This window comes from Neglectibacter sp. X4 (assembly GCF_009917365.1).
Taxonomy (GTDB): Bacteria; Bacillota; Clostridia; order Oscillospirales; family Acutalibacteraceae; genus Acutalibacter.
The window spans coordinates 1-52045 of record NZ_QWLE01000018.1; the positions used below are offsets into that span (position 1 = coordinate 1).

Below are 52045 nucleotides of genomic sequence, written 5' to 3' on the forward strand. Positions count from 1 at the left end.
GTTATCGCTTATGTCATGTCTGTGATAGGATGCTTCCATCTTTTTCTCTCCTGCCTTTTATATGATGCTTCCATTCTGTCACGATCCTCTCACCTTGTGTAGACACTATTTAAATTGCGTCCAGCGTATCAATTATTTTTTCAAACTGTTTCCGCTTGATCTGGATACGGTTGCCGTTCATAATCACCCAGCCAGCCGCAGGATTTTTTTCTGCCGGCTTCCGCAGCTTGTTTTCTCCGATGCGGAAATACTTTGCAGCTTCTTCATATGGTAAGGGTGTATTTTTCCCAGATAGGCACGTCGGCATAATTCATCATATTAAAATCCCCCCTTTCATAGTTGGGAAACATAGTTAAAAGGTTTAAGGGGGGAAGGTCGGCCTCGGCTTCCATGATCTCCTTGGCGGCGGCCTTTAAGTCCGGCTCCACCATAGCTAGGTAAACCCCGTATTTGTCGCTGCGCCCCCTGTCTGTGCTATCGTCAATCTCGTTACATTCCGCAATCTCGTTATAGGTCAGGCTGCGGATGGTGATATCCTGCTCCAGGCCGGGGACGTGCAGCACCTGCTTCTTATGCGCCTTTTTGTCCTGCAGCCGCTGCATGGCCTTGCGGGAAAATTCAGCCAAAAGGCTCTTTTTGTTTTCTGCCATTGTAAGTACCTCCTAAACTATGCGATCTTGTCCAGGTTCACAAGGTCGGACGGGGTAAAGCCGCCGCTAACCTCCTGCTCGATAATACCGCCCATTTCCATGGTGACAAGGGGCAGCTCGTTAAACCAGATATTATCGCAGCTGTAGCGCTCGATCTGCCCGCCCACGGCGTCTGGGTCTGCCAGCTTGGTAATGATCTGGCTGCGCTGGTCGATGCCCTTTTTCCAATTCTCAAACACGGCGTTATACCGGGAGTATACCTTTTTGGTGGTAATACTCAGCTCACCCTTGAGGCCGGTCATCTTGCTGTCTACGTCCACGCCTATCTGCACGTCTTCCCGGTTGGCGGTTATCTTAAGCTCCACCTTAGAAAGCTCAAAAATCTTCTCGCCGTCCACCCATACCTCGCCCCAGGTGCCGGAAAGGGTTCTTTTTCCTCTGATTTTGCCCATGCGTTTTCCTCCTTTCGCTTACGTGCGATGTTTTCCGCTCCCGCGCAGCGGGATGCCCGCTTTGCAAGCAGGCAAGGAAAACTCGCCAAACTTGCGCTTGCGCAATGTTTTCTACATATTGCAAACCAGGCTCAGGTCTTCCATGGCGTCCACAAACTTGACGTTGCTGGAAATAAACACCTTAGAGCCAGTGTTGTACTTGGCAATGTCAATGTCGCTCATGTCGGTGGTATCAATGCCCTTGCCCTCGATATACAGCCGCTGCTGGTCGATATCCACGGCGGCGGTATTGTCAGAGCTGCGGTCAAGCACATTGCCCTCCAGGGATTTCTGATAGGCGATAATAGCCGCCACAAACGCCTGCTTGTTGTCGTAGTCATTGATGACCTTGTTTGCCTGTATTCAATACGCGAAAGTGCATTTTTAGGGAGTCCAGCAGCCTGGGATAGCTGACATCTGGGCAGGCCCGCCTCTTCACGGCGGCGCTGGATTTCTTCTATCTTAGCAACTAACAAGGTGCCACCTCATTTCATTTATTACCCTTAACGGTAACTTTCGTATAAAGTATAGCATACCTAAAAAGATAAGTCAAGAGGTTTTTTTACATTTGTGTTGTCTGATTAGGTAATCCGTGATATACTAGCTCTAGTCCCACAAATATATCCCCAATCGCTGTGGATAGTCTAAAAATCTAATTGGGAGCAAGAGAGGAAAGTATGACCACAGGACAAGTTATCCGTGAATTGCGCGTAACGCGCAACTTAACACAGAAAGCGTTATCAGAGGCTACAGGAATACCAGTCAGAACACTTATAAATTATGAGAATACTGAAAGAGAACCTAATGCCAAAAATATGGCTATTTTGGAACGGTTTTTCAATGTAAGCGCAGCATATCTGCGTGGTGAAGCAGAAGTCCAGGAAGTGGAGCCAATGGTCAAGGACGCTATGTCTTTAGAAATTGTGCGAGAGAAACTACCTAAAAAGCTACAGGAGTTATCTGCTTTATTAGGAAATGGCAAGGACGCCGAGGTGGAAGTGGCTTATCATGTTGTAGCCGAGCTAACCCATGTCCTCAAGATGGAAAATCAAGTCCAGCGTAACGCAGCCCTGTCTATTCTTCAAGATATGGTTGCGACTACAGTATTCTTTTTGGACACCTGCGAAAACTGCCAGCGAGATACCGACCCCGCTGGCCGGGTAAATCATGCAAAGAGTGTTGTAAAGACGCACATGGCGCAGGCCCTTTCCAAAGGCGATATTTTTTTTGGCTAAATAGATACATCTGTAACTTGATTGCCGATACTATACCACAGACTTTTTCCCTTGTGAGCGTTTTGGGAAGAAATCCCATTTTTCGGGATTTTTCCCGCATTTTGGGATGCCTTTTAGAGCCTCTCCAGAATCGTTTAAGGAACCTAACTTTTCAAGTGATAATAAAAATCAGCGCGGACATTTTGAAAAAATCACGCCCCGGCAAAACAGCCCGAAAACCTAGTGTTTTCAAGGCGCGGACACACTTTCCTAGCGCGGACACAAAATGTCCGCGCTGTTTCCGCTTGAAAGCAAAAAACAAGCCCTTTAAGCGGCGTTTGGGCGTGTTCGCTTAAAGGGCTGTTGTTATTTTCTTAAAAGCTGCTTAAACCGCGCCAATACTAGGTTTGTGCGGTTTCTTAAAAGGTTTCTTGTGTGTCTTTAAACGCTCCTAAAAGGCAAATCTGAGCGGTTGGCAGCCTTGCGCCGCACAGGCCACTTTGGGGCCGAAAACGGGCAAAAAAATTTTGCAATCCCATTTTGCGAGATTGCAAAATTTCCACCAAAATGCAAGTGGTTTTCCGCGAAGAAACCTAGTATTTAAGCCGGTTCCCGGAGTTTTCCACATTTTTTCATGTTGAAAAGTAGACCCGTCCTGGGTTTCTCACTCTTCACGAAAACTTACAATAGACTTAACATTTACCAGAAAGAAATCTTGGTTGCGCCCCTACAGTCCCAATTATAAATTTCATTTTGCTACAATCAAGTTAAAAATGCGGCTAATTGGTCTCAAGAAAAGAGGGTACTATGCAATGGTTTTTAAGAACACATATGGTGGTGGCTTAGATATACAGAATCCTGGGTATAGCTACCTTAACAGAATTCCTACGATGGAAGAATTATACTCGAATTTTGATTCGTATCTATCTAAAGATGCAAAATACCATAAAAATAAAACTATAATAAAAACAACCGCATATGCTAAACCGGGCTATAGAGAATATAAAATAGTAGGTGTAATGTGTAAAGGCTGGGATTTCCATTTTTACAGACAAGATTCAGATGGATACTGGTCTCATAAACGCGGAACTAATAGTGGCATATCACAATATGATGCGGCAGGCATTAAAATTTTGAACCCTGCGAATTGCAATAGAAATTACGGGCAAAAATATAATAACTATTCTTCTTTTATGGGATATTACATGGTTACATACAAACGTTAGCAATGCCATTCGCATGGACAGATGATTCAAAAAAGAAGAACACCCCCTGCTTTTCAGGCAGAAGGTGTTCTTCTTTTTTGCTTTTATCGGGACACAGCGGTTTCCAGGTTTTTAATCTCTGTACGGTACAACCGGGCATACAGCACTAGGGAAATTGCCAGGGAAACGCACTCAGCAATAGGGAAGGCCCACCACACTGCGTTTACCTGCCCGGTAAAGCGCGCCAGCATCCAGGCGGCAGGCACCAGGATAACCAATTGGCGCAGCAGGGACTGCATCAGGCTGTAAGTCCCCCGGCCCACAGACTGGAACAGGGTAGAGCCTACAATGCCCAGGGCCGCGAACAGGAAGCAGGTGCAGATAATCCGCAGGGCAGGTATGCCGATTTCCAGCAGTTCTTCCGAGGCACTGAAGATGCCCAGAAGCCACTGAGGGGCCAGCAGGAAAAGCAGGGTACCTGCCAGCATAATCACCAGGGCAATGGCACAACCATTATAAAAGGCGGAAAGCAGGCGCTTTTTGTTCTTTGCCCCGTAATTATACCCCATAATGGGCAGAAGGCCCTGGGTCAGGCCAAACACAGGCATGAATACAAAGGACTGCAGCTTGAAATAGAGGCCGAACACCGTATAGGCGGCAGTGGAAAATCCGGAGAGTATGCCGTTTAAAGCCATGGTCATCACCGTACCGATAGACTGCATGACAATGGCAGGCAGCCCGACGGCGTAGATGTCCCGGATAATAGTGAAATCCAGCTTAAAGCCCTTGAAGGTGATATGTACCCTGTGCTCCTTGACAGCCACAACCACCGCTGCCACCAGCATGGAGAGGATCTGCCCGCCCACCGTGGCGATGGCGGCCCCGGTAACGCCCATAGCAGGCAGGCCGAACATGCCGAAAATCAGGATGGGATCCAGGATGATGTTGGTGAGCGCGCCAATAAGCTGGAAAATCATGGGCCATATCATATTGCCTGTGGCCTGTAAAATCTTTTCCAGGGCCACCACAATAAAGCTGCCAAAGGAGAAAATGCAGCAGATAGAAATGTACTGATCCCCCATATGGACAATCTCCGGGTCAGACTCAAACATCTGGAAGAAGGGGGTGGTGAAAAATGCCCCGTAAACGGCGAAGGCCAGGGAGGTGACAACTCCCAGCAGAATGCCGTGGGAGGCGGCAGCGTCTGCCTCCTGCTGTCGGCCCTGCCCCAGGCGCCGGGAAATCAGGGAGGTAATGCCCACGGAGGTGCCCACCGCAAAGGAGATCAGCAGGTTTTGGATAGGGAAGGCCAGGGACACCGCCGCCAGCCCCTTTTCACTGACCTGGGACACGAAACAGCTGTCCACAATATTGTACAGCGCCTGCACCAGCATAGAGAACATGGCGGGCAGGGCCATGGAAAAAATCAGCGGCAGCATGGGGGCCGTTCCCATCCGGTTTTCTTTTGACATGGATTTTTCCAAGATAATTCCATCCTTTCTCTGTTTTTGCATAACTATGTTATTATACCAAAATGGTTGATTATCTCAAAAAAGCCTTGATTTACGGGCATACAAGCAGGATTTCAAGGGCTATTCTTCCTCACCCTCAACTTCTGCGATCTCCCGCGCCGTGGCGGTGACTATCCGTATTCCCGTATCGCTCATATCGTCCAGCAGAGCGTCAAGCTGCCGCCGCTGGGTATTCTTCCCGGCGGGCTGCTCTAAAAGGAATTGGTCTACCGAGATATTATAGCGCAACATAAGCTCAAAGAATATCTGTAAGCTGGGGTGCTGCCCCTTGTTCTCAATATTCGCAAGGTAGCGAGGGGATATATACATTTCGTCGCATACTTTTTTCCGGCTCTCCTTGCGCCCTTTCCGGGCTGCCTTGATTGCTTCCCCAAAATCCTTAAAGTCATATCGTGGTACTGGTCTTTTTGCCATATTCATTCACTCTATTACATTTTACTGTTCACCTTTCTTCTTGGATATGTCTACACTATTCTACCAGTTAGCTAAAATAATTCCCAAACTTAACAAAAAGTATCTTGAAGTTATTCGGCTAGACGCATATAATTATACTGATAGAGATTAGAGAAAGGGTGAATGAAGATGTTAGAGTATATTTCTGCCCCGGAAGCGGCGAAGAAATGGGGCATTTCAGAAAGACGGGTGCAAAAGCTATGTGAGGAAAACCGTATACCGGGCGTGGCAAAATTCAGCCGCTTGTGGCTGATACCAAAGGACGCTGAAAAGCCAGTAGATAAAAGAAAAAAGGAAAGCAGGGGGTAGACACATGACACAGTATAAAGTGTTAATCATAGAGGACGATCTGAACGCAGCACAATCCATTAGCGATTTTTTAAGTGCTTGGGGGTTTCAATGCGAATACTTGAAAGAGTTTCAACAGATAACAGAGCAGTTTATCAGATTTAAGCCGGAAATTGTTTTGTTAGATATAAAGCTCCCACATTACAACGGCTATCATTGGTGTGAGGAAATAAGGAAAATTTCAAAAGTACCGATTATCTTTATTTCATCAATTAACGATAATCTGAACATGATTTTAGCTATGAATATGGGCGGTGACGATTTTGTTGTAAAACCCTTTGACCTAAATTTCTTGCTTGCAAAAATCAATTCCCTGTTACGGCGCACTTATGATTTTCAAGGGGCAATGAATGTAGTTGCTTGCGGTGATGTCATATTAGATTTGGATAATGCAAAGCTGCAATACAAGGGAAATGTATTGGAATTATCGCGCAATGATTATATTATCCTAAAAGAGCTTATGACCCACAGCGGAAAAAGCGTGTCCCGTGATAAACTTATGCAAGCATTGTGGAATGACAATACTTTTGTTGATGATAATACACTTACGGTCAATGTGACGAGAGTAAGAAATAAATTGAGTAAGATCGGGCTTGATGATTTTATTGTTACCCGGAAAGGAATGGGCTATCAAGTTGGATAAAAAGTATTTTCTTATTTGCTATCTGAAAGATAAATATAAAGTAATGGTTGTATTTTGTGGATTGATTGTATGTAATGTCTTTATGTATTTCCTTTATGATGTTCGTATGGAGCCAATCCTATACACGACTTTTCTGCTTATTCTGCTTGTGCTGCCTTTTGCATTTCGGGATTTGCGCAACACTTATCAAAAGTGTGAACGATTGAACAATATCAAACAAGCAAAATTACCTGCTATGCCTAATTTGGGGGCGGCTGATACCCTTGTGGAAGAAAGCTATCAGCAGATAGTCAAAGAGATTTTGCAAACATGGCAGAATGAACGGGCAAACCAGCGAAAAATAAACGCAGAAAGAGATGATTATTATACGCTCTGGACGCACCAAATAAAGACCCCTGTTTATTCTATGGATTTGATGTTGCAAACAGGCGACACCACACCGTCCAAATGGAAAACGGAGTTGCTGCAAATATCGTGTTATATAGATATGGCATTAAAGTATTTGCAGTTAGAAAACCAATATTCCGGCTTGTTTTTGGAACGGGTGGAGTTATTGCCGTTGGCACAGGAAGCAATCAAAAAGCACTCTGTTGTCTTGATTTCAAAGAGGCTGAAAATAGACTTACATGATCTGAATGGTACAGTCCTCACTGACAGGAAGTGGCTATTGTTTATATTAGAGCAGTTGGTTTCAAGCGCTGCGAAATATACAGAACAAGGTTGTATTTCAATTTATCAGCCTACACCCTTGTAAATATGTGTTAGTGATACAGGTATGCAGGGCATGTCTTATTTATCCGTGACGGACAGCTTTTTAATCAACTGTATCGTGGAAATATGGATAATGAAGCCTTTGGGGAAAAGATTTCTGACAATCTGAAAATCCTTTTACAAAAGGAGGAATTATATGCGTAACTTTTATATCCGGCTTGCAGTTTCTAATATTAAAAAAAACAAGCCCGTGTATTACCCGTTTTTTTTGACAAATATTCTGTCTGTAATGATTTTCTATGTTATGGCTTCAATCCAAAACCAGACGATCATTGCTACACTACCCGGAAGCTATATATTTGTTCAGTTTCTTAAAGTGGGTGTTGTTATGACAGGAATGTTTGCGGGAGTATTCCTCTTATACACAAACGGACTGCTCATACGGCAGCGAAAAAAAGAACTGGGGTTATATACAATTTTCGGTTTAGAAAAAAAGCATATCGCAAAAGTGCTTATGCTTGAAAGCCTGTTGCTTACAACCACCGGACTTGTGGCGGGTATCGTTTTGGGTATCGTTTTGGGGAAACTCTTTTTCCTTGTTTTGCTGAAATTGCTGCACTTAGATAGCGGGCTTACATTCCAGTTTTTAACGGAAGCACTTATGCAGACAGGTATTTGTTTTATAGTGATCGGTGTTTTCATCTTGTTTTACAACTTGTTTTCTGTTATGAAAGCGAAGCCTGTTGAACTGTTGTATGCTGCTCATAAAGGGGACAATTACCATTCTTTTGTATGGGTAAAAGCCTTTTTAGGAATTATATGTATTGGGGGTGCATATACACTGATTTTCACTACCTCCTCACCTATTGACATAATTGGGCGGGTGTTTCCTATTGCATTGTTAATTTTGTTTGGAACATTGCTTTTCTTCTCGTCCTGCTCTGTCGTTCTTTTGCAAGCTCTAAAAAAGAATGACCGCTACTATTATAAACCACAGAACTTTATTTCTGTTTCCGGTCTTATTTACCGATTGAAACAGAACGCAAAGGGACTATCAAATATCTGTATTTTAAGTACGGTTGTTATGGTTATTGCCACAACAACACTGGCGTTATATGTCGGACAAAAGGAAATGCTCTCTTTCCGTTTCCCAATGGAAACAAAAATCTCTGTTTCCGACATAGCTGACGGACAGCCAACTTTGCCGCAGCTTGTTCATCAAACAGCAGAGCAATATGATGTGACGATAAGCCGGGAAGCTGATTACAAAGTTACCTATATCAGTGGTGTTTACAAAGACAATACCGTTTCTGTTTATCAGCCGGATATATACCCGCCGGATATTACTTGTGGTGTTTATCTGATAACATGGGAAGATTATAGCCGCATAGCAGAAAGTGCAGAACCGCTTGAAACTGATGAGGTTTTAGTATTTTCTTCTTCAAGAGATTTAGGTGTTTCAGAAGTGAATTTTGATAGTTTGAAATACCGGGTAAAAAAAGAGTTATCGGAATTTGCTATACAAAATAAAAGTATTTTGTCCTCTGAAACGAGATATTTCTTTATTTGCCCGACACAGAAAGACATAGATAATATTCTTGCCGAGCTGTCGCCCGCTGAAAATAAATTCAAGCAAACATATAGCATGATGTTTGACGTGGCAGATACAAAGGAAACTGATTTTAATGCTGTTTTACAAAATCAAGTAGTTTCAAATTATGCCGGGGCAAAATATGAAAATGCAGAAAGCGAAAGGCAGAGTGATAATTATACCTATGGGAGATTTCTGTTTATTGGACTACTACTTAGCTTGCTATTTATGGTTTTTCTGACCTTGGTTATTTATTACAAGCAGATTACGGAGGGATATAGTGACCGATACAATTTTGAAGTCATGCAGAAAGTAGGGCTTGACCGAAACGAAATATCGGCAATAGTCCGCAAAGAAATTCGGACTATGTTTTTCTTCCCGCTGTTTATGGCGGTTATCCATTTGGCTGTTTCACTTTATGCAGTTGCTATGCTGCTTTCCACGCTGGGGCTGACAAACATTTTGGTACTTTTGCTCTGCGCTATTTCAATATCTTTGTTGTTTGTTTTTATCTATATAGCAATGTATTTCAGCACCGCAAGAACCTATTACAGAATAGTGACAAACTGATTGAAAGGAGTAAATATGAGTTTTAATTTTGGAATTATTTTTGCTGTTATCTGCATTATTGGTGGTTTGCTTATGTTTATCTTATATAAGCCGTTTTGGTGGCTGATGAAGAAAAAGGAAATGCCCGATCATTACAAATGGTATTTGCGTATACCGGGAATTTTGCTTATCTTGTTTGGCATTGGCATTGTCGCCATAAGTATTATTAACGATTTCATGTTTTGATTAAGGGGTGCAATCCCTCAACAATAAATGGTACGGGAAATGAGAAAAAGGCTCACTAAAAAAACAAAGATAATATTCTGTATGCTAAGTGCTATAATTTTTGCCCTACTCATTTGGACGATATGGGGAAATACGGCGTTGACAGTGAATAACATAAAAATTTCAAGCAGCCGTATTCCCGCCGTATTTTCCGGGTTTCGGATAGCACAGGTATCAGATTTACACAACGCAGAATTTGGGAAAGGCAATAAAAAGCTGCTGGAATTGCTATCAGAAAGCAAGCCGGACATTATTGTAATAACCGGGGATTTCGTGGACGCAGGACATACAGATATTGACGTGGCTTTTGATTTCGCAAAAGTGGCGGTTAATATTGCGCCTGTCTACTATGTGACAGGGAACCACGAAGCAAGAACAGCTTATAGAAAACTGAATGATAAAGTGATCTGCCGCACGACGGCAAAAGAAAAAAGCCGTCGTATGATAGCTGCTCATAAAACAGTATCAATCAACAAACTGAAATAGGGTAGCTGTCATACAGGGTGCAGGAAAAGACGAGTGAGAAGCGATTGCTTTTTACCCGTCTTTTTTCTGCCTGTTACGCAGTAGAAACGCGATTTCGACGATAAAGGTATAAAACCCTTAACTTGCCTTAAATGCGCTCTGAAAGCCGCATAAAATCAAGGGATTTTTATCTCTAAATGCGAACATACAACAATGAATTGAGAGCGCAAGCGGTCTATCCGATTGCGCTCTTGATTACCCCATAGCAAGGACAGGGAAAACCGTCAAGGACGCGAAGCGCGAAGTTTATCCTTGACGGCTTTCTCTGGCTTTGCTACTCGTTACCTGTCAAAACGGAATTGCAGGATAGCTTTGATAAGCTGTGTTTTCAAACGTTCTTGAATATCGTCGTTGATATGTCCCCGGTATTTTGACAGATACTTAATGCGTGGACTGTAATGCTGTAAAACAAGTTCAATCGCTTCTGGCTCTCCGGCAATCGCTTTTTCAATGACATCAAAGGGTACCAATTTTTTGTTCCTCATCTTTTGACTTTAACCATTCCTTTCTTAACTGATTCAATGCTGCGTGCTTCCAGTAATTCGCTGTACTTCTGGAACGTCCATATTCATTCCCGATTTTTGTATCGGTATAGCCCAGAAAGAAATACATCAGCAAGACAGTACGCCGCTGTTCTGGAAGTTTGGAAAGAACATTTGCTAACCATTCACTTGCAACAATAATCTCCTGTCCTTTCACGACAAAGACAGTTGGCTTGTCATACTGCTCAAAGTAATTATCTGTTGTAAACGGTTCAAAGGACGTTTCGGACATCAGATAGTCAAGTGATACTTCGTGCTTCTGTTTCCGTCCAAAATCGCGGTATGCACTGATTGCCGCATTACGGAGAACAATCTTACAAAAAGCAGCAAAAGAATATTCGACACACTCCATGAATTGTTCAGAATACTTCATTGTTTCATCACCCCCTTTCTTCCCAGTAGGGGGCTACTACAACAAACGCCCATGCAGCACAGAGCTACATAGGCGTTTGAATAATGTGATTTATAAAAGTATGTATGATGTACTGATAGTTCATATTCATGGGCAGAAATTTCCGTTGTGTTGGTTAGGCTTTTTTTAACGAGTTTGATAATGCTTGTATAATGGCAAGTAACATAATAAAACCTCCGTCTAAAAAGAAAAAGCCGATAGCCGCTATATTTCAAGCGTGCTATCGGCTCTGCGTCTGTGCGTCTGGCTCTTTAATAACTGATATATTTAGGTGTTTTACATTGATTAGTGTTTCATGCTTGCATTTCGGGCAAAATAGTGGAAATCGTTCAAGTACCGTATCTTCTCGTACTTTTAACCGTGTTTTATTACCACAGATGGGGCATAGTATCCAATTATCTAAATTCAATAACACCACCTCAATCCTCAACTGTAAATATTTCTTCGATTGCAACTCCAAAGACTTTCGCTATATTCCATGCGAGTACCAATGAGGGATTGTATTTTCCTTTTTCGAGATTGCCTATTGTTTCGCGACGAACTCCGACTTTAGAAGCAAGTTCTTCTTGTTTCATGTCAAAACGCACACGATATTCTTTTATCCTATTTTTAATCATTATCTGCCCCTTTTCGTTCTTTCCATTCCAAAATAATAAGTGCAAGAGTAACTGCAAAACTCAATCCAAAGGACATAGGGACAGCTTTAGTTCCGTCGTAAACATAGGAACATACAAACATAAAAGGAACAAGAGAAATCATTTCTGACATAAATGCAAACGTAGCTGCTTTCTGGACATTAAGTCGAAAAAACTCATCGGGGATTACCCAAAAATATCGAATGTAATATGCAAATCCCAAAAATCCATATAACCCAGTATTCTCGGTACACCAACCTAAAATAGCTATTAGTGCCAAGAGAGATAAAAATCCTAAATAGTTGATTTTTTTCATAGTAGTTTTCCTCCTTTTTTGTGGTGTATTTCGCACTTTATGTTATAAATATACCACATAAGAAGTTTCGTGTCAAGCGTTAATAAAGGTACTGGAAATAGAGGAAACATGAACAGGGGGGCGAATAGCTTATCCGTAACTAAACAACAAGTTAGAAAGCGTTATAATCTTTGCAGTTTGCAATTTTTTTCTTTCGCTTTTGTTTGGCATTTTAGAAACTTTTCCGTAGTAGGAGATAAGAAAAAATTTTTGAAAAAATTCTCTCAAAACTTCGGCAAAATTGCTCTGTGTGGTGTTGTAGGTATTGAGAGGAAAAGCAGTGGGTTTGGGAAACTTCCCAACAAGCAAAAATCGCCCGCTGTCGGCAGACAGAAAACGGACGATTTTACGGAAAGGGTACCTCTTTCCTATGCTTGCTCCGAAACTTATCACTTTAATAAACATAGAAAGGACGGGAAAGGAATGGAAAGGAAACGGAAAATCAAGGACGGGCATATCGTGGTGAAAAATCCGCTATATCAAGAAATGCCAAAACAGGAAGTAGCGATAAAATCCGGCAGGACGCTCTACCGCTTTACGGGAAGCTATGACGGAGAAAGGAGCCTGCCCCACAAGGTTCTGCGCCTTATGGGACAGGAAAAAGCAGAAAAAGATGTTGAAGAATGAACGGGAAGCCGCTATAATAGCTTCAAGCAATCCTGTATTGGCAGACTGCCCGCCGACGAAAGGAGCAGAAATTATGTTAAGGCAGTCTGACAAAATTACCGCCCTCTATTGCCGCTTATCACGCGATGATGATATGACAAATAGACGTAAAGCCAAGTGATTTTTTTCGGCATCCATAGGGGATGCCGTTTTTCTATTATTGGATAGCCCCGACAAATTTGTAGTAGATGGTAATGCGCTTTTCCTTACCCTTGCGGCAGCGCCCCATACCTGGCGTTTCGTAAATCGTAATCCGGTCAATCAGTTCATGAAGCATGAAGCGGTCGAGTTTTTCAAAGCTGGTGTATTTTCGGATAAGGTCAGCGAAGCGGTCAATATCGGCCTTAGTATCCCGAACCTTTTCCAGTGCCTTTTCCATCTCTGCAATGTTCGCTTTCAGCGTTCATAGGTTTTCAGAAACAGCGCCATGCCGGAGAGCATAGACGCACGGAGGGAGATGGACGCGCCGTGCCATGTGCTGTCCAGTAATACCAGCAGGCGGGAAAAAGCCGCTCCGCCCAGCAGACGGTAGGCGTTGATGATTGCGCGGGTAGAGAGGATTTCATAAGCGTCACCGCTTTTCTTATCCAGCACCCACACAAAGCCCGCCGCCTCCACAAGCCGCTTGATTTCCAGCACCTCCGCATCCGTGCCGGACTCCAGCAGGGCTTTTGTTGCGTGGGAGAGCCGCAGCCGGCCTTTGGACTGATCCAGCTTGAAATACAGTTCGGCTTCCTGCTCGTAACTCAAACCGGTATAAATCAGGCAGGGGACGGTTACATTGCCGCCGTCTGCCATCTTCCGCATGGCGGCGATCCGGTGCTGCCCGTCCACCACGTTAAATTTGCCGTCCCGGAAGCTGACTACCAGAGGGGTCAGCAGGCGGTCAACGTCCTCCGGCTCCACGGGCCGCTGGTAGGGCAGGCCGGAAGTAAGCTGGTTGCTGGATAAGTCGCGCTGTACGCCGGGGTTCGCATACTGTGTTTCTGTTAAAAGGTTCTGCTGTTCCGTGCGCTCCGTACCGGGCGGACGGCGTTTTTTTCGATAACTGCTCATACATTTATTGTCCTTTCCATTTGATTTAATAAGTCCGCCATTGCGGAAGAAATGCTTTCAAAACGCTGCCGGACAAACTCAAACTGCACTTTGGAGATGTGGGGGAACACGATAGTACAAAAGGGGTCGTGATACCACGCGAAGCCTTTATGAAAGGTCTGCACAAAGCCGTCAATGTCTGCCAGGAGCGTATCCGGCGTGTAGCTGCAATCCTTGTCGGGATTTTTCAGGTCGGCTATGGATTCCTCCAAGGTGTCATAGTGCTTGTCGCCCAGCGAATAGGGGACAGTGGGCGGCGCTTCCATGACCGGCTCAGAGGGGTGTTCCGGCTCCTGCGCCGGTTTGGTCTGCCTGGGAGGTGCCAATGGCTGAATTTTATCTTCTGGTTTGATTTCCTCAGCCGCCTGCTGTATAATTCCGTGTCCCCGCTGTTCAGCCTCCTGCATCGGTTCAGGTTGTCTGTAAAGTTCTGCCGGCTGAAATTCATCAACAGACTTAATTTTTCCGGCGGCCAATTCATCTGCTGCCTGTCCTTGATATTCCGGTTTTAGACGGGATAATTTCAAGGCGTTCTGCTTTGTGATTTTGCTTCCCGACTTCTGGATAATATCTTTTGCTTCTTCTGTCAGGTTTTTTGCGGTTTGAATTTGCCGCCTGACGGTACTTGGGGCAACTCCTAACTTTTCTGCTGTGTCATCCACAAAAGATTTGGAAAAATCAGATGTGCATTTTGCACATCTGATTTTTTCGCTTTTCCGGTCGCCGCCGTTTTTTGCATATGGATTGAGCATTTCATAGATTTCCTTGCGCCGCAGAAGCAGCTTTCCAAACTCCAGAGTTTCCAAATCGGCCCGCACAAAGTTCTCGTCTATCTCGGCAAGTTCCGCCTGTAAACCCTCCAGGCTGCTGACATTGCACTCGATTTCCGCCCAGCCAAGCAGCTTTGCCGCTTCTAGCCGGTGCAGTCCGGCAATCAGGATATAGTCCCGGTCAACCGTGATGGGGTTTAACAGCCCTAGGGCAGATTGGATACGTCCCTTTTGCGCCGAGCTATACGGCGGGTGCGCCATGACGCTAAATGAGTTTGAAAAGTTCATTCTAAACCGCGGGTATCTGTACGACACCAAAGAGGAATTGAAAGCCGAATATGATCGGTCTTGGAAAGCCAGCCACGGAATCATGGTAACGGCGGAAGAGTTCGCGGCGGAGGTCAAAAGCCGCGTGAAGTGGGACAAGACGCTGGACACGTCGAAATTGTAGACCCGAAGCGGCACGCGTATCCGGAAGAGACCAGAGAACTGGCGATCAAAATGTACTACGGCGGGATCAGCGGCTGCGGCGTGGGAAAAATACTGGGAATGAACAAATCCGATGTGGCAAATTGGATAAAAAAGAGCGCGAAGAATGATGTGGAAAAGTGCAAAACTCTTTGCGCGCCTGAGACGTTAGAGCTGGATGAGCTGTACTGGTTCCTGGAACGCAAGCCCCGCACGGAAACGCGGGAAAACATCTATATCATGACGATGGTGTGCAGGGAGCCACGACAAATTGTAGGTCATGTGGTGAGTGTGGACAAGTCTTCCCGGACAATCCAGCAGATGGTGGATGCAGCCCCAGAGGCTCGGAAGTACTGCACGGATGGGTATAGCGGCTATCTGGACATGATCTTCCCTGGAAAGCACATCTTCAATGCCCATAACAAAAGTGATACCTTCACAGTGGAAGGCGTCAACGCTGACCTGCGGCATTATATCCCGACTTTGGCACGGCGCAGCAGGTGCTTTCCCAGAAAGCTGGAGAACCTTCAGTCCATTCTTACTGTTTTCGTTCGCGCTTATAACCGCTTTGGCGCACAGAAAAGCCGTTATCTCTCCCGCCATCCTGGGGCTGCCGTCCCTTTTTCGCTCTTTGACTTCCTTTAACTCCGCCTTTGGACACTCCCAGTGCCCCCTCTGCCTTGACAAATCCGGGCTGTTGGGATACAATAACAACCAACAAAAAGGAAAGAGGGGTCTGGTATGGGAACGTGTGCGGAAAACAGGAAAAGCGTGCCGGCGCTGTTTGGCAGCGCTGTGTTTAACGATGACGTAATGCAGGAACGGCTACCCCGGGATGTGTACAAATCCCTGCGCAAAACCATAGATGAGGGCAAGGATCTGGATCTCACCGTGGCAAACGCCGTGGCCTCTGCCATGAAGGACTGGGCGGTGGAGCAGGGGGCCACCCACTATACCCACTGGTTCCAGCCATTAAACGGCATTACCGCCGAAAAGCACGACAGCTTTATCTCCCCCACCAGCGACGGCCGGGTAATTATGCAGTTTTCCGGCAAGGAGCTGATAAAGGGGGAGCCGGATGCCTCTTCCTTCCCTTCGGGAGGCCTGCGGGCTACCTTTGAGGCCCGGGGCTACACGGCCTGGGATCCCACCTCCTATGCCTTTGTAAAGGGGGATTCCCTGTACATCCCCACAGCCTTCTGCTCCTACAGCGGGCAGGTGCTGGATAAAAAAACGCCCCTTTTACGCTCCATGGAGGACTTAAGCCGCCAGGCTGTGCGCATCCTGCGGCTGTTCGGAGATGACAAGACAAAGCAGGTGATCACTACTGTGGGGCCGGAGCAGGAATATTTCCTCATTGACCGGGCGCTTTACGAAAAACGGGCGGATCTGCGCTTCTGCGGGCGCACCCTTTTCGGCGCCCAGGCGCCCAAGGGGCAGGAACTGGAGGATCACTATTACGGTTCCATCAAGCCCCGGGTGCAGGCCTTTATGAAGGAACTGGACGAGGAACTGTGGAAGCTGGGCATTTTAGCCAAAACAAAGCATAACGAGGTGGCCCCGGCCCAGCATGAGCTGGCCCCCATTTTTACCACCACCAATATCGCCTGCGACCATAACCAGCTTACCATGGAAGTGATGAAAAATGTGGCTACCCGGCATGGGCTTACCTGCCTGCTGCACGAGAAGCCCTTTGCCGGGGTCAATGGCAGCGGCAAGCACAATAACTGGTCTATTTCCACAGACTCCGGGAAAAACCTGCTGGAGCCGGGGAAAAAGCCGGAAGAAAACCTTTTGTTTTTGCTGATTCTGGCGGCGGTTATCAAGGGCGTGGACGAATATCAGGATTTGCTGCGGATTTCCGTAGCTTCTGCCGGAAACGACCACCGGCTGGGGGCAAACGAGGCGCCTCCCGCCATTATTTCCATGTTCCTGGGAGACGAGCTGACCGCCATTCTGGCGTCCATTGAAGAGGGCAGGCCCTATGAGGGCGCTCCTTCTAAAAAGCTGGAAACCGGGGTGCATGTGCTGCCGGACTTAAACATGGACACCACTGACCGCAACCGCACCTCCCCCTTTGCCTTTACAGGCAACAAATTCGAGTTCCGCTCCTTAGGCTCTGCCATCTCCATCGCCTGCCCCAACATTATGCTCAACACCATTGTGGCGGAGGAGCTGCGGCAGTTTGCGGAATTCCTGGAAGGCCCCGGGGAGCTTGCCCCCCGGGTGACGGAACTGGTGCGCAAGGTGGTGACAGCCCACAAGCGCATTATCTTCAATGGCGACGGCTACTCCCCAGAGTGGGTGGAGGAGGCAAAGCGCCGGGGGCTTCTCAACCTGCCCACCACGGTGGACGCTTTGCCCCGGTATCTGGATCAGAAAAACATCGAGCTGTTCGCCCGACATAAAATCTATACCGAGGCGGAAATGGAGGCCCGGTATGAGACGATTATGGAGGAGTATGTAAAAACCCTGCACATCGAGGCCCTCACCATGATTGGCATGGTGCGCCAGGAGGTGCTGCCTGCTGTGAGCCGGTATGTGCAGGGCCTGGCGGAGGCGGTAAACGCCAAGCGGCAAGCCGTAAGCTCCCTGCCCTGCAGGGCGGAGGCTGCCCTGATTGAAAAGCTTTCCGGGCAGATGGACAAGGCCTTTGAGCTGGTGGAGTATCTGGACGAAAAGCTGGGGAACCCCCGTTCCCGCAGCGTGAACATACTCTCTGCCGCCACCTATTACCGGGACGTGCTGGTGCCTGCCATGGAGGATCTGCGGGGCGCGGTGGACGCTATGGAGATGCATGTGTCGGCAGAGTGCTGGCCCTATCCCACCTATGCGGACTTGATGTTCCGGGTGTAGCGGTTAAATGTACTCTCCCGCCCTACGGGCGGGGGAGTACACGGACGACACTGTTCCGGGTGCAGCGGTTAAATGTAAGGCTTATCACAACATAATGGGAAGCGGCCCGGGGCGCGTCCTCCGGGCCGCTTTGTGCGCGAAAGGGAGAGGAACATGGCAGACAGCAGGCTTTTTAAAATGCTATACTACCTTTTGGACAAGGGCCGCGCCACCGCTTCCGAGCTGGCGGAAAAATTTGAGGTTTCCCAGAGGACGGTTTACCGGGATGTGGAGGCTTTAAGCGGGGCGGGCATCCCGGTTTACGCCGAGCCGGGGCGGAAGGGCGGCATCTGCCTTTTGCGGGGATTCACCCTGGACAGGGCCGCCTTTTCCCGGGAAGAAAGGCAGGAGGTGCTGGCGGCAGTGCAGGGCATTGCTGCCACAGGGTATTCGGGAAAAGAAACTCTGGCAAAGCTGTCGGCGGTTTTTCAGGCTGATATGGAAAACTGGCTGGAGGTGGACTTTTCCCGCTGGGGAAACAGCGGCAGCGACAAGGAGAAGTTTGAAGGGCTGAAAACAGCCGTGATACAGCACAGGGAGACGGAGATTGTCTATGAGAGCAGCTATGGCCAAAGGAGCCGGCGCACCATCCAGCCCCTGAAGCTGTGCTATAAGGACGCGGCCTGGTATGTAAAGGCTTTCTGCCTGGAGCGGCAGGACTTCCGCGTTTTTAGGCTGAACCGCATCGTAAGCCAGAAAGTGACGGGAAGGGTTTTTGTGCCGCAGCCGTATCCGGAGCCGGACAGCGCTTCCCAGCCTGCATACCAGCGGATTTCCCTTTTGTTTGCCAAGGAGGCGGCATATCGGGTGTATGACGGGTTTGACGAGACGCAGATGGAGCGCCGGGAAAACGGGGATATCCTTGCCCGGGCGGAATTGCCTGTGGACGCCTGGTTGATTGGATACCTGCTGTCTTTCGGAACCCTGGTGGAGGTAGTGGAGCCGAAGTATCTCAAGAAAATCCTGGCCGGGGAGGCGAAAAAAATTTACGAAAAAAATAAACCATGACAGAGGGTGTCAGGGTATATATGGTATCCTATAGCCATAGCAGACAGCTAAAAAATCTTAGAACGGAGGAGAGAGACATGCAGGAAATGAACCCAAAATTCTGCCAGTGCTGCGGGATGCCTTTGGGAGAGGGAACGGACATGCAGGGCACAAACGCTGACGGCAGCAAAAACGGGGACTATTGCAAATACTGCCTGGACAAGGGAGCCTTTACCTTTAACGGCACCATGGAGGAGATGGCCGCCTTCTGCGCGCCCAAAATGGCTGCCGCCAATCCGGGCATGACAGAGGAACAGGCGGAAAAGGCTATGCTGGAGTGGTTCCCTACCTTGAAGCGCTGGAAAAAATGAACAGGCAGGAAAGAAGCAGGGCTTGGGTTTTCCAAAGCCCTGCTTTCTTCGTGCTGTTTAGAGCAGCCTCTAGGGCAGCCGGGGGGTGCGGGTGAAGATTTCCGGCTTGCCCACATATTCCATGCTGGGATAAATAATATCCAGGAACTCATCGGGAAAATAGTAATCAAAAAACTGCTGGATGCCTGTGGAGGCGGGGACGCCGTTTATCCGCTCCGACTGGCGGAACACAGCGCCGGCAGAGAGAAGAATGTCTATTGCCATAAAGATGGAAACGCCGATGGTTAAGGCGCGGCCCAGCTTTTTGGGAATGCGCTCAATGGCCCGGGAGAGAACCGGATACAGGTCTTTCAGCCAGATAAGCCCCAGCACGCCCCAGAAGAAGGAATACATCAGGTTGGTGCGGCCGCTGACATTTAAGACAGAATCGCTGTACTCCCAGGAGACTGTGCCAAAAAGGGACTGCTGCAAAAAGCTGCACAGGTATTCAAAGGCTCCGCCAATAAACATGCTGGCTATGAAAATCAGCACGTCCCGCTGGTTATACATCTTATAGAGGAACAGGGTGATGGCTACAGCCCCAAAGCCGTATACCAGGATGAAAGGCCCCAGCACCACGCTGACCCGGAGCTGGAACTGGTGGGGCGGCACCACCAGGGCATAAACTGTCTCCAGGCAGAAGCCAGCCACGTTCCCGATCATGAAAATCCAGAAAAGCTTCTGGAAGCAAAGCCCATAGGCAAAGGGGCGCTCTGCCCCCTGGGGCAGTTTTCCCTCGTATACTGCCACGGCGTTTTCGCTGCGGCGGCGGATAGCCTCAGAGGATTTGCGGCGGAACACGTTTACATTCTGCCGCAGGGCCTCCAGCTCCTCATTGTGGCGCAGGGAGTGGAGATCCGGGAAAGCCTTTAAGAGGCGCTTGTGCAGATAATTTGCCTGCAGGCCCTTTTCGTACTTTTCTTTCAGGCGGGCTGCTTCTTTCTGCCAGTCCTTCTCCAGATCCTGCACAGCGGCGGCCCCGGTGTACAGCCCCTGCCCCAGGCGGTCGGAGCCGGCCCGGAGCTTCATGGAAACGTATTCCAGGTTTTTCAGCTTCCGGTTCAGGCCCGCAATAGACACCACCGTAACCACGAAGTCGGCAAAGAGCAGGGAGAGCATAACCGTGAGCAGCACCCAGCCAATGGAGCGGGGGATCTTGTTTGCCAGCATCCCGGCAAAGGGCATAACAAACCGCACCACTGCCGCCCCTGCCAGACCCCAGACAATGGCAAAGCTTAAACACACATAGCCCCCGATGTTGTGGGGCTTATCGGAGTAATCCCACCATTTCTGGTGGAAAACCTTTTCCAGCAGAAAGCCTGCCAGCCACTCCAGCCCTGTGCCCAGAAACATGGAGCCTACAATGAGCACAGCCAGGTTGTCCCCAAAGGGCTTCATAAGGAAGTCAATAGTGAGAACTCCCAAGCCATATATGGGGCACAGGGGGCCATTGAGAAAGCCCCGGTTTACAAACCGTTTTTCTTCAACGGCGGCATAGACCACCTCGCTGCACCACCCTAAAAAGGCAAATGTAAAAAAACACCACAAATAGATATACATAGATTTTTCAGGCTCCCTTTTTATCATACAGCATATTGAATGGCAAAGGCGCTTGAAAATTGGCTTCTGTCAACTTTCAAGCAGGCGGCTTATTTTAAGGCAACACCGCACAATTCCTTGCTTCCGCCTTATGCGGTATTGTCTTAACTATAGCACAAAACAGGAGGGCTTTCCAGCAGAATTTTGCGCCTGTAAAAATGGCGGCTTTGTAATCTCTTTGTTGCTTGACAAAGGAAGATTCTGGCTATACAATAAGTAGTGTAAGGATGACCCCCTCTCAACAGATACAGGGGTTCCGCCTTACCCAACCCTCTAACTATATTTCCCAGGTCCGGCAATATCCCAGCCCGGGCACCTCCGGGGGCTTTACCACTCCCGGAGGCTTTCGGGCCGGGCGGAAAATGCAGGCGGCGCATGGCTTTCATGCGCCGCCTGCATTTTCCTTGTGATTATGTATCTATGGAGATGATTTCCGGGAAATCCTGGGTAAGCTCTACCAGCTTTTCCGCGTCAAAGTCCAGAGGGAAGAGCACATCCATTTTGGCCTCCACCGCTTTGTCTTTCCCCACGCTGAGATGGGTGGAGATGACCCGCACCTGCATTTCTGTGAGGGCGGCGGCAATCTGCTCTGGGGCCGCGCCCCCCTCCCTTACCCGCAAGTGCATCCGGCCCATCTTTTTTTCCTTCACCAGATGCATGGTGTGATGGAACACGTATTGCAGCACCAGCAGAATAATCGTGCTGCCTATCCCTAACACCCACATGCCTGCGCCGATGGTCATGCCAATGCCCAGGGTGGCCCAGACGCCTGCCGAGGTGGTGATGCCGGTGATGTTGGTTTTGCGGTTGAGGATAATGCCTGCGCCCAGAAATCCCACGCCGGTGACAACGCCTGCCGCCACCCGGGAGGCGTCCACCTGGACGCTGTCATAATGCACCACGTCAAAAAAGCCGTATTTGGACACGCACACCATCAGGGCCGCCGCCATGGAGACAATGGTGTGGGTGCGGATGCCTGCCTTTTTCAGCCGGGCCTCCCGCTCCGAGCCGATTGCCAGCCCGCACAGCGCCGCCACGATTACCCGCAGGAGATAATCGCCTTCTGTCAGAATAAAGCTGCCCCAATCCATGACCATTCCTCCTTAACCATAAACATACTTTATAGGAATCCATATTATACTTGCTTTCAGAAAAAATGTCAAGTTTTGCGAAAACATTCTGGCAAAACTCCACAGTTTTTTGTGATAAAGAAAGCAGCAGAGAGCCAAGCTGTGGCACCCTGCCGCTTTGAAGGGATGAAATTTCTGCGAATTTACTGTGCAGCCCTCCGGCATTTTTGTACGTCTGAAAATTTGGGAGAAGGCCAGCGCAAAGAACCGGGCCTGCTAAGCCGTGGGTTTCCGGCACCCCGGTGCGTCTTAAAAGTTTTTGGGGATCCATAAGGGGATTTTTACAAAAATCCCCTTATGTCCCGGAAGCCGCAGGACCTCACTCGGCAAGGTGCTCCTCTGTCCACTGGAAGGCAGCTTCGCACACAGCCTTTACGCAGCCTTCGTCCAGGGGGCTGCGCAGGCCTGTGGCGTGGGCCAGATCCACAAAAGTCTTGGTGCCGCCCAGGCGCACAAAGGACATATACTTCTCCCAGGCAGCCTTGGCATTTTCCAGGGACAGGGCAAAAACCTGTAGGGACATGACCTGAGCCATGCAGTAGTCAATATAGTAGAAGGGATAGAGGTAAATGTGGAGCTGCCGCTGCCAGCCCGCGCCCCGGCCATAGAAGGGAAGGCCGTCAAAGTCGATATAGGGCCGGTAGAGCTTCTCCAAGCGCAGCCAGGCTTCGTTGCGCTGCTGGGGGGTATACTCGGGGTGCAGGTACATCTCCTCCTGGAAATGATCCACCAGGCAGCCGTAGGGGATGAACAGCAAAGCGTCCTCCGCATGGGAAAGCTCGTATTTATCTGTCAGAGACCCAAAGAACAGGTGGTGCCAGGGGGCGGTTAAAAACTCCATGCTCATGGAATGGGTTTCCGCGCCCTCCATGGTGGGGCAGCGCAGGGCATGGATATCTACAGTTTGGCCCGCGATATAGTCGGCAAAGGCGTGGCCCGCCTCGTGGGTGAGCACGTCCACGTCCCCGGAGGTGCCGTTAAAGTTGGAGAAGATAAAGGGATAGCCGTAATCCTCTAAACCTGTGCAGTAGCCGCCAGGGGCCTTGCCCTCCTTTGCCAGCACGTCAAACAGATCGTTTTCAAACATCATGTCAATGAAAGAGGCCGTTTCCGGGGAAAGCTCCTGATACATTTTCTTTCCCGCCGCCATAATTTCCTCCGGCGTGCCCTGGGGGGTGGCAGAGCCATCCTTGAATTTCAGGGCGTTGTCGTGGAACTTGAAGTCGGAAATGCCCAGGCGCTTTGCCTGGCGCTCTTTCAGCTTCAGGGTCAGGGGCACTAAGTCCTGCACCACCTGCTGCCGGAAGGCCGCTGCTTGGGCCGGGGTGTAGCAGTTGCGCTGGCGGCGCAGGGCGCCTAATTCCACAAAAGTTTCAAAACCCAGGGCCTTGGCCTGCTGGGTGCGGTTTTGCACCAGCTTGTCGTATAGCTCATCGAACCGGGCGCGGTTTTCATCGAAGAAGCCGCCTTCCGCTTCCAGGGCGGCCCGGCGGGTGGCCCTGTCTGTGCTTTCCTTATAGGGGCCAAGCTGGGCAATGGTCATCTCCTTGCCCATAAAGGGCACCCGGGCGCTGGCATACAGCTTCTGGTATTCTGTGGTGAGCCTGTTCTCCTCTTGCATGAGGGGGATGATTTCCGGGGAAAAAGATTTCAGTTCCATCTCCAGGTTTAAAAACAGCAGGGAACCCAGCTCTTTTTCCAGTTCCGGGCGCAGGGGGGATTCCACCAGCGCCTTATGGAAGGCCTGAAGCTTTTCCTCCAGCAGAGGGGCCTGCTCGTCGTGGTAGGCCTGCTCTGCCTCATAGAAGGCGTCGCGGGTGTCCACTGTGTTGCGGATGGAGCAGATGGTGGCCTGTGTGCTTACATGGGACAGAAGCTGCTCCTGCTCCTTGTAGACTGCCACCTGCTCCGGGGCAGTCTGTGCGGCTTTCAGCCGGGCGGTGAGGGCTTCCAGATCCCGGTAAACCTGGGGATAGTCCGGCCGTTTGTAGGGCATATCGGGGAATTTCATAGCGCGCATCCTTTCTTTTCTGTTTGCTTTGAGTATACTGCCCTGAGGGGCGCAAAGTCAAGAAAACTTGCGGGAATTTTTGGTGAATCTTTGTGTTTACAAAATGTTTAGCAAATTGACATGCACTGTTCAGAGAAATGTCACATTTATGGGGTATCATAAGGTCGTGGTCAAAGGAAGCGCGGCACAAGCTTTACGCAAAGCCGTCTTAGGAAGCCACAAACTCTTTTTCATCATATCCTCATTTTAACTCCTTACTTCCTCTTAGAAGAAGCCGGCAGGACACCCACCTGTCGGCTTCTTTCCTTTGCACCCGGCGGCATTTGTTTAAACCTCGCAATTTTCAGTTGATTTGTATAGGAAAATAGTATATAATGTTAGAGTATGTTTGCACAAGGCAGCCGCACATGTCCTTAGAAGCTGTACCGATAGGATTGGTGCGAAGATTTTTGAGGAAATTTTGTGGGGTTCAAGGCGGAAACCGCAAGAAATACTTGCGTATTTCGAGGATTTCCAACACTGAAGCCCGCTAAATTTCCCGAAAAGGTTTGTGCAGGAGCCTATTGGTACAGCTTCTTAATTTAAGGGGCTGTATGGTTCCGCCGGTGCAAACACCCGTTGAAAATCGCGCCCTGGAAGGAAGGATACACGTTATGGATATAAACAAAAAAGAGCAAATCGCAGAGTTGAACCTGCCCCGCACCATCCATCTGGTGCCTTTAGACATCATAAACGGCTTTTCCGTGCGCCCCGGGTTTTACGAAATAAACGGGGCCACCGCCATTCCCGGCGGCGTGAACTTTACGGTGCATTCCTTCAGCGCCACGGGGATTGAGCTGGTGCTGTTCCACAGGGGGGAGAAAGAGCCTTACGCAGTGCTGCCCTTTCCCCAGCACTACCGTATCGGCAACGTGTATTCCATGATCGTGTTTAAGCTGAACATGGAGGAATTTGAATACGTCTACCGGGTGAGCGGGCCTTACGACCCGAAAAAGGGCCTTATCTTTGATTCTACCAAGGATCTGCTGGATCCATACGCCAAGGCTGTTTCCGGCCAGCGGGAGTGGGGCAAGGGAGATTTCTGGCAGGAGAACAGCTATCGCGCCCGGGTGGTGAAGGATGACTTTGACTGGGGCAACATGAAGTCCCCCCTGATTCCCATGGAAGACCTGATCATTTACGAGCTGCATGTCCGGGGCTTTACAAAAGACCTTTCCTCCGGCGTGTTGCACCCCGGCACCTTTGAAGGCCTGATGGAAAAGCTGCCCTATTTAAAGGAACTTGGGGTCAACGCTGTGGAGCTGATGCCCATTTTCGAGTTTGATGAAATGCAGGACTCCCGCATGGTAGACGGGCAGATGCTCTATAACTACTGGGGCTACAGCACCGTCAGCTTTTTTGCACCCAACACCAGCTATACTGCCAGCCAGGAGTATAACCGGGAAGGCAACGAACTGAAAAAGCTGATCCGGGAGTTTAACAAAGCAGGCATTGAGGTGTATCTGGACGTGGTGTTCAACCACACCGCGGAGGGCAACGAGCAGGGGCCTTTCTTCTCCTTCAAGGGCTTTGACAACAATATCTATTACCTGCTGACGCCGGACGGGCATTATTATAACTTCAGCGGCTGCGGCAACACCTTAAACTGCAACCATCCCATTGTCCACCAGATGATTATGAACTGCCTGCGCTACTGGGTCACCACCTACCGGGTAGATGGCTTCCGGTTCGATTTGGCCTCCATCCTGGGCCGCAACGAGGACGGCAGCCCCATGGATAAGCCTCCTCTTTTGCAGGCCATGGCTTTTGATCCCATTTTGGGGGATGTGAAGCTGATTGCCGAGGCCTGGGACGCAGACGGCCTGTACCAGGTGGGCACATTCCCTTCCTGGAACCGCTGGGCAGAATGGAACGGGCGGTACCGGGACGACATGCGCCGGTATATCAAGGGGGATCCTGGCTGCGCCCAGGCAGCAGCCCTGCGCATTGCCGGATCCCGCGACATTTATGCCGAGAATGTCCGGGAAAACGCTTCCGTAAACTTTTTCACCTGCCATGACGGCTTTACCCTTTATGATCTGTATGCCTATAACTATAAGCATAATGAGAAAAATGGCTGGAACAACACCGACGGCGCCAATGACAACAATAGTTGGAACTGCGGCGTGGAGGGGGAGACAGCAGACGGGGAAGTGAATGCCCTGCGCATGCGCATGATGCGCAACGCCTTTGCCCTCCTGATGTGCAGCCGGGGTATCCCCATGTTCCTTGCCGGCGACGAATTCTGCAACACCCAGTTTGGCAACAACAACGCCTACTGCCAGGACAACATCACCTCCTGGCTGGACTGGTCGCTGCTGGAAAAGCATCAGGACATGTTTGATTTCTTTAAATATATGATTGCTTTCCGCAAATCCCACCGCATCCTCCGGGCCAACATGAGCGGCGGGGCCTGCGGCTTCCCGGATGTGAGCTTCCATGGCATCAACCCCTGGCACAACGGGCCTTTCTCCAAGGACGATCACTATGTGGGGGTGGCTTTCGCCGGATGGGACAAGGAAGCTGGGCCTCAGCTTGTCTATGTGGCCTCTAACGCCTACTGGGAGGATCTCACCATTACCTTGCCTCCCCTGCCTGCCGGCCTTTGCTGGAATATGGAAGCAGATACCTGGGAAAGCGCCCAGTGCCCCCGCCCCTGCCCGGAAGGGCGGTTTACCATCCGCCGCCGCTCTGTAATGGTGTTTACCGCTTCGGCCTCCCATTAAAACGGCGGAAAAGCCCTTGCAGGCAAGAAAAAAACGGCACGGGATTTTTCCCCTGCCGTTTTCCCTTTTTCTGCCGGTCCGGTCATTGGATTGAGCAATCCAGATAGTGCTCCAACTCCTCGTCATCCCGCTTTCTGTCCAGATACAGCAGAAGCGCGGATAAAGAGGCTACAACGGCCGCTATCGCCGCCACAACTCCAATGAGAATAGCCAGCTTGCTCCCTTTTTTCATAAGACGGGCACCTCCAGAACTAGTATGCATATCCATACTATAATCATACTCACTTTTTGCCCAAAAGTCAACCGGAATATGCGGGAGAGGATGCCTGGGCGAAAAACCGCAGCTTTTCCAATGTCATCTTGGGCCTCAGCCAGGCCCGGGCCTGGCTGAAAACCGCATAGGGCGTGTACCACTGCCAGAAGATGTCAAAGCCCCCGCTCTCCATTTGGGACTTTGCCCCTTCATACAGACGGGGATTCCTCCCTCTAGGAGGAGTGCAGGCCAAAACGCATTTGCCTGTTTGAAACCAGCGACAAAACCGCCTGCTTGAAAATCGTACATACCGATTTTCAAGCGCGTTTACTATATTATCCAAAGGCTGCCTGGTTCTGCACAGGGCTTGCGCGCTTTTCCAGGTTGGGGAAGCGGCGCTCTATGGCCGCCAGGGAGATTTCAATGTCCTCCTCCGCTTCATTTGCGGAAAAGGCCCCCACTGTCACCATGTCCTTCTCCCGGATGGCGTTCCAGGAGAAGGTAAGCCCTACATAGGGGGAGCAGCGGCCCGCTGCCATGGACTTGATGGTCATCACAGGCTTTTTGGCGTTGTGGATAATGGAAGCCACTGTCTCAATCTCCACCTGCATTAAAAAGCCCATGCAGTTGAAAATCTGGATATATGTCTGGACATCGTAGCCGTTTTTGTCGGAATAGACCACCAGCTCCGGCATATGGGCGGAAAGCCCCGGCACCATGCCCGCGTCCCGCACCATCTTGGTGTAATCGTCCAGCCGGGGAATCTGCCCCAGGTTTTTGTTCACAAGCTGTTCCACGCAGGAGTGGTGCAGCAGGCACAGCTTTGCCCCCCGGCTGGCGGCAGCCTTTACCATGCGCTCCGCCTCCCGGCGTGCTTCAGGGGTGTCGTCCACATTCAGGGTGGGGGTGTCTATCATGACAATCTCCCGGCCCATATGCTGTTCCGTCTCCTTCACAGCCTTTGTCAGCTCTGGGGAAAGGCCGAAGGGGGCCATAATGCTGTCAACCCCGTGGCGGAGATAGGCCTCCAGCACAGGCCTGAATGCCTGGGCGCTGTCATACCGGGCTTTAATCATCTCGTCGGCAGAGACGCTGGTATGGCTCCAGCCTAAGAGCCAGTTTGTGCCGATGAGCATCCGGGAGAGGGATATCCCCTCCACCTGCGTGCGCGGAAACTGCTTTTCCATAACTTTTCTGCTCCTCTCGTCTTAATTGGCCTTTTGCGGAATTTTTTCAGCGCTAGAAGACCTTGGGACGCTGGTCTCGTCTACCGACTCGGTCAGCGTTGAACGGTCTCCACCGGAGACCAACGCCCCAAACCTTGCAAGGGGCCTGACGCCCCTTGACCGCACAATCTTTCCAGCGCCATTTGTTTCCCAAGAAGGCTATATATTTTGAAGTGTGCATTTCATAAATTGTATTTTTAAGTGCGGCAGTTATACGCCTCCCCCAGCAGCACCCCTGCCGCTTCATGGAGGGAGGAAATGGTGTAATCGGGTGGGCCTATAAAGGCGGGGATTTCCATAAACCGGTTCGCAGGCAGCCAGGCTGCCGCCATGCCGGCGCTGTGGGCGCACAGCACGTCAAAGGGATGATCCCCCACATAAACGCTTTCCCCAGGGGCTGTGCCCAGCTTTTCGCAGGCAAGCTGTAAAATTTGGGGGTCAGGCTTATAGAGGTTTACCTCTTCGGAAATTACCATGCAGCCAAAGAAGCCCTCCAGCCCCATGTCTGTTAAAACCTTCCGCACGCCGCTGTGGTTGTTGCTGACAATCCCCAGGGACAGGCCCTCTGCCTGCAGCCGCCCCAAAAGCTCCTTGGCGCCGGGCATAAGCTGGTATTCCTTTTTATAGTCTCTGCCGAAAAGCTCTGTAAGGCTTTGGCAGGCTTCCTCTCCCAGGCTCAGGGCGCGGCGGTAAATGCCTGTGACATTCTCCAGGTATTCCTCATCTGCCATGCGCACCCCTGTTTCGTTCTCCTTTTGGATCTGCTGCCCTTGCCACAATTCGCTTTCAGCGTAGGCCTTCTCCGCCTCATCCATTGTAAGGGACGGGTTCTCCCGCGCCGCCAGCTCATAAACTATTTCAGCAATGGTAGGTTTTTTTATAAGCAGGGTGTTGTCAATGTCGAAAAGCGCGCAACGGTACATATGCATCAGCTCCTTTTAAAATATGCCAAACAGGCGAATCCCTTGCAGCCATCACGAGAACACCTTTTCATCCTTGCAGGCAGGCAATCCCAGGGCCAGCAGCATCCCCAGGCCTGTGAGTACCGCCAGGCACAGGTACAGCACCTGGATGTTCCACTGGTCAGTGACAAAACCCCCGGCATTTTGCAGCAGGATAATGGACACGCTGTTTAAAGAGTTTATCACAGAAAGGCCTGTGGTGGTAAGGCTTCCGGGCAGGAGGTTCCGCACCATTTTCAGGGTGATCATCTGGAACAGGGTGGAAGCAATGGCCTTGATGGACACCATCACCGCCACCACCACCAGGGCGGAGCGGGAGAACCCGTAAAACAGGAACTGGACGGTGATAATGGCAAAGCTTGCAAGCATGAGGGCCTTGCCGGAAAACTTATCCATGTATTTGTGGGAAAACAGGATGAGGGGGATTTCAATCAGCGTGCTGAAAAACAGCACCGTGCCCACTGCCCCTGTGGACACCCCCAGGCTGGAAAGCAGCACAGGGGCAAGGTTCATGTTCACCCCGGAGCACCCGGCAAACAGGAAGGCCGCCAGTACATACAGCAGGAACTGCCTGTTCTGCACCAGGGAGGAAAGAGGGGGCTTCTCCCGTTTTTCCGCTTTTTCCGCCTTCTCCTCCCCCTTCTCCTCTGTGCCCGCAAACCCCAGGGCCGTCAGGCCGCAGGAAATGAAGAGGGCGGCAAACAGCACCATGGGCGGGTAAAGCTCTACCGCCACGCCGGCGCACTGTGCGCCCACAGCATACCCCAGGGTGCCCCACACCCGCAAAGCGCCGTAGCGGTATTTACTTTGCCCGGCCATGCGCTCCGTAATAGGCATGATGGAGTTGATAAAGGACATAATAAGCCCGTCCAGCAAAAACAGCGCCCAGGTGGCCCGGCACACGGCGAACACCAGCCCCAGCACCCCCACCCCCAGAAGCAGCAGGGTGCTGATAAGCCGGGGCCTGCGGGTTAAGTCGTTTAAGTATCCCACCGCCGGCACCATGGCAAAGGAGAAAAGCCCGGAGGCCGAGATGATAAAAGACATTTCCGACGCGGACTTCCCAATGCCCGTCAGGTAAACGGAAAGCACGGAGCTGAACAGGGCCATTGCCATGAAATAGAAAAAGAAGGTCAGCACATAACAGAAATAGCTGCCCTTATACCGGGAAAAAAACTTTTTCACATTACCTCTCCTCGCTGGGAGCAAGGCCCCAGGAACCCCCTGGCCCGCGCCCGATACTCTCCTCCTTATTACAGCCGAAACCGCAGGGAATGTCAAGCCCTTTTCCAAATTTCACAAAGTTTTTCCCTTTCCCCCGGCGAAGCGCCCATGCCATAAAAAACCGCAGGGGCAGGCCCTGTCCCAAAGGCCTTTTCCTCTTGGCAGATGGGAATTTTTATGCTATACTATGGGCTGTGAAGAAAGCCCCCTGGGGGAAGAATACAAAACAAAAGAAGGAGCAGACTATGGAAATTACAAAGGACATCCGGTATGTAGGCGTAAACGACCATCAGGTAGACCTGTTTGAGGGCCAGTATGTGGTGCCAAACGGCATGGCCTACAATTCTTATGTGGTGCTGGACGAGAAAACCGCTGTGTTCGACACAGTGGACGCCCGCTTCACCCATGAATGGCTGGACAACCTCCAGAACGTCCTGGGGGACAAAAGCCCGGATTACCTCATCATCCAGCACATGGAGCCTGACCACTCCGCCAGCATCCACAGCTTTATGCAGATGTATAAAAGCACCACCATTGTCTCCAGCGCAAAAGCCTTTTCCATGATGGAGCAGTTTTTCGGCACAGCCTTTGAGGACAGGCAGATAGTAGTGGCCGAGGGGGACACCCTTTCCACAGGCCGCCACGATTTTGCCTTTGTGGCGGCCCCCATGGTGCATTGGCCCGAGGTGCTGGTGACCTATGACAGCACAGACAAGGTGCTTTTCTCTGCCGACGGCTTTGGGAAGTTCGGCGCTTTAGACGCGGACGAGCCTTGGGACTGCGAGGCAAGGCGGTATTACATCGGCATTGTGGGCAAATACGGTGCCCAGGTGCAGGCCCTTCTGAAGAAGGCGGCGGGCCTTGACATCCAGGTTATCTGCCCCCTCCATGGCCCGGTCTTAAAGGAAAACCTGGGGCACTACCTGCATCTTTATGATTTGTGGTCCTCCTACACCCCGGAGAGCGAGGGCATTGTCATCGCCTATACCTCTGTGTATGGCAACACCCGCCGGGCTGTGGAGCAGTTTGCCGAAAAGCTCAGCCAGAAGGGCTGCCCCAAGGTGTCCCTGTTCGATCTGGCCCGCTGCGACATGGCAGAGGCTGTGGAGGACGCTTTCCGCTACAACAAGCTGGTGCTTGCCACCACCACCTACAACGCGGAAATCTTCCCCTTTATGCACACCTTTATCAACCACCTCACCGAGCGCAATTACCAGAACCGCACGGTGGGCTTCATTGAAAACGGCACCTGGGCGCCTATGGCGGCGAAGGTGATGAAGAACATGTTTGCAAAATGCAAGAAAATCACCATTGCCGAGCCTACCGTCACCATCCGCTCCGCCTTAAACGCGGAGAGCAGCGAAAAGCTGGAGGCCCTGGCCCAGGAGCTGTGCCAGGATTATATCGCCCAGCATAGCGAAACTGCCGACAAGCACGACATGACCGCCCTCTTTAACATCGGCTATGGCCTGTATGTGGTGACAAGCAACGACGGCAAAAAGGACAACGGCCTGATTGTGAACACCGTCACCCAGGTGACAAACACCCCCAACCGCATTGCCGTCACCATCAACAAGGAAAACTATTCCCACCACGTTATCAAGCAGACCGGCGTGATGAATATCAACTGCCTCTCCCAGGACGCGCCCTTCTCTGTGTTTGAGAATTTCGGCTTCCAAAGCGGTCGGACGGCGGACAAGTTTAAGGGGGAAGAGGTGCTGCGCTCTGACAACGGCCTGGTGTTCCTGTCCCGGTTTATCAACTCTTTCATGTCCCTGAAGGTGGAGCAGTATGTGGACTTAGACACCCATGGCATGTTCATCTGCAGCGTGACAGAGGCCCGTGTTATCAACAATGTGGAAACCATGACATACACCTACTACCAGAACTTTGTCAAGCCCAGGCCCCAGTTAGAGGGAAAGAAGGGCTTTGTATGCAAGGTGTGCGGCTATGTATACGAAGGGGACGAGCTGCCTGACGATTACGTGTGCCCGCTGTGCAAACACGGGGCGGCAGATTTCGAGCCTATCGGATAAAAGGGAGGCAGCGCAAGGCTAAAAGGCCCTGCCGGGGTTCTGGCCCGTGTTCACACGGGGCGGCAGATTTCGAGCCTATCGGATAAAAGGGAGGCAGCGCAAGGCTAAAAGGCCCTGCCGGGGTTCTGGCCCGTGTTCACACGGGGCGGCAGATTTCGAGCCTATCGGATAAAACAGCAAACCTGAACGCATAAGGAAGCGGCCCAGGGGTTTCCCCGGGCCGCTTTTGCGCGTTTTTCTATGTGCCGCCCTCAGGTGGGCCTAAGCAGCCCGGGGCTGCCAGCAGGGCCAGGGCTGTCCAGAAAAAAAGCGCTGTGATACACATGGAAATGCCGAAAAAGGCCTGGATGCAGTATCCCAGGCACCCGGCCCCTAAAATGGCGGCGCCGGCGCTGGTCGGGGCCTGGGCAATCCAGCGCCTTGCCAGCAGGATCAGCAGGGAAAGATACGCGCCCAGGGCAAAAATGCCCTGGTGGTAGAGGATATTGAGATATTCGTTGTGGGCCGCGTCTATCTGTGCCACAATAGTCCTGCCCATCTGGCTGTCATACCGCTGGAAGGGCTTCAGACCCCCATAGAGCATGGTGTCCGGCCCAGCCCCCAGCCACAGGCGCTTTGGGATTCTTTCCAGCACCTCCCCCCAGATGTGCAGCCGCCCGGAGCCAAACCCCGGATCCGCCTGGCCCCGCAGCAGGCAGTGGGCCTCATGGAGCATCCCTGTGCCAACGTCGGCGGCATACAGCGCGGCTATCCCCAGCAGGACAGCCCCTCCCAAAAGGAGCGCCGCTGTCCTGCGCTTTTTAGGGCTTATAAACCCCGCCCCGGGCACAGCTAAAGCGCACCCGCCGAACACCCCCGCCAGCCCGGCGGAAACATCCATCCACAGCAGCACCCACAAGGAAAGCCCCAAGGGCAGGAGCAGCAAAAACCGGGCTTTCCCCCGCAGGCGCACCAGGGCATATGCCAGCATGGGGATGCAGAGGCTGTAAAAAGCGGCCACCAGATCCACGTTGCCAATGGTGCCCAAATAGGCCCCCAGGTAGGCCTTGCCCCCGTCCTGGTAGGTATATCCGGCAGGATAGAGGCCAAAGGGGTTATATCCGTACAATTGCAGCAGGCAGATAAGGCTGAACCCGCACACAGACGCCCCCAAGAAGCCTAAAAGCCGCTTGTCCGCCCTGCCATAGGCGCTCACCAGCAGGAAGCTTGCCCCGTACAGGGTGATGGGCAAGGCCCCCTCAAAGCGGGAGGCCCCCAGGACAGTGGCAGGCCAAAAGGGGGAGCACAGGGCCGAAACCCAGGTGAGGGCCAGGTAAACCAGCACAAGCCGCTGGGGCCAGGAGGTTTTCCGCAAAAGGGAAAGGGGCGAAAAGCCTTTTCCCCCTCCCAGCAAAAGGGAGCCTGCCCCCCACAGGGCCATCAGCAGGACATACCCGCCGCAGAGGAGGAAAAAGGCCCCGGCCTTTGCCTCCATAATCCTGCCGTAGCCATTGGCGTCAAAATAGAAAAGGAAAACCGTCAGCAGCAGGCAGACGTAACCTGTGGCGGCAGCGCCCGGAAGCTTCTGCCATTTTTCTCTTATCTCCATAGGGCCTTCCCCTCCCTGCCTCTGTTTTGCTTTGGTATAAGCATACCACAGAAGGGAAGAAAGGGCAAGCAAGGGCGGCCCCGGGGTGTAAAGAGTTTGCCTGTTTCTTTACAAACAGGGGGCAGTATGTTATAGTTATGAGGAAAAAACGGGAAAGGCGGGATGGTTTTGGGGGAGCGCAAGGATGGAAAACAGAAAAAGAAGGGGCCGCTGCTGGAGCCGGCCCTGAAGCGCGCGTTTTCCTATTTAAAGCCCTATAAAAAGGAATTTTCCCTGGTGGCCCTGGCCCTGTTCATCTCCACTGCCGTGGGGTTTTTGCAGCCCCTGGTGATACGGGCCATTACGGACGAGGGGATGCTGCGGCAGGACATGGGGGTCATCCTCCGCTCGGTGCTGGTGCTGGCGGTGCTGGTGCTTATCAGCCAGGGCGTCGATCTGTGGCAGACCTATATTTTCGCGGACGTACACAACAAATCCTATTACGCGGCCTTCCACCAGGTGTTTGAAAAGCTGCTGCACCTGCCCAAGGCCTATTTTGAGGACAAGAACAATACGGAGATCTTAAGCTTCCTGCAGATGGACGTATCCCAGGTTTCCTCCATTACAGACCGTTACATGGTGATGAGCGCGGGCTATGTGTTCCGCATTTTCAGCGGCCTCATCGGCCTGTTTATCATAAGCTGGAAGCTGGCCCTGGTGGTGCTTGCCATGGTGCCTGTGAAATTTTTCCTGGTGCGGGGGCTTTCCAAGCGGCGGGAAAAGGCCATGGACGAAATGCTGGAGTCCAGCCGGGACTTCTCCCGGTGGTTCGGGGACAACCTGGGGGGCGTGGACGAAATCAAGCTGTGGAACCTGTTCAAAAGCCGGGAGGAAGCCTTTTCCCGGCAGCAGGGGGCGCTTTTGAAGCTGGAGAAAAAGGGCGCCATGATCGACGGCTGGAACACCTTCTGGGAAATGTTGCTGGAGTGGTCTGTCACCATTGTGCTGTACCTTTTAGGCGGCTGGCTTATCTGCACCGGAAGCCTGACCATCGGCGCGGTGTTCGCCTTTGCCAGCTACTCCGGGTATGTGACAGGGCCTGTCTCCGCCCTTATCAACCTGAAAATGTTCTTTGCCCGCATTATGCCCTCGGCCCGGCGGCTGTTCCAGTTTTTGGATATGGAAACAGAGCGGGACAAGGGTGGGGAAAAGGCGGCAGGCCGCCCGCCCCGGCTGGAATTTCAAAACGTGGCCTTCTCCTATGAGGAAAGCCGCCCCATCCTGCGGGGCGCGGCCTTTACGGTGGAGCCGGGGGAAAAGGTGGCCATTATCGGGCAGAACGGCAGCGGCAAGTCCACCATTTTGAACCTGCTTTTGCGGTTTTACCGGCCCGGGGAAGGGGAAATCCTGGCAGACGGCAGGGATGTGGAGGGCCTTTCCCTGGAAAGCTACCGCAGCCTCTTCTCCGTGGTAAGCCAGGAGCCGTACCTGTTTCTGGGGGATATCCTGGAAAACGTGGATTTGGATAAATCCGCTTCCCCAGAGCGGATAGAATGGGCTTTGCAGCAAAGCGGCGTGCAGGGATATCTGCCCCGGATGCCGGAAGGGGCCAAAACCCCCATAGGCCGCAACGGCGCAAAGCTTTCCGGCGGGGAAAAGCAAAAGCTGGCTGTGGCCCGGGCTTTATTAAAGGACGCCCCGGTGGTGATTCTGGACGAGGCCACCTCCGGGTTCGACGTGGAGTCGGACGCATACCTTCACGATATTATCGTCAACCAGATGCAGGGGAAATCTGTTATCATGATCACCCACCACTACCATAATCTGGCAGGGATGGACAAGGTATACCGGCTGGAGGAAGGCGTGCTGCGGCAGGTGGATCCGGAGGCTGTGTTAGAAAATTAGGCAGAAGGGATGTTTTAGCGTGAAAACAGGGATTATCGGCTGCGGGAACATGGCCCGGGCCATTGTGTCGGGGATGCTGAAAAAGGGCTTCTGCAAGCCCGGGGAGGTGCTGGCGGCAGACGCTGCCCTCCAGGCGGCCCAGGCCTTTGCGCGGGATTTCGGGGTGCGGCGGGCTGAAAGCAATCGCGCCCTTTGCGCCGAAAGCGACGTGCTGCTGCTGGCTGTGAAGCCCCAGGTGTATGAAGCGGTAATAGAAGATATCCGGGAAGCCTGCCATGAGGGCCAGCTTATTATCTCCATTGCCCCGGGGAAAAGCCTTGCCTGGCTGGTGGAGAAGTTCCAAGCGCCTGTGGGGCTGGTGCGGGCCATGCCCAACACCCCCGCTATGGTGGGAGAGGGGCTGACAGCCTGGTGCTGCGGGGAAAATGTCACAGAAAGCCAGCAGAAGCTTGCCCAGAAGCTTCTGTCCAGCTTCGGCAGGGCAGAGGCTGTGCCCGAGCACCTGATGGACGCGGTGGTGGCGGTAAGCGGCAGTTCCCCCGCTTATGCGTTCATCATGGTGGAAGCTATGGCAGACGCCGCTGTGGCCCAGGGCGTGCCCCGGCAGCAGGCCATTGCCTTTGCGGCCCAGGCCCTGCTGGGCAGCGCCAAAATGGTGCTGGAAACCGGGCGGCACCCGGCGGAGCTGAAAGACATGGTGTGCTCTCCCGGGGGCACCACCATTGAGGCTGTGCGGATGCTGGAAAAGACAGGCTTCCGTTCCAGCCTGATGGAGGCCATGGATGCCTGCTGGAAGAAATCCAGAGGGATGTGAGGAGAGTGTCTGAATGAAAGGACTCTAAAAAATGCAATAAATTTATAAAATTGGTTTTATGGTCAACCCTTTTTTTAAAAGGGGTTGTGGGGTTTTAGGGGCGAAGCCCCTAAACCGCCGGAGGCATAAAACGCGCCGTCTGGACACTCCCCCGCGCGGAAAAGGGCTTGACAGCGCCAGGGAAACGTGATACACTTTTGGCAATAGCTGGGGGAGTAGTCGGCAGCGCAAGCTGTTGCTGATTCAACAATCATGGGCGGATACGCCCTGGGTTAGCATGAAACGACCAGACCTGTGCTGCCTTTCGGGGTATGCGCAGGTCTGTTTTCTTTTATGGCTGCTTCTTTGGTAATTTGGTACATTTCCGGGCAGAATGGAAATGGACAGGAAGAAAAAAGAGGGAGATGCATTATGGAATTTTTATGGGAAGGCCTGCTGTCTATCACCTGGCAGCAGGTGGTGATGTATCTGGTGGGGGCTGTGCTTATCTGGCTTGCCATCAAAAAAGATTATGAGCCAGCGCTGCTGCTGCCCATGGGCTTTGGGGCCATTCTGGTGAACCTGCCCCTTTCCGGGGTGCTTAACCAGACCGTGCAGGGCGTGGGGGAAACCCAGGGCATTATCCAGTGGCTGTTTGAAACCGGGATTGAGGCCTCGGAGGCCTTCCCCCTGCTGCTGTTTATCGGCATCGGCGCTATGATAGACTTTGGCCCCCTGCTGTCAAACCCCAAGATGTTCCTGTTCGGGGCTGCGGCCCAGTTTGGCATATTCCTGACCATTGTGCTGGCAGCGGTGCTGGGCTTTGACATCCGGGACGCGGCATCCATCGGCATCATCGGCGCGGCAGACGGCCCCACCTCCATCCTGGTTTCCCAGGTGCTCAAGTCCAACTATATCGGGCCAATCGCTGTGGCGGCTTACTCGTACATGGCCCTGGTGCCCATTATCCAGCCCATGGCCATCAAGGCGGTGACCACCAAAAAGGAGCGGGCCATCAAGATGGACTACCGGCCCAACGCTGTCAGCAAAACCACCCGCATCCTGTTCCCCATCCTGGTGACCTTTGTGGCCGGCCTGGTGGCCCCGGCCTCTGTATCCCTGGTGGGCTTCCTCATGTTCGGCAACCTCATCCGGGAGTGCGGCGTTTTGAACCGCCTGTCGGAAACGGCCCAGAACGATTTGGCAAACCTTATCACCCTGCTTCTTGGCATTACCATTTCTTTCTCCATGCGGGCCGAGCACTTTGTCACCCTGCAAACCCTGATGATTATGGCTTTAGGGCTGTTCGCCTTCGTTTTCGATACTGTTGGCGGCGTGCTGTTCGCAAAGCTGCTGAACCTGTTCAGCCGGACGAAAATCAACCCCATGGTGGGCGCGGCGGGCATTTCCGCCTTCCCCATGTCCGCCCGGGTGGTGGAAAAGATGGGCATCGCGGAAAACAACCAGAACCACCTGCTCATGCACGCTGTAGGCGCAAATGTCTCCGGGCAGATAGCCTCTGCCGTAGCGGGGGGCATTGTATTAGGCTTCTTCATGTAGCAGCGTGACGCTACACCCGAGACGCGGGGTGCGCGCTGCGCAGGCTTCCGCCGCGCCACCCTGTGACGCGCTTACGCAAGCCATCGCGTGCCCAACCAACTCCCGGCAGCCTTTGCAGGGAGCGTCAGAAAATTTTAAACTTCCAGAGAGGTGGCAAACTTTTATGATACAGCATTTATTGGCAGCGGCAAGCTCCATCGGCGTTATCGGCGGGGCAGACGGCCCCACCGCTGTTTATGTGACCAGCGGCCTTAACCCCAACATTACGGAGGCCCTGGGGATTATGGGCAAAGGCATGCTGGGCATCTTCGTAGTTATCGGCATCATTGCGCTCATTGTGCTGGCGCTGACCAAAGCCAGCAACAAATAATCGCAAGCCTTTCGGCATGCTGGGCATCTTCGTGGTTATCGGCATCATTGCGCTCATTGTGCTGGCGCTGACCAAGGCAAGCGGCAAATAGAACCCCTAAAGGCCCTCCGCTTATGGTGAGGGCCTTTTTTATCCGACTTTTTGTAAAATATACTTGACTTTTAGAAAAACTTACTATACAATTAGTGCCAGGAGGTGATGGCTTGGGGAAAAATCTGAAGCTGAAAGCCGCCCGGGCCGCCGCGGGCCTGACCCAGCAGGGGCTGGCGGACGCGGTGGGCGTCACCCGGCAGACCATCGTAGCCATAGAGAAGGGGGATTACAACCCCACCGTAAAGCTGTGCATCCTGATTTGCCAGTCTCTGGGCAAAACCCTGGATGAGCTTTTCTGGCCGGAAGCACAAGAGTGAAGGGAGGAAGCGGCATGAAAAACAAGCTTTTCAGATGCAGGAACGATTTGGACGAGCGGCAGCTTTTGCAGCGGGGAGACGTGTTCCAGCATGGCATCATCCTCTTTTTCGTCCTGCTGCTGGCAAACGCCTTTTTAAAGGAGGGGGGCATCGTCTGGGCTGAGGGCATGTGGGAGAACCTGCTGATTATCTGGTCGGTCATCACCCTGTGCATGTGCGAATATGCTGTGAAAGAAATATACCCTATGGGCGGCGGCATGACGGTTATCTATGTACTGGAAGGCGCCTGCGGCGCGTTCCTGTTTATCATGGGCGTGGTGGAGGTGTCCATGGGCTGGGAGCCGCTGGCTTTGGAGGGCGGCGCCCTCAGCCGCACCGGGGCGCAAATTGTGCAAGGGTTTTTGATGGTGCTTTTGCTGCTGGTATTTTGCGGCAAAAAGGTGTATAATCACAGGAAGGAGACACAAGACAATGAAACCTAAATACAACGCGTTTTTGACCTACTGGCCCTGGCTGCTGCCCATAGGGATCCTGCTGTGGACAGCGGCACTTATGCTGAGGCATTTCCATGTCCTGCCAGACTACTGGGCCGGTTTTATGCTGGGCTTCAGCAGTTTTCTGGCCCTTATAGGCGCTGGTATGCTGATTGCACGCATCTGCCGCAAAAACGCCCGGAAATGAAAGGAGCGACCTTTTTGCACACTGTCACTTACTCCCGCGAAGTTTACTATTACGAAACTGACCGCATGGACTGCGTACACCATTCCAATTACATCCGCTGGTTTGAGGAAGCCCGGGTACACTTCATGCGGGAAATGGGCTTCCCCTATGACAAGCTGGAAGCCTCCGGCATTGTAAGCCCGGTGCTCCATGCCGACGCGGATTACCGCGCCATGTGCCGCTTTGGGGAGCAGGTGGAAATCGCCGCCGGCATAGAGTCTTACACTGGCACCCGCATCGGCTTTTTCTACGCAGTGACAGATAAGGCCACAGGCGCTCTCCGCTGCCAGGGGCGCACCCTCCATTGCTTTATAAACGAAACCGGGCGGCCTGTGTCCCTGCGCAAAGCAAACCCTGCCTATGACGCCCGGGTACGGGAACTGCTGGAGGACTAAAAATTTTTCTGCCCCTATATGAAAAAGCACCACCCGGAAAGCCTTGTGCGGCACTTCCGGGCTGGTGCTTTTTCCTTTTGAATTGCGCGTTAACTATCCCTATAAAGAATCCAAAGAAAGGGGCGATGCTAAGCGCAAAAGGGGAATGCGCCCTCTCTTTTTGTGTAAATCCTGTAATTGTCTGGCGGTTTTAATGGCACACCTTGCAGGGATTCTTTTTCCCGGCGGACTGGGCGTTCGCCACAGTACCGCTGTAAATCGTGGAAGAATTATGGAGGGAGGCGCAGCTTCTGGTAGAATGATACACGCTGCCGTTTGGCACCCAGTATACAGTGCCGTCTATGCCAGGCTTGGGAGTGGGCGCGGGCACAGGGGTCGGGATAGGCAGTGGGGCAGGAATCATGCCGGAGGCGTCCCCAGCAGCGTCCTGATACCGCACGAACACAGTGGCTGCGGCGCAGCGCTCTGTTTTATCCCCAGGGGCAAAACAGTTTTTATCGTCACCCTTTACAAGACCCAGCTCCTTGCAGGCATATACAGCCTCCTTGGCCCAGGAGGAAATTTTCCCATCGTCCGCAAACCGCCCAGAAGACGTACTGGTGGAAACACCCTGGCGCTTTGCCAGGTTATACAGCACTAGGCACATTTCCTGCCGGGTAATGGGAGCTTCCGGCCGGAAGGTGCCGCCTGCGTCCCCGCTCATAATCCCCGCTTCCTTAATCCAGGCAATAGGCTTTGCGTACCACTTAGAGGCGGGCACGTCTGTAAAATAGGAATTTGTATAGCCGGAGGTATCCACCTTCACCATGTTTACCACCACCTGCACAAACTCCGCCCGGGTGATGGAGGCTGTGGGACGGAAGCTGCCGCTGCTGTCTCCCTTTATCAGGCCTTTCTCTGCCGCATCCTCTACATACTCATAATACCATGCCCCGCGGCCCACGTCCGGGAAACGCAGAGGCGGGTAGTCATGGCCCAAATACTGGTAAGCTGTGGCCCGCTTGGTGGGAAAGCGCAGGGTCAGGTTGTTGGTAGCCGTATTGGGGGTAAAGGGGTTTTTCTCCACATGGCTGGGCTGGCGGGAAAACGCCTGCCCGTCCACCACAGTCTGAGAGCCTATGAGGAAATAATCTGTACAGATTTCATCCCGGTCGTCATCGTCCCAGGTTACGTCCACATTATACCAAAGGCCGTCATCCATTTTCACGTTGTTCCACATGTGGGTTTCGCTGACAGGCACCGCGCAGTATATCTTCAGGCGATCGCACACCAGCTTAAAGGCTTCAGAATAGCCGTCGCACACAGGCTCATAGCTGTCCCCTGGAATGAGGGCGCTGTAAGCGCAGTGGGACATCTCGTAAGGCAGCCCGGAAATGGCGTTGTCTGCCGCCGCGTGGTTGTATGTATTGGCCTTTACCAGCACGTCATGCACCAGCCGCACCTTTCTATACTGATCCGGCTGGGAAGCCGCGCCCCGCGCGATAATATCCGCCGCCTCCATCATGGTTTCGTGCATCTGGCCTTCAATGCCGCCGAAGTCCAGGGCGAAAGAGAAATTCACAGTGGTAACCTGCGCTTTGGTGGAGGAAACCCTGGTGGAGCTGTAGCCATAAGACATGGTGCGGATCCACACCATGTCCGGCCTGTCGCTGTACAGGGACACAATGGCTGCCCGCAAATCCGTCATCAGGGATTTCTGGGCCGCTGCCCCGGCGCTGTCCAGCTTGAAGCTGCCCCCGCTTACGTAACCAGAAAAGGTAATGCCCTTCACGCCTGTCACGCTCAGCTTCACCTGCCTGTAGCCATTCGGCCCTTTGGACGCGGTAAGCACCTGGCTTACCGGCACGTTCACCAGGGCATTGTAACAGATCTTCTGGCGCTGGGTAAGCTGGCTGTACATGGTGCCGTCCCCATCCTGTATGGCGTTAAAGAGCTGCTCAGACACAGCCTCCTGCGCGCCGTCCTCCTGGAAGAACTGCTCCATGGAGATTTCCTCCTCCACGTCCGGCATGTCCCCCTCCTGCGCAGAAGCAAAAGGCTCGTCCACCCGGGGCGCTTCCTCTATAGGATTTTCCGAAAATTCCAGGGCGGGCATGGCCTCCAACTGGCGCAGCGTCTGCTGGAGGCAGGCCTCATACCGGGCCTCCTCCCCGCCCTCCAGGGCCAGCGCCCCCATGGGCATAAGCGCCAGAAGCAAGAAGGCTATAAACCCTGCCAGCACTCTTTTCTTTTTCACAACTGATACAGCTCCTTCCCTGCCGGCCGCAGCCGGAAGAATAAATATACAATACTATTATGCGCCTGCCGCGCCTCCTTGTCAATGGGCTTTTCTAAAGTAAAAGGGCGCCCGGCCCTGCAAAAACCCTTAAAACCCTTTCCCAAAGCCATTCATAAAGTATTTACAAATAGAAACTTGACTTTTGCTGACCTAAGTGATACATTATAAGTAATCCGTTAGCACTCGCACGCCTTGAGTGCTAACCTCCCAAAAAGAGGTGAGAAAAATGGATCTGACCCAGCGGCAGGAACGGGTGCTGGCCTGCGTGGTGGCAGGCTACAGCAAAACCGGGGAGCCGGTAGGCTCCAAGGCCGTATCGGAGGAGCTGGGGGTTTCCTCTGCCACTGTGCGCAACGAGATGGCTGGGCTGATTGAACTGGGGCTTTTAGAGCAGCCCCACACCTCCGCGGGCCGAGTGCCTTCCCAGCGGGGATACCGGGAATATATAGACCGGCTGATGCCCCCAAAACCTCTGGAGGAACGGGAAAAGCGGGTTTTCGATTCCATGCTGCTGGGCAGCGCCCACGATTCAGAGGGCTTGCTGCTGCGGGCGGCCCAGCTTCTGGCAGGGGCCTCCCAGTGCATGGCGGCGGCAACCACTCCCAACGGGGCGGGCACTGTGATAAAGGCTGTGCAGTTTGTGCAGACTGCCCGGCGCAGGGCCATGCTGCTGCTGTTAAGCTCTGCGGGATCCATGAAAACAAAGGTGTTCCGCTGCGATTTCGATTTAACCCCTGAACTGACGAGGCTGTTCTTCCGGGTGTTTAACGAGCGGGTTACCGGGAAAAGGGCAGAAGACATCACCCCGGCCTTTGCCCAGTCCATGGCAGCCTCTTTAGGGGAAATGTACGTGCTTTTAGGCCCGCCCCTCCAGGCCCTGCTGGAAACCGCCCGGGATACGGCGGAAACCCAGGTGCTGTTAAGCGGGCAGATGAACCTGCTGTTTTACCCGGAGCTGGAGCAGCGCGGGGTGCGCCGGGTGCTGGATTTCCTGGAGCGCCGGGAGGATCTGCTGCGGCTGCTGGAGGCAAAGCCCGGCAAGGCCCAGGTGCTTATCGGCAGGGAAACCGGCCGGGCAGAGCTGGAGGACGTTTCCCTGGCAGTGGCCCGCTATCAGGTGGACGGGCAGGACGCGGGAAGCCTCTGCACTTTGGGGCCTGTCCGGATGGATTATCCCCGGCTTACTGCCATATTGGAATATCTGGCCCGGCAGGTAGGCGGGCTGCTCACCGGCCTGAGCCGGGAAGGGCAGGAATAAAAACAGGAAAAAAGAAAAACCATATAAGATACAGCGACGCTGCGGCGGGAAGGGAGACTGAAAACATGGATCAGGAACAGAAGCAGCCAGATCAGGAAATGGAGCAGGAGCAGGCAGGGGAACAGGTTCCCGAAGAGCAGGCCCCGGAGGTTCAGCAGGAAGAACCAAAAACGCCTGAACTGGAAAAACTCCAGGCGGAGTTTGAGGCCCACAAGCAGCAGCACCTGCGGGTGCTGGCAGAGTATGACAACTTCCGCAAGCGCACCCAGAACGAAAAAAGCGCCATTTACAATAACGCGGTGTCCGACACAGTGCAGGCCCTGCTGCCCATTGCGGACAATATAGAGCGGGCGCTGGAACAGGAAAACGCTTCGGCAGAGGATATGAAGAAGGGCGTGGAGATGATAGAGTCCCAAATCCAGCAGGCTTTTGAGAAGCTGGGCATCACCCCCTGTGGGGCAGTGGGCGAACCCTTTGACCCCAACCGCCACAACGCTGTGGCCCACATTGAAGATGAAAGCCTGGGCGAAAACGTGATTTCCGCTGTGTTCCAGAAAGGGTATCTTTTAGGCGACCGGGTGGTGCGCTTCGCCATGGTGCAGGTGGCAAACTGAGTCTCCGGCTCAGGGCTTCCACCCCTGAGAATCCCTTGGAACCTACGCTCCGCTTCCCGCGCCATACAAAAACCAGGCATCTATAATGACAATAAATATATAATAATAAAGCGAGGTAATAACTATGTCAAAGACCATTGGTATTGATTTGGGCACTACAAACTCCTGCGTGGCAGTGATCGAAGGCGGTGAGCCTGTGGTTATCGCCAATGCCGAGGGCGCCCGCACCACCCCTTCTGTAGTGGCTTTCTCCAAGGACGGGGAGCGCATGGTGGGCCAGGTGGCAAAGCGCCAGGCCATCACCAACCCCGACCGCACAGTTTCTTCCATCAAGCGGGAAATGGGCAGCAATTATAAGGTTGCCATTGACGGCAAAAGCTACACCCCCCAGGAAATTTCCGCCATGGTGCTGCAAAAGCTGAAGGCGGACGCGGAAGCCTATTTGGGTGAGCCTGTCACAAGCGCTGTCATCACCGTCCCCGCCTACTTCACCGATGCCCAGCGCCAAGCCACCAAGGACGCGGGGAAAATCGCGGGCATGGATGTAAAGCGCATTATCAACGAGCCTACCGCCGCGGCCCTCTCCTATGGCGTGGACAAGGACAACGACCAGAAGGTGATGGTATATGACCTGGGCGGCGGCACCTTCGACGTGTCCATCATTGAAATGGGCGACGGCGTGCAGGAGGTTCTGGCAACTGCCGGCAACAACCGCTTAGGCGGCGACGACTTTGACCAGCGGGTTATCGACCACATTGTAAGCACCTTTAAGATGGAGCAGGGCGTTGACCTTTCCGGGGACAAGATGGCCATGCAGCGCATCAAGGAAGCTGCCGAAAAGGCGAAAATTGAGCTTTCCGGCGTGACAAGCGCTTCCATCAACCTGCCCTTCATCACCGCCGACGCCACCGGACCTAAGCACCTGGACATGACCCTGACCCGGGCCAAGTTCAACGAGCTGACCGCCGACCTGGTGGAAAAAACCATGGGGCCTGTGCGCCAGGCTTTGCAGGACAGCGGCCTGTCCATTGGGGAAATCAGCAAGGTGCTGCTGGTAGGCGGCTCCTCCCGCATCCCGGCTGTGCAGGACGCCGTAAAGGGCTTTATCGGCAAGGAGCCTTTCAAGGGCATTAACCCCGATGAGTGCGTGGCTATCGGCGCGGCTATCCAGGCAGGCGTGCTGGGCGGCGAAGTCCAGGGCCTGCTGCTCCTGGACGTAACCCCCCTGTCCCTGGGCGTGGAAACCATGGGCGGCGTAATGACCAAGATTATCGAGCGCAACACCACCATCCCCACCAAAAAGAGCCAGATTTTCTCCACTGCCGCCGACGGCCAGACCCAGGTGGAAGTAAACGTGCTGCAGGGCGAGCGGGAGTTTGCCCGAGACAACAAGCAGCTTGGCCTCTTTAAGCTGGACGGCATTGCTCCCGCCCCCCGGGGCATCCCCCAGATCGAAGTCACCTTTGACATCGACGCAAACGGCATTGTGAACGTGTCCGCCAAGGATTTGGGCACAGGCAAGGAGCAGCACATCACTATCTCCTCCAGCTCCAACATGAGCAAGGACGATATTGACCGGGCTGTAAAGGCAGCGGAGCAGTTTGCCGAGGAGGACAAGAAGCGCCGGGAGGAAGTGGACACCAAGAACAACGCCGAGAACCTGTGCTATTCCGCTGAAAAGCTTATTGCAGACAGCGGCGACAAGTTGCAGGACGCGGACAAGAACGAAATTAACGTGAAGGTAGCCGCCCTGCGGGATACCCTGCAGAACGGCACTGTAGACGCCATCAAGGCAGGCATGGACGAGCTGCAGAAGGCGGTCTATTCCGTCAGCGAGAAGCTGTACCAGCAGGCGGCCCCCCAGGGCCAGCCCGGCACACCCCAGCCCCCCTTTGACGGGCAGCAGCCTCCCCAGGGCGGCGCACCGGACGGCAACGTGTATGACGCCGACTATAAAGACGTTGACTAAATCTTTCTGAAGATACTAAAAGAGGACGGCGGCACGCGTGCCGCCGTCCTCTTGCAGCGTAACGAAACGCTTTGCACAGCAATGCGTTTTTGCACCTAAGACGCGGGGCGCAGGCATTCCGCCTGCTTGAGGGCGGAAACTTTTCAGCGGACTATCGCGTGCCCAGGGTGCTCTCGAAAGTTCTTTTTAGGGGCTGGTGCTGTTGAGAAATGCACCGCAATAAAATGTGCCAAAGTTGGTTTTAGGGTCAACCCCTTTTTCAAAAGGGGTTGCAGGGTTTGGGACGGAGTCCCAAGGTCTTGTCAAAGCCCCTAAGCCAGCAGATCCCGAAGCTGCTCGTACCACTCTAAGAGCTTCAGCTCCACCCGGTAGTCCTGGGGGTGCTCCACAATCTCCCGCTGGCTTTCCGGCAGGGCAGAGAGCACGTCCTCCCGGTTCCCGGCGGCAGGCAGGCACAAAGCGGGAAAAACCACGCACCACCAGTTCTTGCCCTCCCCCTCCCCAATAGTCACACGCAGGGTTCTGTATGTACCGGCAGGAAGCGCTATCCCGTCATACCACCGGGTGGGAAAATACATGTCCGTCACCTGGGCTTTGGCGTTCATAGGAAAGCCGTTTTCCCGTAAGGCTTCATTGGCGGCCTTTGTAAGGGACTGCAAGTGGGTGCATACAGCGAAGTTTGCCTGCTCCAGGTTTTCCGCGTCCCCATACCACCGGGCCGCTTCCCGGAGCACCGCGTCCCGCACCTGCAGCTTCACCGCCTGATCTGCCTCCGAGTTGGAGTTTGCCACTACATGAAGCCGCAGCACGTGCTGGGGAACCTGCTCAGACGCGGCGGCAAAAGGGAGAAAGCTGGCGGCTGCCGCCAGTATGAAACCGCATACCAGCGCCCGGGCCAGAGTCCGTTTTCTTGTTTCCTTTTTCATGGAACCTACCGTCCTTTCTGTTTCTGGAAAAAGTATGGGACGGCTTTGGCGGGAATATGCAAAAAATGGGAACGAAAGCACACAGGGCACAGCAATAACAGAAAGAGAAGGAGGAAAAGCCATGCTGGAGGTACTCATAGACGCGGTGTTGGACGCACTAAAAACCCTGCCGTTCCTTTTCGCCGCCTATCTTTTCATGGAACTGCTGGAGCACAGGCGGGGAGGGAACCCGCCCGCGCTGCTGCAAAAGCTTGGCCCCTTAGGCGGCGCTGTGCTGGGGTGCGTGCCCCAGTGCGGCTTCTCCGTGGCGGCGGCAAACCTGTACGCCGCCCGGTTCATCACCCCCGGCACCCTGCTGGCGGTTTTTCTCGCCACCAGCGACGAGGCAGTGCTCATCCTCCTGTCCAGGCCCCAGGCCCTGCCGGAGGTGGCAAAGCTTCTGGGGGTGAAGCTTTTGGCAGGGGCGGCGGTGGGCTTCCTGGCAGATTTGCTTTTGCGCCCCAGCGCCCGGCCCGACCCCCATCCCCTGTGCGAGGAAGCCCACTGCGGCTGCGGGGAAGGCGGCCATGGCGCTGCGGAGGCGGCCCTGCGGCACACCCTGCGGATTTTCCTCTTCCTGCTGGGCATAAACCTTTTCCTGGGCCTTGCCTTCCTCTGGGCAGGGGAAGAAGCCCTTTCCCGGCTGCTCCTTTCCGGCAGCGCGTTCCAGCCCCTGCTCACAGGGCTTCTGGGGTTCATCCCCAACTGCGCCGCCTCTGTCCTGCTGACGGAACTGTATTTAAGCGGCGCTTTGTCCTTTGGATCGGCTGTGGCGGGGCTGTGTACCGGGGCCGGGCTGGGGCTGGCAGTGCTGTTCAGGGTGAACCGCCCCCAGAAGGAAAGCTTTGCCTTTTTAGGGGCCTTGTACGCAGGGGCGGTTGCCACAGGCTTTCTGTGCGGCTGGGTTTTTCCATAAACCTTCAAAACAAAAAGCAGGTACGGGGACTGTTCTCCCGCGCCTGCTTTTTCTTTCATTTCCTTTATTTGCAAACAGGCCCTAAAGCCCCAGAGCCTCATGGTTTTCCCGCATACCCGCAATACACTCTGCAATCACCTCGTCCAGCTCTGCCCCCAGCCGCTGGCAGCCGTCCAGGATAACCTCCCGGTTCACCCCGGCGGCAAACTTTTTGTCCTTAAACTTTTTCTTCACAGACTTTACTTCCAGATCCATCACAGAGTGGGAGGGCCGCAGGATGGCGGCGGCGTTAATCAGGCCGCTCATCTCGTCCACCGTATACAGCACCTTTTCCATGTAAAGCTGCGGCTCCACATCGCACACCAGCCCATAGCCGTGGCTGACCACCGCCCGGATGAAGCCCTCGTCATATCCGGCATTCTGGAGGATTTCCACCGCCTTTTTGCAGTGCTCCTCCGGATACCTTTCGTAGTCCACGTCGTGAAGCAGGCCCACGCAGCCCCAATACTCCACGTCCTCCCCGGCTTTTTCCGCATAATGCCGCATAATGGCCTCCACCGCCATGCCATGCACCACCAGCGCCTGGTTCTGGTTATACTCCTGTAAAAGTGCGAATGCTTTTTCTCTCATCCTGTCCACCCTTCCTGTAAGTTTCACTGTCCGCGTTACACTTCGCCGGAATCCTGCCAGCGCTCCAGCGCCTTGCTGGCCTTGAAGCGTATGCGGTTTTCAATTTCGTCCTTCTCCACGCCATGCTTCTTCAGCAATATGGCTGTGGTAAGCAGCACGTCGCAGGCTTCTTCCACCAGGCTTTCCCGGCTGCCCTTGCCCCGCTGTTCCTTCATCAGTTCTTTAATAAGTTCGGCACATTCCTCCGCGGCATACACCCCGGAATCCATTCCAGACACCTGGTTCAGTTCATACACAGCCCTAATCAGTTCTTCAACAGTCCGCTGGCCCGCAGAGCTTTTCCTTTCCTTTTTCCAGCAGGCCGGACAGCAAGCCGAGAACTTCTTCCTCCGTGCCCAGGTCATAGTCCCCGGCAAGGCCCTCCCGGTGGTACACAAGCCCGGCTTTTACGCCGTTTTCCAGGCAGTCCAGCAGGGCCTCCTCCCCATGCTCCCGGACAAAGCGGACAAAGGCCCTGACTCTGGCTTTTTCCAGCATGGGCGCGCCGCAGGGAAACCCCGGGCACTCCCAGCAGCCGGAAAAGCCTTTCTCCTGACAGCACTGGTAATTCCGGCAGGTTTCATGGTTTCCGCATCCCGCCTCCTGGCAGCCAGGGCAGGTGGCGTTTTCGCTGCACAGGCAGCAGGCCAGCCCGCAATAAGCAATCCCCAACTCCCGGCGCATCCTGCCCGCCGGCATCCGGTAATAGTCCGGATACCCCCGGAACGCCTCCGGCCCTGCAAAGCCCAGGGCTTCCAGCACCTTCCGCCGGGCCTTGGCGGCTGGGGGCGCCTTTGTCACCAAGGCGCCCATGGGAAAATCCCTGGTGAATTCCCGGAGGGCCAGGGTGTAAAGCTCCCTTAAAACATCCTCCCGCTCATAGTCCCGCCGCAGGTCAACCCGCAGCACCCCGGCTTCCCCGCCGAAAATCTCCAAGGTGCCAATAACCTCCCCAGTGTGCTTGTCTGTTACAGCCGGACGGGCATAGCCCTCCCCCTGCCAGATGTGGATGTAGCTTTCCATGTCCGCCAGAGTGGCGCAGTAAAAGCCCCTGCTGCAGTTGTCCCCGTTCATCAGGGCCACAGCCTCTGCGTCCCCATAGCATCGCAGCAATGCCGGTGCGTCCTCCGGCACAACCTGCCGCAGCGCAAAGCTTGCCGTCTCATAGCGGTATCCCCGGTATTTCCCCTTGATTTCCTTGTTCCAGTCCCACATGCAGCACAGCCTCCCATTAGAATGTATGTTCTAACAGCAGTATACCACCCCGCCGGAAAGAAGTCAAGAAAAATCGAACAAATTTTCTCACATATTCACATGCCTGCGGATGGCCTGGAAGGTTTCCTCGCTGATAACATGCTCTATGCGGCAGGCGTCCTCTGCCGCCACCTCCGGGTCAACCCCCAGGGACTGGAGCCATTGGGTAAAAAGGATGTGCCGCTGGTAAACCCCTTCGGCAATGCGCCTGCCCTCCTCTGTAAGGGTGATAAAGCCGTCAGCATCCACAGTGATACAGCCCCTTTCCCGCAGGTGCTTCATGGCCACGCTGACGCTGGGCTTGCTGAACTCCATTTCAGCGGCAATGTCGATGGAGCGCACGCTGCCCTCCCGCTGCTGCAGGATGAGAATGGTTTCCAGATAGTTTTCGGCTGATTCCTGTATTTTTTTCAAAGCCGCCCGCCTCCCTGTGGAAAGATTTCCTTTTTATTATAGCCCTTTTCCCAGGCCCTTGCAAGCCCTTGGGGAGGCTGGGCCTGCAAATCTGCATATGCCGGCAGGGAAGCTTACAGTTTTGTCAGGTTTGCGTGATTTTGTAAGGGGAACGAAAGAATTTGGCTGGGGAATTCGCAAGGGCGGGATGGTACTATAGGGGCAGAAAGAGAAAGGAGGCGCGTCTGGATGAAAAGAGCGCTGCGGTTTTTAAGAAACATATTTCTGGTGGTGCTGGCAGTAGGCCTGTGCGCGGCTGGGGCTGTGGCCTTCCAGGGCTACAAGCTGTACACCAGCGCGCTGGAGGAAATGCCCCTGTATAAAAGGGTGGAGCAAGTGCGGCAGCAGCCGGATTTCACCTCCCTGGAAAGCCTGCCCGCCACCTACAAGGACGCTGTGGTGGCAGCGGAGGATCACCGATTTTACACCCACGGCGGCATTGACCTGCTGGCAATAGGCCGGGCGGTCTGGAACGATCTGTGCAGCCTCTCCTTTGTGGAGGGCGGCAGCACCATTACCCAGCAGCTTGCGAAAAACATGCTGTTCACCCAGGAAAAGGATTTGTGCCGGAAGGCGGCAGAGGTGTTCGCGGCCTGGGATCTGGAAAGCCATTACAGCAAGGATGAAATTCTGGAGCTGTACGTAAACAGCATTTATTTCGGCAGCGGGTGCTATTCCGTAGGGGCCGCCAGCCAAACGTATTTCGAGAAGGATCCCGCCCAGATGGACGCCAACGAATGTACCCTGCTGGCAGGCATCCCCAATGCCCCGTCTGTGTATGACTTGTCGGTAAACCCGGAACTTGCAGCCCAAAGGCAGCGGCAGGTGGTGTCCTCCATGCTGGAGCATGAATTTTTAACCCAGGAGGAGGCAGAAGAGCTGCTGGCCTCATAAAAATACAGAAGCCCCTGCCTGTATGGCAGGGGCTTCTTACTGGGTGTGTTCGTTGCGGGAAGCTTTGCACAGACAGCGCAAGGCCTCCCCCTTTGTTCCGGATCTTGCGCCCCCTGGGCCGGTATGGTATTATAGTAAACGCATTTGAAAATCGGTACATCCCGATTTTCAGGCCAGGCGGCTGTGCCGTCTGGTTCAAAAGAGGTGTTCTACCTCTTTTGAACTGCGTTAACTATAGTAAGCGTGCAGGGATTACACCATAGGGAGGGGGCGGCATATGAAGCTGGACAGGCTTATTGGCATACTTTCCATCCTCCTGCAGGGGAACAAGGTCACCATGCCTTACCTGGCGGAAACTTTCGAGGTTTCCCGCCCCAGGCTTTTAGCTTTGAAATATTATAAAAAAGTATGCTTTTT

General features: G+C 52.9%; 56 protein-coding genes and 1 pseudogene. 29 read left to right on the forward strand and 28 right to left on the reverse strand.

What is annotated here, in order from left to right:
* Nucleotides 1–109 precede the first annotated feature (109 nt).
* The 3 genes and pseudogenes from D1841_RS08455 to D1841_RS08465 all read right to left on the reverse strand — a co-directional run bounded on the left by D1841_RS08455 (nt 110) and on the right by D1841_RS08465 (nt 1456).
* Nucleotides 110–314 (reverse strand): annotated as a pseudogene (locus D1841_RS08455) (excisionase).
* Between the two features lie 353 nt (nt 315–667).
* Nucleotides 668–1102 (reverse strand): phage tail tube protein, encoded by a 435-nt coding sequence (locus D1841_RS08460; protein ID WP_160642604.1) that lies wholly within the window; start codon nt 1100–1102, stop codon nt 668–670.
* Nucleotides 1103–1213: 111 nt separating this feature from the next.
* Nucleotides 1214–1456 carry a hypothetical protein gene (locus tag D1841_RS08465; RefSeq protein WP_201751253.1) on the reverse strand — a complete coding sequence of 81 codons (243 nt, stop codon included), beginning with the start codon at nt 1454–1456 and terminating at the stop codon, nt 1214–1216.
* 362 nt (nt 1457–1818) lie between these two features.
* Between D1841_RS08465 and D1841_RS08470 the strand changes: the two genes are divergently transcribed.
* Together D1841_RS08470 and D1841_RS08475 are read left to right on the forward strand one after the other, a co-directional pair.
* Complete coding sequence (locus tag D1841_RS08470; RefSeq protein WP_160642605.1) at nt 1819–2376, forward strand: helix-turn-helix transcriptional regulator; 558 nt, start codon at nt 1819–1821, stop codon at nt 2374–2376.
* Between the two features lie 791 nt (nt 2377–3167).
* Complete coding sequence (locus D1841_RS08475) at nt 3168–3581, forward strand: hypothetical protein (protein ID WP_160642606.1); 414 nt, start codon at nt 3168–3170, stop codon at nt 3579–3581.
* Nucleotides 3582–3664: 83 nt separating this feature from the next.
* Here D1841_RS08475 and D1841_RS08480 read toward each other — a convergent pair whose 3' ends face one another.
* Nucleotides 3665–5044 carry an MATE family efflux transporter gene (locus tag D1841_RS08480; protein ID WP_237076246.1) on the reverse strand — a complete coding sequence of 460 codons (1380 nt, stop codon included), beginning with the start codon at nt 5042–5044 and terminating at the stop codon, nt 3665–3667.
* Between the two features lie 108 nt (nt 5045–5152).
* Nucleotides 5153–5506 (reverse strand): helix-turn-helix domain-containing protein, encoded by a 354-nt coding sequence (locus tag D1841_RS08485; RefSeq protein ID WP_160642607.1) that lies wholly within the window; start codon nt 5504–5506, stop codon nt 5153–5155.
* A 168-nt stretch (nt 5507–5674) separates the two neighbouring features.
* Here D1841_RS08485 and D1841_RS08490 point away from each other — a divergent pair, with 168 nt between their 5' ends.
* From D1841_RS08490 to D1841_RS08515, 6 genes are all read left to right on the forward strand, one after another.
* Entirely contained in the window at nt 5675–5854 is a 180-nt protein-coding gene (locus D1841_RS08490; RefSeq protein WP_160642608.1) for a helix-turn-helix domain-containing protein, read from the forward strand.
* Nucleotides 5855–5858: 4 nt separating this feature from the next.
* A complete protein-coding gene (locus D1841_RS08495; protein WP_160642609.1) occupies nt 5859–6536 on the forward strand; it encodes a response regulator transcription factor in 678 nt (225 codons plus the stop codon).
* Complete coding sequence (locus tag D1841_RS08500) at nt 6529–7290, forward strand: HAMP domain-containing sensor histidine kinase (RefSeq protein ID WP_160642610.1); 762 nt, start codon at nt 6529–6531, stop codon at nt 7288–7290. Before D1841_RS08495 ends, D1841_RS08500 begins: the two co-directional genes overlap by 8 nt.
* A gap of 153 nt (nt 7291–7443) precedes the next feature.
* On the forward strand, nt 7444–9408 hold the full coding sequence (locus tag D1841_RS08505; protein ID WP_160642611.1) for an FtsX-like permease family protein: 1965 nt from the start codon (nt 7444–7446) through the stop codon (nt 9406–9408).
* Between the two features lie 15 nt (nt 9409–9423).
* On the forward strand, nt 9424–9633 hold the full coding sequence (locus D1841_RS08510; protein ID WP_160642612.1) for a hypothetical protein: 210 nt from the start codon (nt 9424–9426) through the stop codon (nt 9631–9633).
* Nucleotides 9634–9777: 144 nt separating this feature from the next.
* Complete coding sequence (locus D1841_RS08515) at nt 9778–10158, forward strand: metallophosphoesterase (RefSeq protein ID WP_347564030.1); 381 nt, start codon at nt 9778–9780, stop codon at nt 10156–10158.
* Between the two features lie 320 nt (nt 10159–10478).
* Here D1841_RS08515 and D1841_RS08520 read toward each other — a convergent pair whose 3' ends face one another.
* The 5 genes from D1841_RS08520 to D1841_RS08540 all read right to left on the reverse strand — a co-directional run bounded on the left by D1841_RS08520 (nt 10479) and on the right by D1841_RS08540 (nt 12102).
* A complete protein-coding gene (locus tag D1841_RS08520; protein ID WP_160642614.1) occupies nt 10479–10682 on the reverse strand; it encodes a helix-turn-helix domain-containing protein in 204 nt (67 codons plus the stop codon).
* On the reverse strand, nt 10654–11112 hold the full coding sequence (locus D1841_RS08525; RefSeq protein ID WP_016289134.1) for an RNA polymerase sigma factor: 459 nt from the start codon (nt 11110–11112) through the stop codon (nt 10654–10656). Before D1841_RS08525 ends, D1841_RS08520 begins: the two co-directional genes overlap by 29 nt.
* Before the next feature lie 259 nt (nt 11113–11371).
* Entirely contained in the window at nt 11372–11560 is a 189-nt protein-coding gene (locus tag D1841_RS08530; protein WP_081644115.1) for a cysteine-rich KTR domain-containing protein, read from the reverse strand.
* A gap of 10 nt (nt 11561–11570) precedes the next feature.
* Nucleotides 11571–11768, reverse strand: a complete 198-nt coding sequence (locus D1841_RS08535; protein ID WP_160642615.1) for a helix-turn-helix transcriptional regulator — start codon at nt 11766–11768, stop codon at nt 11571–11573.
* Complete coding sequence (locus tag D1841_RS08540) at nt 11761–12102, reverse strand: DUF3796 domain-containing protein (protein ID WP_160642616.1); 342 nt, start codon at nt 12100–12102, stop codon at nt 11761–11763. The genes D1841_RS08535 and D1841_RS08540 overlap by 8 nt, the downstream gene beginning before the upstream one ends.
* Nucleotides 12103–12210: 108 nt before the next feature.
* Here D1841_RS08540 and D1841_RS19100 point away from each other — a divergent pair, with 108 nt between their 5' ends.
* A complete protein-coding gene (locus D1841_RS19100; protein ID WP_237076248.1) occupies nt 12211–12768 on the forward strand; it encodes a hypothetical protein in 558 nt (185 codons plus the stop codon).
* A 196-nt stretch (nt 12769–12964) separates the two neighbouring features.
* Here D1841_RS19100 and D1841_RS08550 read toward each other — a convergent pair whose 3' ends face one another.
* The 3 genes from D1841_RS08550 to D1841_RS08560 are packed head-to-tail and all read right to left on the reverse strand — an operon-like array spanning nt 12965 to nt 14933.
* Nucleotides 12965–13186, reverse strand: a complete 222-nt coding sequence (locus tag D1841_RS08550) for a DUF4368 domain-containing protein (RefSeq protein WP_237077165.1) — start codon at nt 13184–13186, stop codon at nt 12965–12967.
* A gap of 17 nt (nt 13187–13203) precedes the next feature.
* Nucleotides 13204–13863, reverse strand: a complete 660-nt coding sequence (locus D1841_RS08555) for a DUF6551 family protein (RefSeq protein ID WP_201751255.1) — start codon at nt 13861–13863, stop codon at nt 13204–13206.
* Nucleotides 13860–14933 (reverse strand): ParB N-terminal domain-containing protein, encoded by a 1074-nt coding sequence (locus D1841_RS08560; RefSeq protein WP_237076250.1) that lies wholly within the window; start codon nt 14931–14933, stop codon nt 13860–13862. The genes D1841_RS08555 and D1841_RS08560 overlap by 4 nt, the downstream gene beginning before the upstream one ends.
* On the opposite strand from D1841_RS08560, the gene D1841_RS08565 reads away from it, so the two are divergent.
* The 5 genes from D1841_RS08565 (at nt 14932) to D1841_RS08585 (ending at nt 19393) form a co-directional block, all read left to right on the forward strand.
* On the forward strand, nt 14932–15123 hold the full coding sequence (locus D1841_RS08565) for a hypothetical protein (RefSeq protein WP_160642620.1): 192 nt from the start codon (nt 14932–14934) through the stop codon (nt 15121–15123). The genes D1841_RS08560 and D1841_RS08565 overlap by 2 nt on opposite strands.
* A gap of 50 nt (nt 15124–15173) precedes the next feature.
* Nucleotides 15174–15785, forward strand: coding sequence for an IS1 family transposase (locus D1841_RS08570; protein WP_160642621.1), 612 nt, complete (start codon nt 15174–15176; stop codon nt 15783–15785).
* A gap of 96 nt (nt 15786–15881) precedes the next feature.
* A complete protein-coding gene (locus tag D1841_RS08575; RefSeq protein ID WP_160642622.1) occupies nt 15882–17996 on the forward strand; it encodes a glutamine synthetase III in 2115 nt (704 codons plus the stop codon).
* A 153-nt stretch (nt 17997–18149) separates the two neighbouring features.
* Nucleotides 18150–19043 (forward strand): YafY family protein, encoded by an 894-nt coding sequence (locus D1841_RS08580; protein WP_160642623.1) that lies wholly within the window; start codon nt 18150–18152, stop codon nt 19041–19043.
* A gap of 77 nt (nt 19044–19120) precedes the next feature.
* Nucleotides 19121–19393: a zinc ribbon domain-containing protein gene (locus D1841_RS08585; protein WP_371721648.1), complete on the forward strand. Its 273-nt coding sequence runs from the start codon at nt 19121–19123 to the stop codon at nt 19391–19393.
* A 69-nt stretch (nt 19394–19462) separates the two neighbouring features.
* On the opposite strand, the gene D1841_RS08590 is transcribed toward D1841_RS08585, so the two are convergent.
* From D1841_RS08590 to D1841_RS08600, 3 genes are all read right to left on the reverse strand, one after another.
* Complete coding sequence (locus tag D1841_RS08590) at nt 19463–20992, reverse strand: putative ABC transporter permease (protein WP_160642624.1); 1530 nt, start codon at nt 20990–20992, stop codon at nt 19463–19465.
* A 449-nt stretch (nt 20993–21441) separates the two neighbouring features.
* Nucleotides 21442–22122: an MgtC/SapB family protein gene (locus D1841_RS08595; RefSeq protein WP_160642625.1), complete on the reverse strand. Its 681-nt coding sequence runs from the start codon at nt 22120–22122 to the stop codon at nt 21442–21444.
* Nucleotides 22123–22480: 358 nt separating this feature from the next.
* Nucleotides 22481–24172 (reverse strand): M3 family oligoendopeptidase, encoded by a 1692-nt coding sequence (locus D1841_RS08600; RefSeq protein ID WP_160642626.1) that lies wholly within the window; start codon nt 24170–24172, stop codon nt 22481–22483.
* Between the two features lie 653 nt (nt 24173–24825).
* Between D1841_RS08600 and glgX the strand changes: the two genes are divergently transcribed.
* Entirely contained in the window at nt 24826–26937 is a 2112-nt protein-coding gene (glgX, locus tag D1841_RS08605) for a glycogen debranching protein GlgX (RefSeq protein ID WP_201751256.1), read from the forward strand.
* 82 nt (nt 26938–27019) lie between these two features.
* Here the strand turns inward: glgX and D1841_RS08610 are convergent, their stop codons facing one another.
* From D1841_RS08610 to D1841_RS08630, 5 genes are all read right to left on the reverse strand, one after another.
* A complete protein-coding gene (locus D1841_RS08610; protein ID WP_166554247.1) occupies nt 27020–27169 on the reverse strand; it encodes a hypothetical protein in 150 nt (49 codons plus the stop codon).
* Nucleotides 27170–27236: 67 nt separating this feature from the next.
* A complete protein-coding gene (locus D1841_RS08615; RefSeq protein ID WP_160642628.1) occupies nt 27237–27383 on the reverse strand; it encodes a hypothetical protein in 147 nt (48 codons plus the stop codon).
* A gap of 142 nt (nt 27384–27525) precedes the next feature.
* Nucleotides 27526–28377: a hypothetical protein gene (locus D1841_RS08620; RefSeq protein ID WP_160642629.1), complete on the reverse strand. Its 852-nt coding sequence runs from the start codon at nt 28375–28377 to the stop codon at nt 27526–27528.
* Between the two features lie 236 nt (nt 28378–28613).
* Entirely contained in the window at nt 28614–29339 is a 726-nt protein-coding gene (locus D1841_RS08625) for an HAD family hydrolase (RefSeq protein WP_160642630.1), read from the reverse strand.
* A gap of 51 nt (nt 29340–29390) precedes the next feature.
* On the reverse strand, nt 29391–30563 hold the full coding sequence (locus D1841_RS08630; protein ID WP_160642631.1) for an MFS transporter: 1173 nt from the start codon (nt 30561–30563) through the stop codon (nt 29391–29393).
* A 284-nt stretch (nt 30564–30847) separates the two neighbouring features.
* Here D1841_RS08630 and D1841_RS08635 point away from each other — a divergent pair, with 284 nt between their 5' ends.
* Nucleotides 30848–32638: a flavin reductase gene (locus D1841_RS08635; RefSeq protein WP_160642632.1), complete on the forward strand. Its 1791-nt coding sequence runs from the start codon at nt 30848–30850 to the stop codon at nt 32636–32638.
* A 238-nt stretch (nt 32639–32876) separates the two neighbouring features.
* Here D1841_RS08635 and D1841_RS08640 read toward each other — a convergent pair whose 3' ends face one another.
* A complete protein-coding gene (locus D1841_RS08640; RefSeq protein WP_160642633.1) occupies nt 32877–34226 on the reverse strand; it encodes an O-antigen ligase in 1350 nt (449 codons plus the stop codon).
* Nucleotides 34227–34394: 168 nt separating this feature from the next.
* Between D1841_RS08640 and D1841_RS08645 the strand changes: the two genes are divergently transcribed.
* From D1841_RS08645 to D1841_RS08680, 8 genes are all read left to right on the forward strand, one after another.
* Entirely contained in the window at nt 34395–36110 is a 1716-nt protein-coding gene (locus D1841_RS08645) for an ABC transporter ATP-binding protein (RefSeq protein ID WP_160642634.1), read from the forward strand.
* Between the two features lie 19 nt (nt 36111–36129).
* On the forward strand, nt 36130–36924 hold the full coding sequence (gene proC / locus D1841_RS08650) for a pyrroline-5-carboxylate reductase (RefSeq protein ID WP_160642635.1): 795 nt from the start codon (nt 36130–36132) through the stop codon (nt 36922–36924).
* 411 nt (nt 36925–37335) lie between these two features.
* On the forward strand, nt 37336–38463 hold the full coding sequence (locus D1841_RS08655) for a sodium ion-translocating decarboxylase subunit beta (protein ID WP_160642636.1): 1128 nt from the start codon (nt 37336–37338) through the stop codon (nt 38461–38463).
* A 163-nt stretch (nt 38464–38626) separates the two neighbouring features.
* The gene (locus D1841_RS08660; RefSeq protein ID WP_160642637.1) at nt 38627–38833 is read left to right on the forward strand and encodes a sodium ion-translocating decarboxylase subunit beta; all 207 of its coding nucleotides are present in this window, start codon (nt 38627–38629) and stop codon (nt 38831–38833) included.
* Nucleotides 38834–39036: 203 nt separating this feature from the next.
* Nucleotides 39037–39243 (forward strand): helix-turn-helix transcriptional regulator, encoded by a 207-nt coding sequence (locus tag D1841_RS08665; protein WP_160642638.1) that lies wholly within the window; start codon nt 39037–39039, stop codon nt 39241–39243.
* Between the two features lie 14 nt (nt 39244–39257).
* Nucleotides 39258–39725 carry a hypothetical protein gene (locus D1841_RS08670; RefSeq protein ID WP_160642639.1) on the forward strand — a complete coding sequence of 156 codons (468 nt, stop codon included), beginning with the start codon at nt 39258–39260 and terminating at the stop codon, nt 39723–39725.
* The gene (locus tag D1841_RS08675; protein ID WP_160642640.1) at nt 39715–39924 is read left to right on the forward strand and encodes a hypothetical protein; all 210 of its coding nucleotides are present in this window, start codon (nt 39715–39717) and stop codon (nt 39922–39924) included. Before D1841_RS08670 ends, D1841_RS08675 begins: the two co-directional genes overlap by 11 nt.
* A 14-nt stretch (nt 39925–39938) precedes the next feature.
* Nucleotides 39939–40358 (forward strand): thioesterase family protein, encoded by a 420-nt coding sequence (locus D1841_RS08680; RefSeq protein WP_237076251.1) that lies wholly within the window; start codon nt 39939–39941, stop codon nt 40356–40358.
* A gap of 190 nt (nt 40359–40548) precedes the next feature.
* Here D1841_RS08680 and D1841_RS19795 read toward each other — a convergent pair whose 3' ends face one another.
* Nucleotides 40549–42594 (reverse strand): S-layer homology domain-containing protein, encoded by a 2046-nt coding sequence (locus tag D1841_RS19795; protein WP_160642642.1) that lies wholly within the window; start codon nt 42592–42594, stop codon nt 40549–40551.
* A 268-nt stretch (nt 42595–42862) separates the two neighbouring features.
* On the opposite strand from D1841_RS19795, the gene hrcA reads away from it, so the two are divergent.
* The 3 genes from hrcA to dnaK all read left to right on the forward strand — a co-directional run bounded on the left by hrcA (nt 42863) and on the right by dnaK (nt 46477).
* A complete protein-coding gene (hrcA, locus tag D1841_RS08690; RefSeq protein ID WP_160642643.1) occupies nt 42863–43894 on the forward strand; it encodes a heat-inducible transcriptional repressor HrcA in 1032 nt (343 codons plus the stop codon).
* Nucleotides 43895–43959: 65 nt separating this feature from the next.
* Nucleotides 43960–44508, forward strand: a complete 549-nt coding sequence (grpE, locus tag D1841_RS08695) for a nucleotide exchange factor GrpE (RefSeq protein ID WP_160642644.1) — start codon at nt 43960–43962, stop codon at nt 44506–44508.
* Nucleotides 44509–44632: 124 nt separating this feature from the next.
* Nucleotides 44633–46477: a molecular chaperone DnaK gene (gene dnaK / locus D1841_RS08700; protein WP_160642645.1), complete on the forward strand. Its 1845-nt coding sequence runs from the start codon at nt 44633–44635 to the stop codon at nt 46475–46477.
* A gap of 311 nt (nt 46478–46788) precedes the next feature.
* Here the strand turns inward: dnaK and D1841_RS08705 are convergent, their stop codons facing one another.
* Nucleotides 46789–47403: a stage II sporulation protein R gene (locus D1841_RS08705; protein WP_160642646.1), complete on the reverse strand. Its 615-nt coding sequence runs from the start codon at nt 47401–47403 to the stop codon at nt 46789–46791.
* Nucleotides 47404–47524: 121 nt separating this feature from the next.
* On the opposite strand from D1841_RS08705, the gene D1841_RS08710 reads away from it, so the two are divergent.
* The gene (locus tag D1841_RS08710; RefSeq protein WP_160642647.1) at nt 47525–48358 is read left to right on the forward strand and encodes an arsenic efflux protein; all 834 of its coding nucleotides are present in this window, start codon (nt 47525–47527) and stop codon (nt 48356–48358) included.
* An 81-nt stretch (nt 48359–48439) separates the two neighbouring features.
* Here D1841_RS08710 and D1841_RS08715 read toward each other — a convergent pair whose 3' ends face one another.
* From D1841_RS08715 to D1841_RS08730, 4 genes are all read right to left on the reverse strand, one after another.
* Nucleotides 48440–48988 carry an HDIG domain-containing metalloprotein gene (locus D1841_RS08715; protein ID WP_201751257.1) on the reverse strand — a complete coding sequence of 183 codons (549 nt, stop codon included), beginning with the start codon at nt 48986–48988 and terminating at the stop codon, nt 48440–48442.
* A 35-nt stretch (nt 48989–49023) separates the two neighbouring features.
* Nucleotides 49024–49284, reverse strand: a complete 261-nt coding sequence (locus tag D1841_RS08720; protein ID WP_160642649.1) for a hypothetical protein — start codon at nt 49282–49284, stop codon at nt 49024–49026.
* A 16-nt stretch (nt 49285–49300) separates the two neighbouring features.
* Nucleotides 49301–50242, reverse strand: coding sequence for a GNAT family N-acetyltransferase (locus D1841_RS08725; RefSeq protein ID WP_160642650.1), 942 nt, complete (start codon nt 50240–50242; stop codon nt 49301–49303).
* Nucleotides 50243–50329: 87 nt separating this feature from the next.
* A complete protein-coding gene (locus tag D1841_RS08730; RefSeq protein WP_160642651.1) occupies nt 50330–50695 on the reverse strand; it encodes a metal-dependent transcriptional regulator in 366 nt (121 codons plus the stop codon).
* A 228-nt stretch (nt 50696–50923) separates the two neighbouring features.
* Here D1841_RS08730 and D1841_RS08735 point away from each other — a divergent pair, with 228 nt between their 5' ends.
* Complete coding sequence (locus D1841_RS08735) at nt 50924–51628, forward strand: transglycosylase domain-containing protein (RefSeq protein ID WP_160642652.1); 705 nt, start codon at nt 50924–50926, stop codon at nt 51626–51628.
* Nucleotides 51629–52045: the final 417 nt, after the last annotated feature.

Bases quoted from the DNA above. Each gene is read 5' to 3' on its own strand.
- D1841_RS08460 (WP_160642604.1), bottom strand. From the start codon at position 1,102: ATGGGCAAAATCAGAGGAAAAAGAACCCTTTCCGGCACCTGGGGCGAG.
- D1841_RS08470 (WP_160642605.1), top strand. From the start codon at position 1,819: ATGACCACAGGACAAGTTATCCGTGAATTGCGCGTAACGCGCAACTTA.
- D1841_RS08475 (WP_160642606.1), top strand. From the start codon at position 3,168: ATGGTTTTTAAGAACACATATGGTGGTGGCTTAGATATACAGAATCCT.
- D1841_RS08485 (WP_160642607.1), bottom strand. From the start codon at position 5,506: ATGGCAAAAAGACCAGTACCACGATATGACTTTAAGGATTTTGGGGAA.
- D1841_RS08490 (WP_160642608.1), top strand. From the start codon at position 5,675: ATGTTAGAGTATATTTCTGCCCCGGAAGCGGCGAAGAAATGGGGCATT.
- D1841_RS08495 (WP_160642609.1), top strand. From the start codon at position 5,859: ATGACACAGTATAAAGTGTTAATCATAGAGGACGATCTGAACGCAGCA.
- D1841_RS08505 (WP_160642611.1), top strand. From the start codon at position 7,444: ATGCGTAACTTTTATATCCGGCTTGCAGTTTCTAATATTAAAAAAAAC.
- D1841_RS08510 (WP_160642612.1), top strand. From the start codon at position 9,424: ATGAGTTTTAATTTTGGAATTATTTTTGCTGTTATCTGCATTATTGGT.
- D1841_RS08520 (WP_160642614.1), bottom strand. From the start codon at position 10,682: ATGAGGAACAAAAAATTGGTACCCTTTGATGTCATTGAAAAAGCGATT.
- D1841_RS08525 (WP_016289134.1), bottom strand. From the start codon at position 11,112: ATGAAGTATTCTGAACAATTCATGGAGTGTGTCGAATATTCTTTTGCT.
- D1841_RS08535 (WP_160642615.1), bottom strand. From the start codon at position 11,768: ATGATTAAAAATAGGATAAAAGAATATCGTGTGCGTTTTGACATGAAA.
- D1841_RS08540 (WP_160642616.1), bottom strand. From the start codon at position 12,102: ATGAAAAAAATCAACTATTTAGGATTTTTATCTCTCTTGGCACTAATA.
- D1841_RS19100 (WP_237076248.1), top strand. From the start codon at position 12,211: ATGAACAGGGGGGCGAATAGCTTATCCGTAACTAAACAACAAGTTAGA.
- D1841_RS08550 (WP_237077165.1), bottom strand. From the start codon at position 13,186: ATGGAAAAGGCACTGGAAAAGGTTCGGGATACTAAGGCCGATATTGAC.
- D1841_RS08555 (WP_201751255.1), bottom strand. From the start codon at position 13,863: ATGAGCAGTTATCGAAAAAAACGCCGTCCGCCCGGTACGGAGCGCACG.
- D1841_RS08565 (WP_160642620.1), top strand. From the start codon at position 14,932: ATGACGCTAAATGAGTTTGAAAAGTTCATTCTAAACCGCGGGTATCTG.
- D1841_RS08560 (WP_237076250.1), bottom strand. From the start codon at position 14,933: ATGGCGCACCCGCCGTATAGCTCGGCGCAAAAGGGACGTATCCAATCT.
- D1841_RS08570 (WP_160642621.1), top strand. From the start codon at position 15,174: ATGTACTACGGCGGGATCAGCGGCTGCGGCGTGGGAAAAATACTGGGA.
- D1841_RS08575 (WP_160642622.1), top strand. From the start codon at position 15,882: ATGGGAACGTGTGCGGAAAACAGGAAAAGCGTGCCGGCGCTGTTTGGC.
- D1841_RS08580 (WP_160642623.1), top strand. From the start codon at position 18,150: ATGGCAGACAGCAGGCTTTTTAAAATGCTATACTACCTTTTGGACAAG.
- D1841_RS08585 (WP_371721648.1), top strand. From the start codon at position 19,121: ATGCAGGAAATGAACCCAAAATTCTGCCAGTGCTGCGGGATGCCTTTG.
- D1841_RS08590 (WP_160642624.1), bottom strand. From the start codon at position 20,992: ATGTATATCTATTTGTGGTGTTTTTTTACATTTGCCTTTTTAGGGTGG.
- D1841_RS08595 (WP_160642625.1), bottom strand. From the start codon at position 22,122: ATGGATTGGGGCAGCTTTATTCTGACAGAAGGCGATTATCTCCTGCGG.
- D1841_RS08600 (WP_160642626.1), bottom strand. From the start codon at position 24,172: ATGAAATTCCCCGATATGCCCTACAAACGGCCGGACTATCCCCAGGTT.
- glgX (WP_201751256.1), top strand. From the start codon at position 24,826: ATGGATATAAACAAAAAAGAGCAAATCGCAGAGTTGAACCTGCCCCGC.
- D1841_RS08610 (WP_166554247.1), bottom strand. From the start codon at position 27,169: ATGAAAAAAGGGAGCAAGCTGGCTATTCTCATTGGAGTTGTGGCGGCG.
- D1841_RS08615 (WP_160642628.1), bottom strand. From the start codon at position 27,383: ATGGAGAGCGGGGGCTTTGACATCTTCTGGCAGTGGTACACGCCCTAT.
- D1841_RS08620 (WP_160642629.1), bottom strand. From the start codon at position 28,377: ATGGAAAAGCAGTTTCCGCGCACGCAGGTGGAGGGGATATCCCTCTCC.
- D1841_RS08625 (WP_160642630.1), bottom strand. From the start codon at position 29,339: ATGTACCGTTGCGCGCTTTTCGACATTGACAACACCCTGCTTATAAAA.
- D1841_RS08635 (WP_160642632.1), top strand. From the start codon at position 30,848: ATGGAAATTACAAAGGACATCCGGTATGTAGGCGTAAACGACCATCAG.
- D1841_RS08640 (WP_160642633.1), bottom strand. From the start codon at position 34,226: ATGGAGATAAGAGAAAAATGGCAGAAGCTTCCGGGCGCTGCCGCCACA.
- D1841_RS08655 (WP_160642636.1), top strand. From the start codon at position 37,336: ATGGAATTTTTATGGGAAGGCCTGCTGTCTATCACCTGGCAGCAGGTG.
- D1841_RS08660 (WP_160642637.1), top strand. From the start codon at position 38,627: ATGATACAGCATTTATTGGCAGCGGCAAGCTCCATCGGCGTTATCGGC.
- D1841_RS08670 (WP_160642639.1), top strand. From the start codon at position 39,258: ATGAAAAACAAGCTTTTCAGATGCAGGAACGATTTGGACGAGCGGCAG.
- D1841_RS08675 (WP_160642640.1), top strand. From the start codon at position 39,715: ATGAAACCTAAATACAACGCGTTTTTGACCTACTGGCCCTGGCTGCTG.
- hrcA (WP_160642643.1), top strand. From the start codon at position 42,863: ATGGATCTGACCCAGCGGCAGGAACGGGTGCTGGCCTGCGTGGTGGCA.
- grpE (WP_160642644.1), top strand. From the start codon at position 43,960: ATGGATCAGGAACAGAAGCAGCCAGATCAGGAAATGGAGCAGGAGCAG.
- dnaK (WP_160642645.1), top strand. From the start codon at position 44,633: ATGTCAAAGACCATTGGTATTGATTTGGGCACTACAAACTCCTGCGTG.
- D1841_RS08705 (WP_160642646.1), bottom strand. From the start codon at position 47,403: ATGAAAAAGGAAACAAGAAAACGGACTCTGGCCCGGGCGCTGGTATGC.
- D1841_RS08710 (WP_160642647.1), top strand. From the start codon at position 47,525: ATGCTGGAGGTACTCATAGACGCGGTGTTGGACGCACTAAAAACCCTG.
- D1841_RS08715 (WP_201751257.1), bottom strand. From the start codon at position 48,988: ATGAGAGAAAAAGCATTCGCACTTTTACAGGAGTATAACCAGAACCAG.
- D1841_RS08725 (WP_160642650.1), bottom strand. From the start codon at position 50,242: ATGTGGGACTGGAACAAGGAAATCAAGGGGAAATACCGGGGATACCGC.
- D1841_RS08735 (WP_160642652.1), top strand. From the start codon at position 50,924: ATGAAAAGAGCGCTGCGGTTTTTAAGAAACATATTTCTGGTGGTGCTG.